The following is a 57,033-nucleotide window of genomic DNA, read 5'->3' on the forward strand; positions in this document are numbered from 1 at the left end:
GGGCGCGGCGGCCGAAGCGGGCGCGGCGGCCGAAGCGGGCGCGGCGGCCGGGACCGGCCTGGCGGCCGGAGTCGGCGCCGGCGCTGATGCCGAGCCGGGGATGACCGCGGTCGCCCAGGCGGTGACTGTCTCTCCGGTCGACGCCGCGGGCCTGGCCGGATGCTCCGAGCGCTGCTGCGCCGGTGAGCCTGGGCCGGAACCCGCGCGGGAATCGGCGTCGAGGCCGGAACCCGCGCGGTAATCGGCGTCGAGGCCGGAACCGGCATCGGAGCCGTCGGCATCAGCATCGGCGTTGGCGTTGGCATCGGCGTTGGCGTTGGCATCAGCGGCGGCAGCGCGCCCAGGCGCGCGCGCCGGCTCAGACTGGGGAACGATCGGCTCACCGCCGGGCACGCTCGGCGCTGCGCCCGGCACGCTCGGCTCGGCACCGGGCACGCTCGGATCGGCACCGGGCACGCTCGGATCGGCACCGGGCAGGCCTTCAGCCTCCGGGTCGGAAGCGGCGTTGAGCACTCTCTCGCGCTCCGGGTCGGACTCGGCGTCGGACTCGGCGTCGGAGCCGGAACCGGAGCCGGAGCCGGACTCGGAGCCGGAGCCGGACTCTGAGCCGATGCCGGACTCGGCGTCGGAACCGGTGCCGGGCTCGGTGTCGGAACCGGTGCCGGGCTCGGTGTCGGGCGGCGTGTCCTCGGCCGGCGGTGCGTCGTCGTCGGTGGGCGGCGCCGGCTCGGTCGCCGGAACAGTCGTGTCTCCGGCGGCGCGCCCTGCTCCCCCGCGGTTGGCCGCGGCTCCGGACCGTTCCGGAACACTCCGGTCTTCGGTGCGGGCGGATGCCGACGGGCCCACGGGGGTCCGCGGGGCGGACGGCGCCCCTGCGCCGCCGCTGCCGCCGCCGTCGGGGCCGCCCGGGCGGTCGACCCTGGCGGTGAGACGCGGCGTGAAGCCGAGCACGTCGTTGATCGCGCGCTTGAGGAAGTCGCCGACGCCCTGGCCCGGCGCGGCGGGCTGTTTGAGCCCCTCGACGTCTTTCTGGCTCGGGAACGACAGAACGAGCAGGTCGCCGTCGCGCAGTTCCAAGGCCTTGGCGGTGTAGAGCACCAGCCAGGCGCTGGTCTTTGCGGCCTGAACGGCCTCGAGCACCTCGGGCCAGGCATCCCTCACCTGCTGGAAGGTGACCGGTCCGACCGGGCGCACGGTGACGGATGCCGCGACTTCGGCCGCCGGGACGGCGCGCGGAGCGGGCGCAGCCGGGGCGGCGGGCGCAGCCGGGGCGGCTGGGGCGGTCGAGCCGGCGCCGGCCGAGACCGTCGTGCTGCCCGAGGTCGTGCTGCCCGAGACCGCCGTGGGGTCCGAGGTCGTGCGACCCGCGGGCGGAGTCGCTGCGGGATTCGCGGAGGTCGCCGGCCGGGCGGAAGCCGCCGGTGTCGCCGGGGCGGTCGCTGTCGCCGGGGCGGGCGCGGCATCCGTCGTCTGGCGGACGGAGTTCGCGGAGTCGACCGCGACCACGGAACCGGCGCCCCCGTCGACGCCGATCCGGCGTTCGAGCCGTTCGACCCGGGCGAGGGCACCGCGGGTGGAGTCGTCGCTGGCGGGGATGAGCACCCGGGCGATCATCAGTTCGAGGTGGAGGCGCGGCGAGGTGGCGCCGGTCATCTCGGTCAGCGCGGCGTTGAGGATGTCGGCGGTGCGCGACAGCTCTGCGGGGCCGAACTTGGCGGCCTGCAGGGCCATCCGGTCGAGCTCGTCCTGCGGCACGCCGCGGAGCACGGCCGCTGCGCCCGCGGCGGAGGTCGCCGCGACGATGATCAGGTCACGCATGCGCTCGAGCAGGTCCTCGACGAAACGCCGCGGGTCCTGCCCGGTCTGGATGACCCGGTCGACCGCGTCGAACGCGGCGGATGGGTCGCGCGCGGCGATCGCATCGATGGACTCGTCGAGCAGGGACGCGTTGGTGTAGCCGAGCAGCGCGACGGCGCGCTCGTATTCCACGGAGTGCCCGTCGGAGCCGGCCATCAGCTGGTCGAGCAGGGACAGGGTGTCACGGGGCGATCCGCCGCCGGCGCGCACGACGAGCGGCAGCACCCCGGGCGCGACCGTCATGGTCTCGCTCTCACAGAGGGTCTGCACGTATTCGAGCATCGGCCCGGGCGGCACCAGCCGGAACGGGTAGTGGTGCGTGCGCGAACGGATGGTGCCGATCACCTTTTCGGGCTCCGTCGTCGCGAAGATGAACTTGACGTGCTCCGGCGGCTCTTCGACGATCTTGAGCAGCGCGTTGAAACCCTGCGGCGTGACCATGTGCGCCTCGTCGAGGATGAAGATCTTGTAGCGGTCGCGGGCCGGCGCGAAGATGGCGCGCTCACGGATGTCCCGGGCGTCGTCGACGCCGTTGTGGCTGGCCGCGTCGATCTCGACCACGTCGAGCGAGCCGCCTCCGTCGCGGGACAGCTCGACGCAGCTCGGGCAGACACCGCACGGGGTGTCGGTCGGGCCCTCGGCGCAGTTCAGGCAGCGGGCGAGGATGCGGGCGGACGTCGTCTTGCCGCAGCCGCGGGGGCCGCTGAACAGGTAGGCGTGATTCACCCGATTCGTGCGCAGCGCAGTCATCAGGGGTTCGGTCACCTGGGACTGGCCGATCATCTCGGCAAAGGTCTCTGGCCGGTAGCGGCGATACAGGGCGGTAACCACGGGTCAATCGTAGTCGGCGCCACTGACAGTCCGCCCCGGCCTGTGGACGGCCCCGGCGCGGCATCCGTCGCCACCGACCGCCCCCGCGCTCACCGCGCTCACCGGGCTCACCGGGCTCACCCCGTTGGGGATGGAGATTCTCGCGACACGCCGCTTCCACGGGCGACGGATGCCGCGGGGCGCGAAAAACTCCATCCCCGCGGCATGCGTCGGCGCGGCCCAACCCCCCGCGCCGAAGGTCCGCGACAGCCCGCGGCTCGCCATCCCCCCACAGCGCTCGCGGAACGCCGCTACTCACGCATCGCCCGCGTTCCGCCGCGGCCGGGCACGGCCGGCGGACCCTGAGCGCATGCACAGCGCGGCATCCGTCATCTGTTCGCTCGGCCACGTCGCGACGACGGCCGAACTCCGGCGCCGCGGAGTCTCCCCCGGCGCCCTGCGCGACGCCCTCGCCGGCGGGGCCGTGACTCGTGCGGTGCGCGGCGTCTACGTCTGCGCCCATGCCGATCCTGACCAGCGAACCGCGACAGCGGCCTTAGGCCGGATCAGCTGCCTCAGCGCCCTCCGCCGGGCCGGGGTCTGGACCGGGCTCGACCGCTCCCTCCACCTGCAGCTTCCGCCGCACGCCCGCGGCGACCGGCCGGCCGCCGACCGGAACGGGCGGCCGATCCACTACCACTGGGCGGTCCCCCGGTTCCCCGACTCCCGGCGATCCTGGTTGGTCTCTCCGATGGAGGCCCTGTGGCAGGCCATCCGCTGCCTCGACGAGGAGAACGCGATCGCCTGCCTCGAGTCCGCGGTGCACGAACGTCTGCTCACGGTCGACGAGGTGCGGCGGGTCTGCGCGCGGGCGCCCGCCCGGCTGCAGCGGGGCATCCGTGAGCTGGAATTCACGGCCGGGTCGGGCATGGAGACCATCGTGCGGCGACGGCTCCGGCACGCCGGTTACACCGTGGTCGCCCAGGTGCAGGTCACGGGAGTCGGCGACGAGGACCTGCTCGTCGAGGACTGCGTCGCCCTGGAGACCGACGGCGAGAAGTGGCACGGCCCCGACCGGTTCCACTTCGACCGCAACCGCGACCTCAAGACGGAGGGCCTGGGCCGCCGGGCGCTCCGGCTCACCCACGACCAGGTGATGTACGACTGGGAGACGACGTTCCTCAGCATCACACGCGTCGTCGACGACGCCAAACGGGAGCAGACCCGCCGCTTCGGCCGGGTCATCCTGCGCGCCGACGATCCGCTCTGACCCCGCGCCCGCCGTTCGGGATGGAGATTCTCGCGACACGCCGCGTTCGCCGGCGACGGATGCCGCGGTTCGCGAAAAACTCCATCCCGGCGCTTCTCCGCCGCGCCCCCCGCCCCGCCCCGCGGGAGCGGGAGCGGGAGCGGGGCGCAGAACGACGCGCTACTTCGAGGGGTGGGTGCGGTTGATCGTCGCGAGGGTCTGACGGGCGATCTCCAGCTCCTCGTTCGTCGGGATGACGAGCACGGTGACCTTCGAGGCATCCGTGGAGATCACCCGGGCCTTGCGCGACTTGGCCTCGTTGCGCACGGGGTCGATCTCGATCCCCATGCCCTCCAGGCCGGCCAGTGAACCGGCGCGCACGATCGGCGAGTTCTCGCCGACGCCCGCGGTGAAGACGATGACGTCGACGCTGCCGAGCTGCGCGTAGTAGGAGCCGACATAGCCCTTGAGCCGGTGGAAGTACACGTCGAGGGCGGCCTGGGCGACCGGGTCGCCCGCGATCGACGCGTCCTCCACGTCGCGCATGTCGCCGTTGCCGGCCAGCGCGAGCATGCCGCCGCGGCGGTTGAGCAGGTCGTCGAGTTCGGCGGTGTTCATGCCGGCCCGGCGGCGCAGGTGGAAGATGACGGCAGGGTCGATGTCGCCCGAGCGGGTGCCCATGACGAGCCCCTGCAGCGGGGTCATCCCCATCGAGGTGTCAATCGAACGGCCGCCGTCGACGGCGCAGGCGGAGGCGCCGTTGCCGAGGTGCAGCACGATCGTCTTCAGCTCGGCCAGCGGCCGGTCCAGGAACGTGGCCACGGCCTCGGAGACGAACTTGTGCGAGGTGCCGTGGAAGCCGTACTTGCGCACGCGATACCGAGTGGCCAGGTCCCGGTCGATGGCGTAGGTGTACGCCTCCGGCGGCAGCGTCTGGTGGAACGCGGTGTCGAAGACGGCCACGTGCGGCACGTTTGCGAAGGTGGCGCGGGCGGCACGGATGCCCTGAACGGCGCCCGGGTTGTGCAGCGGCGCGATCTCGGACAGGTCCTCGATGTTCAGCTCCACCAGGTGGGTGATCTCGGTCGGCTCGAAGAACCGGTTCCCGCCCTGAACGACGCGGTGGCCAACGGCGATCAGGTCTGCCTCACTGAGCTGAGGTCCGTGCTCGGTGAAGGCCTCGATCATCACGGCGAAGCCGGCGGTGTGATCGGCGATCGGCAGGTCGCGTTCGGTGCGGTCCGCCTTGGTGGGTCCGGCGTTGTGCCGGGAGTGCCCGATCGGCTCGCCGATGCGTTCGACCAGGCCGCTGGCCAGCTCGGTCTCGGTGTCCATGTCGATCAGCTGGTACTTGAACGACGACGAGCCGGAGTTGACGACCAGGACGGCGCTCATGCGGACACCGCCGCGGTCTCGGTGCGGGCTGCCGCCACGGCGGACAGGGTCGCCGCCTGGATCGCGGTGATGGCTACGGTGTTGACGATGTCCTGCACAAGTGCTCCTCGGGAAAGATCGTTGATGGGTTTGCGAAGGCCCTGCAGGACGGGGCCGATCGCCAGGGCGCCGGCACTGCGCTGGACCGCCTTGTAGGTGTTGTTGCCGGTGTTCAGGTCGGGGAAGATGAACACCGTCGCGCGGCCGGCCACGGCGGAGCCGGGCATCTTCGCGGCGGCGACGTCGGCATCCGCTGCCGCGTCGTACTGGATCGGGCCTTCGATGAGCAGGTCGGGCCGGCGTTCGCGCACGAGCTCTGTCGCCGCGCGCACCTTGTCGACATCCGCGCCCTTGCCGGACTCCCCGGTGGAGTAGGAGAGCATGGCGATGCGCGGTTCGATGCCGAACTCCACCGCGGTCTCGGAGGCCGAGATCGCGATGTCGGCCAGCTGCTCCGCGGACGGGTCGGGGTTGACCGCGCAGTCGCCGTAGACGAGCACCTTGTCGGCGAGCGCCATCAGGAACACGCTCGAGACGACGGAGGTGTCCGGCCGGGTCTTGATGATCTCGAAGCTCGGCCGGATGGTGTGCGCCGTGGTGTGGGTGGCGCCGGAGACCATGCCGTCGGCGAGGCCGAGCTGCACCATCATCGTGCCGAAGTAGGACACGTCGGTGACGACATCCATCGCCTGGTCGATCGTGACGCCCTTGTGCGCGCGCAGCTTCGCGTATTCCTCCGCGAACCGGGTGCGCAGCACGTCGTCGAACGGGCTGACCACCTGGGCCTTGGAAATGTCCAGGCCCAGGCCGATCGCCCGGGACCGCACCTCGAACTCCTCGCCGAGGATGGTGATGTCGGCCACGTCACGGGCGAGCAGGGTGGCGGCGGCCCGCAGGATGCGGTCGTCGTCTCCCTCGGGCATGACGATGCGCTTGCGGTTCTTCCTGGCCCGTTCGAGCAGGGTGTACTCGAACATCAGCGGCGTCACCACGTCGGCGCGGCTGACCCGCAGCCGATCGAGCAGTACGGATGCGTCCACGTGGCCTTCGAAGAGGGCCAGCGCGGTGTCGTGCTTGCGCTGCGAGTCCGCCGCCATCCTGCCGGGGGTGTGCGTGATCCTCAGCGCCGCCTCGTAGGAGCCGAGTTCGGTGCGGATGATCGGCACCGACGGCGCGAGGCCGTCGACGAGGCGTTCGATCTCCTCGGGGAGCGCGAACCCGCCCACGAGCACGATGCCCGCGATCGACGGGAAGGTCGCGGAGGAGTTCGCCATCAGCACGGCGAGCAGCACCTGCGGCCGGTCGCTCGGGATGACGACGACGGCGCCGTCGAACAGGCGCGGCAGCACGTTGACCATCGACATGGCCGCGACGACCACGCCCAGCGCCTCCCGCGACAGCAGCGCGGGGTCGCCGTTCACGAGGGTGCCGTTGGTGGACTTGAGGATGCTCTTCATGCTCGGGGCCACGATGTACGGGTCCTCGGGGATCGCCCAGACCGGCACGGAGGCCAGCTGGCTGCCCGGCGCGTCGATCACGCCGCGCACGGAGCCGATCAGTTCGTCGAGGCGCGCGGGGTCGGCCCGGTTGATGATCACCCCGAGCAGGGAGACGTGCTCGTTTCGCAGCTCGGCCAGGGAGACGTCGGTCAGCTGACGGATGTCCTCCGGCCCGCGCGGGTCGCTCTGGCCGAGCCGGTCGCTCTGGTTGAGCACCTCGCCCTGGCCGGGGCCGACCCGGCCGCCGAGCACGAGCAGCACCGGCACGCCGAGGTTCGCGGCGACCCGGAGGTTGAAGGCGAGCTCGGTGGGGCTGCCGACATCCGTGTAGTCGCTGCCGACGACGACGACCGCGTCGCACTTCGCCTCGACGGCCTTGTACCGGGCCACGATCCGGCCGAGGGCCGCGTCGGGGTCCAGGTGCACGTCGTCGTAGCTGACGCCGACGCACTCGTCATAGCTGAGCGGCGGTGTGCTCTTCGCCGACCCGGTGGCCAGGTGCGCGAGCAGCAGCTCGAGCACGTAGTCGGGGTGGTGCACCGAGCGGGCGACGGGCCGGAAGACGCCGACCCGTTCGACCGAGCGGAGCAGGGTGTCCAGCACGCCGAGCGCGATCGTGGACTTGCCGGTGTTGCCCTCTGCCGAGGTGATGTAGATGCTGTCGGCCATTATTCGTTGTCCCCGCCCGTTTCGATCGCATTGGTGACGCCGGCTCCGGCGCCCTGGGCGTCCCAGACCCATTCGGTCACCTCGGGGATGTCTTCCCCGTGGTCGCGGGTGTAGGCGCGGGCCCGCAGGCGCGCATCCTGCATCTCCTGGCGGAGCAGCCCGGCGCGGGCGCCGAGGCCCGGAACCCGGTCGATGACGTCCATCACCAGGTGGTACCGGTCGAGGTCGTTGAGCATGACCATGTCGAACGGGGTCGTGGTGGTGCCTTCCTCCTTGTACCCGCGGGCGTGCAGGTTGGCATGGCCGTGGCGCTTGTAGGTCAGGCGGTGGATCAGCCACGGGTAGCCGTGGTAGGCGAACACGATCGGCTTGTCGGCGGTGAAGAACGCGTCGAACTCGGCGTCGCTGAGCCCGTGCGGGTGGTCGGCCTCGGACTGCAGGCGCATCAGGTCGACGACGTTGACCACGCGCACCTTGAGTTCGGGGATCGCCTCCCGCAGGATCGCGGCCGCGGCCAGGATCTCCAGGGTCGGCACCTCTCCGGCGGCGGCGAGCACGACATCCGGCTCGGTGCCGGCGACCTCGGTGCCGGCCCAGTCGAAGATGCCGAGGCCGCGCTCGCAGTGCGCGACGGCCTGGTCCATGGTCAGCCAGTTCGGCGCGGGCTGCTTGCCGGCGACGACGACGTTCACATAGTCGACGCTGCGCAGGCAGTGGTCGTAGATGGAGAGCAGCGTGTTGGCGTCGAACGGCAGGTAGACGCGCACGACATCCGCGCTCTTGTTGACGACGTGGTCGATGAAGCCCGGGTCCTGGTGCGAGAAGCCGTTGTGGTCCTGCCGCCAGACGTGCGAGGAGAGCAGGTAGTTCAGGCTGGAGATCGAGCGGCGCCACGGGATCTCGCGGGTCACCTTGAGCCATTTGGCGTGCTGGTTGAACATCGAGTCGACGATGTGGATGAACGCCTCGTAGCAGTTGAACAGGCCGTGGCGGCCGGTGAGCAGGTAGCCCTCGAGCCAGCCCTGGCACTGGTGCTCGCTGAGCATCTCCATGATCCGTCCGGCCCGGTCGAGGTTGGTGTCGCCGGGGTGGTACTCGCCGTTCCAGGTCTTGTCCGTTGCCGCGAACACGGCAGGGGCGAGCCGGTTGGATGCCGTCTCGTCCGGCCCGAAGATGCGGAAGTTGTCGGGGTTGTCACGGATGACGTCGGCCAGCCAGGTGCCGAGCACCTTGGTGGCCTCGTCGGTGGTCGCGCCGGGTGACGGCACGTCGACGGCGTAGTCGCGGAAGTTCGGCAGCCGCAGGTCCTTGCGGAGCAGTCCGCCGTTGGAGACCGGGTTGGCGCTCATCCGCAGGTCGCCGACCGGGGCGAGGGCCGTGATCTTCGCGACCGGGGCGCCGGCCTCGTCGAAGAGTTCCTCCGGCCGGTAGGAGGCGAGCCAGCCCTCGAGCAGCCGGGTGTGCTCCAGCGTGTCGCGGGCGTTGCTCAGCGGCACCTGATGCGAACGCCAGGAGTCGACGACCTGCACGCCGTCGATCGTGGTCGGGCAGGTCCAGCCCTTGGGGGTGCGCAGGATGATCATCGGCCAGCGCGGGCGTTCGGTGTCGCCGGCCAGGGCCCGGGCCTTGATGTCGGCGATCTCGTTGAGCACCTCGTCGAGGGTCTCGGCCATCCGCTGGTGCACCAGGAGCGGGTCTTCCTCGTTGAACCCGCCGGAGACGATGTAGGGCTTGTGGCCGTAGCCGCGCATCAGGTCGAGGAGTTCCTCCTCGGGGATGCGGGCGAGCACGGTGGGGTTGGCGATCTTGTAGCCGTTGAGGTGCAGGATCGGCAGCACGACGCCGTCGACGAGCGGGTCGACGAACTTGTTCGAGTGCCAGCTGGTGGCGAGCGGGCCGGTCTCGGCCTCGCCGTCGCCGACGACGGCGGCGACGAGCAGGTCGGGGTTGTCGAAGGCCGCGCCGTAGGCGTGGCTGAGCGCGTAGCCGAGCTCGCCGCCCTCGTGGATCGAGCCGGGCGTTTCGGGTGAGGCGTGGCTGGGGATGCCGCCCGGGAAGGAGAACTGGCGGAACAGGGCCTTGACGCCGCGTTCGCTCTGCTCGATACCGGAGTAGATCTCGCTGTAGGTGCCGTCGAGGTAGGCGTTGGCAACCATGCCGGGGCCGCCGTGGCCGGGGCCGGTGACATAAAGGGTGCTGATGGCGCGTTCCTGGATGGCCCGGTTCAGGTGGGCGTAGAGGAAGTTGAGCCCCGGGGTCGTGCCCCAGTGGCCCAGCAGGCGCGGTTTAATGTGGTCACGGTTGAGGGGTTCACGCAATAACGGGTTGTCCAACAGGTAGATCTGCCCGACCGCCAGGTAATTTGCGGCCCGCCACCAGGCGTCGACGCTGGCGAGGGCGTCTGCACTGAGCGGTTGCGTCTGGCGATGAGGCCAGAGGAAGGATTTACCGGACGATTCAACCATGGGTGCCTCCAGGCACTGTCGGGGCGTTATCTGCGCCCTACCATCCTAGGAGAAATTGCGGAATCGTTATCATGGCTAACGGCATTTCGGCGGCCTCACCGCGGTAAACCGGGGCCGGCGGCCGGAAGAATGCACAAAAAAGACTCCTCGCGCACCCACCAGAGCCCGGTTACCCTTGCTACGTTTCCGTCCTGGGGGAGTTGGCCGAGATGGCGCCACGCGAGGAGCCGACTGCCAGTTTAGGCGGAAAGGCCCGCGCCCCCAAAACCCGTCGGCGGCGAGGCGAATCCGGCCGATCCCGGCCGGGTGTGACAGCGGCCGCCGGAAACAGGTAGGATTCTTTCTTGGCCGATCCTCACGGATACGGCCGGCCAGGAGAATTCGCCTAGTGGCCTATGGCGCACGCTTGGAAAGCGTGTTGGGTGAGAGCCCTCGGGGGTTCGAATCCCCCATTCTCCGCCAAGAACGTGGATCATCACCCGGTGGTCGACCCTGTCGAGACCGGTGGTCGAGCCTGTCGTGACCCTCGCGTGATTTCGACACGCTCAATCACCGGGTGCCGCCACCGGCTCGATCAGTCGTCGAGGCGGCGGCGCGGCCGCGGTGCGGGCGGCGGCGGCACTTCTTTCGCGGCGACGATGTCCGCCAGCGTGATCGCGACGAGCCCGCGTTTGGTCTCGACCATGCACACGGCCCCGTCGCAGGAGCGGAGGTAGCCGACGGCATCCGTCACCCCACCCTCGATGCGTCGGCGCACGACGACCCGGGTTCCCGGTTCGGCGTCGATCACGAACCGGGCTGCATCTACATTCATCAGGGCGAGCCTACCCGCAGCGCTGGGGCCCGGCCCGGTCAGATCAGCCGGCTGAACGCCTCGACCCGTTTGGACTCCCCCGCGATCAGGATGATGTCGGTCGCCGCGATCATGGTGTCCAGGGTCGTGTAGCTCCACACCCCGTCGCGGTTGAACGCGGTGACGGTGACCCCGTGGTTGGGCCGGATGCGTGTCTTGCCGAGCGGCACCCCGATGATCTCCCGCGGCGGTGTCGTCTTCACGAGGGCGAAGTTCTCGCCGATCTCGATGTAATCCTGCATCACCCCGCGAACCAGGTGGGCGACCCGTTTGCCCATGTCCTTCTCGGGGTAGATGACGTGGCTGACCCCCAGCTGCTGCAGGATCTCGCCGTGCGGGTCGCTCACGGCCTTCGCCCAGATGTTGGGGATGCCGAGCTTGAGCAGCAGCGACGCGGTGAGGATGTTCGCCTGGATGTCGCCGCCGATCGCGACGACGGCGCTGGTGAACTCGGTCACCGACAGCTGACGGAGGGTTTCCTCCTTGGTCGAGTCGGCGCGCACGACGTGGGTGAGCAGCCCGTTGTGCGCCTGCACGATGTCCTCGTCGCCGTCGATTCCGAGCACCTCGGTGCCGCTCTCCATCAGTTCGAGGGCGAGGGAACTGCCGAACCGGCCGAGGCCGATCACGACCACCGACTCGGATTCGGCGATGCGGGCGGGGTCGTGAGACCCGAACAGGTTGAACTTAGCCAATGATCGGCCTCTCTTTCGGTAGCTCGTAGGTGGTCGGGCGTTCGCGGAGGGCGAGCGCCGAGGCGAAGGTGATCGGCCCCAGCCGGCCGATGAACATGAGCAGCATCAGGATGATCTTGCCTGCCTCCGGCAGCCCGGCGGTGATCCCCGTGGACAGTCCCACCGTGCCGAAGGCCGAGATCACCTCGAACAGGAGCTTGTCCATGCTGATGTCGGTCATCACCATCAGCGCGGCCGTCGACGCGATGACGACCGCGACGGCGAGCAGCACGATCGTGATCGCCTGCCGGTGCACCGCGCGGGAGAGCCGCTTGCCGAACACGTTCACGGCGGTGTCGCCGCGCACCTCGGCGAGGAGGATGAAGAAGAGCACGCCGAAGGTGGTGATCTTGATGCCGCCGGCGGTTCCGGCCGGACCGCCGCCGATCAGCATCAGGATGTCGGTGCCGAGCAGGCTGGCCGAGTCCATCGCGCCGGTGTCGACGCTGTTGAAGCCGGCCGTGCGCGCCTGCACGGACTGGAAGAATCCGACCAGGAGCTTGCTCGGCCAGTCGAGCGGCCCGAGGGTCGCCGGGTTGGACCACTCGACGGCCGTGAGGTACACCGTGCCGCCGACCAGGAGGATCAGTGTGCCGGCCAGCACCAGTCGGGTGTTCATGTTCCACAGTCGGGGCGTCTTGAGATGCCGGCGCAGCTGCACGATCACGGGGAAGCCCAGCCCGCCGAGGATCACGGCGGCGGCGATCGGCAGGCAGATGAGCGGATCCGTGGCGTAGGAGATGAGGTTGTCGCTGAACAGCGCGAACCCCGCGTTGTTGAACGACGAGACAGCGTGGAAGACGCCGAGCCAGATTGCGCGGCCGAGCGGCTCGCCATAGCCGAGCAGGAAGCGGAGGCTGAGCAGCAGCGCGACGCTCGCCTCGATCACCAGCGACATCCGCACGACGCCCAAGACGAGCCCCTTGACGTCGTCCAGTCCCACGCTCTTCGCCTCGGCGGCCGCGGTGATCCGGGAGCGCAGCGAGAGCTTGCGCATGACCGCGAGCCCGATCACCGACGCGAAAGTCATGATCCCCAGGCCGCCGATCTGGATCAGCAGGAGAATGACGACCTGGCCGAAGGCGGTCCACTGGGTGGCGGTGTCGACGACGATCAGCCCGGTCACGCAGACGGCGGAGGTCGCGGTGAAGATCGCGTCGAAGAACGACGCCCCGCCCGCCCCCGGGGTGGATATCGGCAGCATCAGCAGGCCCGTGCCGATCAGGATCGTCGTGGCGAACGCGGCGGCGACGACCTGGGCCGGGTGCGGCCGGAACCGCGAGGTTCTCGCGGTGGGGCGGGGCGTCGTCCGGGGATTCACCTGCTCACTCTACGGTCGATGCCGTTCCGGCGGGTGGCCGCGACCAAACCGATTCGGCGAGGGCACCGGACCCCTTATGCGGCCCGGGGAAATCCGAGGCCGGAACTGAACAACGGAAGAGAGTACTCATCATGAACACGATCACGAAGCGTCTCAGTGCATTCGGCATCGCCGGCATCGCATCCGCCATCATCGTCGGTGGGCTGGCCGCCCCCGCCCAGGCATCCGAACAGGGCAGCCCGCGGCTCACCGGCACCGACGGCTCGTCGGCGGCCCAGACCGTCGACTTCGGCCTGCTCACCGACGCCCTGACCGGAAACCAGGCCACCGGAACCGGCGTCGCCGGCAACGACGCCTCGCTCCTCGGCGGCGGCGTGCTCAAGGCCCCTCTCGTCAGCGGCCCGGTCGTCGACCGCTCGCTGACCGGGGACGTCGGCGACGTCGCCTCGGGCAACGAGGTCGGCAACGGCACCTCGATCGGCAACGGCAACGACGTTCCGGTTGCTTCCGGAAACGACACCTCGGTCACCGCCCCCGTCGAGGCACCGGTCACCGCTCCGGTCGGTTCGGGCAATGACGTCACCGGCGGCAACGTCGGCGACATCGGATCGTCCGTGAACGACGTGGTCGACGGGTCGCTCGGCGGCCTCGACCTGGGCGCCGTTCTCGGCCGCTAACCCGCGCAGCACACAACGATGAGGCACGGCTCCTGAGGGGGTCGTGCCTCGTTTCATGCGCCGACGGCCTGCGCCGGATTCCCGGCCGGACCCCCTGGAACGGTGGCTGGCACACCACGGTGAATTCCGGGATAATCTGACTACACCGGCAAGGGGGAACCACGGGTGAGATTCAGCGGAGGGTTGCGCACGCGGGCGCACGCTTTGCGACCCCACGGGCGGATTCTGCTGCAGTCCGGCCTGTCCGTGCTCGCCCTGATCGCGCCTCTGTCGGCCGTGCTGTTCTGGCTGACCATCCCGACGAATTCGTGGCAGCCGGTGGCCCTGGGCGACCTCGTCGTCGTCGCGCTCTGCCTGGTTGCGGCCATCGCCTTCTACCGCACGGTCATCTGGGTCGACACGGCGGGCATCTCCGAACGAGGATTCCTCGGCCGCGTCTCCAATTTCTCCAAGGATGAGATCGGCAGCGTCGTGCTGCTCGACCTGTACCAGAGCGGCGCGATGGACACGCATCCGCAACTCTTCCTCACCGGCACCGACGGCCGCCTGCTGATCCGGATGCGCGGCCAGTTCTACTCCCGCGGCGCGATGGAGACGGTCGTCGACCTGCTCGACGCCCCCGTCGTGCGCGTGCCGGAGCCGATGACCCTGCAGGACCTCAACCGCGTGCGCCCCGAACTGCTCTACTGGTTCGAGCGGCGCATCACCACCCACGCCGGCTGAGGCCGGCCGCGCGCTCAGCGGCGGCGGCGGGTGCCGAAGATGCCGCTGACGACCCCGGTGAGGATCGTCCTGGTGACGGAGGACCCGAGCACCTGCTCGAGCACGCTCTTCTGCGGGCGCGAACTGGTGCGGCTGCGGGTCGACCCCTGCGTCTGTTTCATCAGGCGGTCGTACTCGGCCTGCGCCTTCTTCTGCGCCTTCGCCTGCTGCACGGCGGCGGCATCCTGCTGCTTCTCCAGCTCGGCGGCGGCCTTCGCCTGGTCGAGGGCGACCTGCTGGGCGAGCGCCACCCGGTTTGCTGCCTCCAACTTCGTCGCCAGCATCTCGCGGGCCGAGTCGCGGTCGATCGCGGCGCCGTAGACGGCGAGCAGCGGGGAGGCGGCGACGGTGGCGTCGATCTGCTCCGGCGGTGTCGGTGACATCGAGCCCTGCGGCGCGCGGAGACGGGTCCAGGCGACGGGGCTCGGAGCGCCCTTCTCGTTCATCACCGTGACGATCGCCTCACCGGTGCCGAGCCCGGTCAGCACCTCCTCGAGGTCATAACCCGAGTTCGGGTAGGTGGAGACGGTCGCCCGGAGTGCCTTGGCGTCATCCGGGGTGAACGCCCGCAGCTGGTGCTGAACCCGGGAACCGAGCTGTGCGAGCACGTCGCTCGGCACGTCCTTGGGGGTCTGGGTGACGAAGAAGATGCCGACGCCCTTGGAGCGGATCAGCCGCACCGTCTGGGTGATCGAGGCGAGGAAGTCCTTCGACGCGCCCGTGAACAGAAGGTGCGCCTCGTCGAAGAAGAAGACGAGCTTGGGCTTGTCCAGGTCGCCGACCTCGGGCAGGTCGTTGAACAGGTCGGCCAGCAGCCACATCAGAAAGGTGGAGAACAGGGCCGGCTTGTCGGCGACGCCGGGCACCTCGAGCAGACTGATGATGCCCCGGCCGTCGGGCGTGCTGCGGAGGAACTCGGCGGTGTCGATCTCGGGTTCGCCGAAGAAGACGTCGGCGCCCTGGTCGGCGAAGGTGATCAGTTCGCGCAGGATGACGCCCACGGTGGCCGGGGACAACCCGCCGAGGCCGGTGAGTTCGCCCTTGCCGGCGTCGCTGATCAGGAAGCTGAGCACGGCTCGCAGGTCGGTCAGGTCGAGCAGAGGCAGGCCGGCCTGGTCGGCGTAGTGGAAGACGAGGCCGAGGCTGGACTCCTGGATATCGCCCAGCCCGAGCACCTTGCTCAGCAGCAGCGGGCCGAAGCCGGCGACCGTGGCGCGCACCGGGATGCCGCGGCCGACCCCGCCGAGCGAGAAGTATTCGGTGGGAGACGCCACGCCCGACCAGTCCTGGCCGATGCCCCGGGTGCGGGCCAGCAGCTTCTCGCTCGCGGTGCCTGCCGTGGCGACGCCCGACAGGTCGCCCTTGATGTCGGCTGCGAAGACGGACACCCCGTGCGCGGAGAGCTGCTCGGCGAGCACCTGCAGGGTTTTCGTCTTGCCCGTGCCGGTGGCTCCGGCGACGAGGCCGTGCCGGTTCGTCATCGCCAGCGGGATGCGCACGGGCACGTCGGGGCGGGCGTCGCCGTTGACCAGGGCCCCCATCTCCAGAGCCGGCCCGGCGAAGGCGTACCCGGCGCGGATGGTCTCGACCTGCGCGACGGTGAGCGGGCCGGCAACCGGCGGTGCTGCGGGCGCTGCGGCGGCGGGAGCCGGTGCGGCAGTCGCTGCGGCGGGAGCCGGTGCGGGAGCCGGTGCGGCCAGGGCCGCGCCCTGGGCGGCTTCGGCCCGGGCGATGGCTGCCTCCGCCTCGGCCTGGGCGGCCCGGGCGGCCGCGACCGCGGCCTCCGCCTGGGCCTTCAGCTCGGATACCTGGTCCATGGGTTCGCTCGGGGTCATGGCCTGAATCCTAGCGCCGAGAGGACCGGCGCGGTCAGGTCGTTTCGGGCCGGAACGGGCCAATCGGTCAGGTCTGTCCCGGGGTCGGTCCCGGCGCGGATCCCGGCGCCGTCGCATCCGTCTCCGGCCGCACGAAGACGTAGTCGTTGCCGGCGTCCAGTTCGGGGCGCAGTCCCTGGGCCAGGGCCTCCGTGAACAACGCCCGGGACCGCTCGCGCAGCCGGGCGGCGGCCGCCGGGTCGTCGGCCCGCAACCGCTCGAAGTCGACGTCGAGCGGGAGCCGCAGCGGGGCGTGCGGGACCGGCCGGGGTGTGCCGGTGAGGGCCGCCCGCACCCGGTCGGACTCGAGCAGCCAGCGCACCTCGAACCGGTCGCTCCGGTCGCTGCCGGTGATGACGTCGTCGAGGCGGCCGTAGAAGTCGGGCAGGAACCGCACCACCTCCGCGCCGAGCTTGACCAGGTTGAAGTGCGCGTTGCGGCGGATCAGGGGGTCGAAGGTCCAGCGCATCTCGACGATCCCGTGTTCGAGGCAGACCGCGCGCTGGAACAGCTTCAGCGCGTAGCCGACGCCGCCGCTGCGCCGCCACGGCACCACGGCCGCCATGTGGGAATGCAGGTGGATGCCGTCGCTCCAGCCGAGGAAGCCCAGCGTCGCGCCGACCGCCTTGCCTGCCTCGCTGGCGACGAGCACGGTGTTCCCGGCGTAGTCGAGCGCGAGCAGCATCGAGCGGTCGGGGCTGCGGCCGGCGCCCCAGGTGCGCTCGAAAAGGCCGATCACCGGGGTCATGTCGCCGGGTTCCGCCATCCGCACGGACACCCCGGCGGCCGCGGCGGCGGCATCCGCCAGCCGGTACGCCTCGGCGACGACCTCGGGTTCAACGCTCATGCAACGAGTAGACCACATCCGCCCGTTGTGCATAACTCCTGCACTGTGGGCAATTCCCGCCGATTCCGGCCGAAATCGGGGCCTTCCGGCACAATCTGCAGGAGTTATGCGCGGGGCGAGCGGATGCCGCGGGCCGGGCTAGTGGCCGCGGCCCGAGACCACGTCGGCGATGCTCGCGACCGGCGAGGTGGTCTGCCGCCGGGTCAGCTCGGCGCGGTCGGCGAACGAATATGCCCGGTAGAGGGCGTGCACGGCGAGCCAGCGCAGCGGCTCCGGCTCCCAGTTGCGCACCCGGTGGTTCACCCAGGGCAGCCCGGTCAGCCCGGTGTCACGCTCGAGGATCAGGTCGGTCAGGGTGCGCCCGGCCAGGTTCGTCGTGGCCACGCCGGTGCCCACGTACCCGCCGGCCCAGGCCAGCCCGGTCGTCGGGTCGAGCCCGACGGTCGCCGCCCAGTCCCGCGGCACGCCGAGCACCCCCGACCAGGCATGGTCGATCGCCACGCCCGCCGTCGCCGGGAAGAACCGGGTGAGGATGCCGCGGAGCGCCTCGACCGTGCTCGCCGGGGTGTGCCCGTCGGAGTCGGTCCGCGAGCCGAAGCGGTACGGCACGCCCCGGCCGCCGATCGCGATCCGGTCGTCCGCCGTGCGCTGGGCGTACATGTACGCGTGCGCCATGTCGCCGAGGGTCTCGGATTCGGTCCAGCCGATGCTCTCCCAGACGGCGTCGCTGAGCGGCGCGGTCGCGATCAGCGACGAGTTCATCGGCAGCCACGCCCGGTGCAGGCCCTTCAGTCCGGCCGTGAACCCCTCCGTGGCGCGCACGACGAACTCCGCGTCCACCGGGCCGTGCTCGGTCACGGCCCGTCCCGGCGTGATCTCGCCCACCCGGGTGTTCTCGTAGATCTCCACGCCGAGCGTCTCGACGGCCCGGGCGAGCCCGGCGGCGAGTTTGGCCGGGTGGATGCGCGCACAGTGCGGGTGCCACATCGCCCCGGTGGTGCCGGCCACGTCGATGCGGGCGCGGGCCGCCGCCGGGGAGAGGAGTTCGACATCCGTCATCTCCCACCGCTGCTCGGCCCGGGCGGACGCCTCGAGTCGCCGCTGCTGCGGCTGGTCGTAGGCCACGGTGAATTCGCCGCCCTTGACGATACCGGCGTCGATGCCCTCGGCCGCGGCGACCCGGATCACCTCGTCGACGGTCTCGTTCATGCTCGTCTGGAACCGGGCGGCGGCGTCGTGCCCGTGCGACGAAACGTACTGCTCACGCCCGCCGGTGATCGAATTGGTCAGCCAGCCGCCGTTCCGCCCGGACGCGCCGTAGCCGGCGAAGCGTTGCTCGAGGATGACGATCCGCAGCGCCGGGGCGGCCTTCTTCAGGTAGTAGGCCGTCCACAGCCCGGTGTACCCGGCGCCGACGATGCACACGTCCGCCGTGATCGGCCCGGGCAGCGGCGGGCGCGGGGCGCCCCGGCCGATCTGGTTCCACCAGAAGGAGACGTCACCGTTGATCACGGGCGCGCGGCCAGCCGGTCTTCCATCCCCCACGCCTCGCCGTAGCCGCCCTCCTCGATCGGGGCGCTCATCAGGTCGAGGAACGGCTTCGCGTCGAAGGCCTCCGGGCCGAGCACGCCGATGCCGCCCCAGGTGCCGGCCGCGAGCAGTTCCAGCGCGATCACCGGGTTGAGCGCGGTCTGCCAGACCACGCACTGGGCGTCGTACTCGCGCATCGTCCACTCGTTGTCGCTCACGTGGTAGAGGTAGACCTCGCGCGGCTCGCCGTCCGGCCCCGTGCCGGTGACCCATACCCCGGCGCAGGTCTTGCCGGTCATCCGCGGGCCGATCGTGGCCGGGTCGGGCAGGCTGGCGGCGACGACGTCGCGCGGAGCGACCATCACCGGGCCGGTGGCGCTCCGCACCCGCACCGGTTCGACGCTGTCCAGGCCGAGCAGGTGCAGCGTCTTGAGCACGCCGATGAACTCCTCACCGAGTCCGTACTTGAAGGTGACCCGTTTCGCGTCGAGCCAGCGCGGCATCAGCAGCACCTCCTCGTGCTCGACGTTGACGCACTCGACCGGACCGATGCCGCCGGGGAAGTCGAACATCTCCGGTTCGCTGAACGGTTCGGTGGTGAACCAGCCGCGGTCCTTCTCGAAGATCACCGGCGGGTTCAGGCACTCCTCGATCGTGGTCCAGATGCTGAAGGAGGGCGCGAAGATCTCGTTGCCGGCCTCGTCGCGCACCACCAGGTTGGCGCCGTCGCGGGTGCCGAGCTCGTCGATCTCGCGGAACAGGTGGTCGGAGGCGTAGCGGGCGAAGACGTCCGAGAGGCCCGGCTCCACACCCATCCCGACCAGGGCGAGGCGACCGGCGGTCTCCCAGTCGGCGGCGAGCGCGAACTGGTCGTCGCCGAGTTTCACGCCGGTCTCCGTGTACGGGTGGGTCGGGTGCGGCTCGGACAGGCTCACGGCCATGTCGAGGTAGTCGCAGCCGGCGGCGAGAGCGCCGGCAAAGATCGTCGGCACGAACTTGGGTTCGACCGCGTTCATCACGTGGGTGGCCCGGTGTTCCTTCGCCACCGCCGCTACCCGATCCGGGTCGCCGGCGTCGATCTGCTCCGCCGTGAACCGGCTCGCGACGGCGGGGCCGTGCGTGGCCGCGACCGTGGCGACGGTGCGCTCAGCCCGGGCGAGGTCGTAGTCGCAGACGATGACGTGCTCGAAGAACGAGCGACGGGCGATGATCTTCGCGAACGCGTCTCCGACGCCGCCCGCCCCGACAAGGAGGATTCTCATGGCATGACGCTACCCTGCGGCATCCGCTCGTGTCTGCCCCGCATCCCGTCGAATTCGACGGAGATTTTGGGAAAAAATGAGGTTTTGGGGTGTTTCAGGCGTCTTTTCCGGCATTTCTCCGTCGAATTCGACCGCGTGACGGATGCTGCGCCGCGAGGTGCCGTTCGCCGTCGAGTTTCGCGGCGACCGGCGCCCAGAGCAGCACGGCCACCCCCACGCCGAGGAGCAGGCCGCCGATGGTGTCGGTGAGCCAGTGCGCGCCGAGGTAGGTGCGGCTGACCATCATCACCGCGGTGTAGAGCGCTCCGGCCAGCCAGACCCAGACCCGCGGGAAGAGGATGGCCAGGCAGACCGCCATGGTCGCGGCGTTGGCGACGTGGCCGGACGGAAACGAGCCGAAGTCGCTGGTCACCAGCATGTCCTCCGGCCTGGCGCGTCCGAACAGGTTCTTCAGCACCTGCACGAGCCCGCTGCTCACGATCGTCGCCGTGAGGAAGTACCCGGCCGCCCACTTTCGCCGGAGGAGGAGGAAGGCGGCGAGGATGAGCACGGGGATGACGACCACGCCCGCGATGCCGGCGCCGAGGAAGTTCATCGCCAGCGACAGGTACTCCCAGACGGGAGCGCGGTGCTCGATGATCTCATCCATCCACGCGGCGTCGATCCGCAGCGGCCTGCCGTTGTCCCGGTAGACGATGAGTGCTCCGAGCCCGAACGCCAGGGCCACCGCGACCAGCGCGCTCACGAGCGGCCAGCGCCTGGCGATGCGGCGTGCCGCGGGGGCGGCTGCGGTCTCCGGGGGTTTCTCGCTGCTCATCCGTCCATCCTAGGTCGGGGCGCTTCGGGGGCTAACTCAGGAAAATCCGGAACCGGCCGACGACGGATGCCGGGAACACACGGGTCAGGCATCCGTCACTCCCGTTTCTCCTGAGTTAGCCACCTCCCGGACGGTGATGGGGACGGGGATGGGGATGGGGCAGGGTCGGCCGGCCTCAGTGCTCCAGGGCGGGCACGGAGCGCGGGCGCACGACGGTCCACAGCACGATGATCGCGATCAGGGCGGTCGTTCCCATCACCGCGCCCATCGGGATGGCGTTGCCCACCCCGAGCAGGCCGACGATCGGCGAGATCAGGCCGGCGACGCCGAAGTTCGCGGCGCCGAGCAGGGACGCGGCGGTTCCCGCCTCGTGCCCGTGCGCGCTGAGGGCGATCACCTGCACGCTCGGCAGGGTGAACCCGCAGGCCGCGATGAAGAACCAGAGCGGCACCAGGGTGCCCCAGAGCCCGGCGCCGGCCAGGTCGAGCAGCACGATGGCCGCCGAGGTGATGACCAGCACCACCGTCGACACCGCCACGATCCACTGCGGGCCGATGTTGAAGCGGTGCATCAGCCGGGAGCTCAGCTGCACACCGGTGACGATGCCGAGCGAGTTGACGGCGAAGAGGATGCCGTACTGCTGCGCGGAGAAGCCGTAGACCTCCTGGAACAGGAACGACGAAGCGGAGAGGTAGGAGAACAGCCCGGTGAAGGTCATGGCGCCGATGATCGCGACGCCGACGAAGACGCGGTCGCTGAGCACGGCCCGGTAACGCTGGGCGAGGGTGTTGTGCCCGGCTGTGTGCCGTTCGGCGGCGGGCAGGGTCTCGACGATCCAGAACGCGACGGCGAGGATGACGACGGCGCCGTACGCGGCGAGCACCCAGAAGATCCCGCGCCAGCTCATCACGAGGAGCAACTGGGAACCGATGACCGGGGCGAGCACGGGGGCGAGGCCGCTGATCAGGGCGAGGCGGGACAGCATCCGCACCAGCGGCTTGCCGCCGAACAGGTCACGCACCATGGCGAGGGCGACGACGGCACCGGCCGCGGCGCCGAAGCCCTGCAGCAGGCGGAAGACACCTAGCCAGACGATGTCCTGGGAGAGCGCGGCTCCGACGCTGGCGAGGATGTGGAACCCGGTCGCGAGCATCAGCGGCAGCCGGCGGCCGACCTTGTCGCTCCACGGGCCGACGATCAGCTGGCCGAAGCCGAAGCCGATCATCGTGCCGGTGAGGGTGAGCTGGATGGCCGCGGCCGAGACGCCGAGTTCGTTCTGCAGGGTCGGGAAGGCGGGCAGGTACAGGTCGATCGTGAACGGGCCGAGCGCGGTGAGCGCGCCGAGCACGAGCACGTAGACGAGGCGCTGGCGCCGGGTGAGGGCATCCCCGGGGTGCGGGGCGGTCGACCGGAGCTGGGCCTGGGTGATCACGGGAATGACGGCGGTAGTCACGTAGTGGAGTTCCTCGGTGTCGATGGGGAGGTGTCTGGTGGGGACGGCCGGGCGGGCTGACAGGGGCTGAGACGGCGTTCGGGCACCGGGTCACGGGCGACGCTACCGGCAGCGGAACACGGAGCCGCTGTCTGGGACAAGCGGGCCCTGGCCGTTCCTATTCCCCCCGGCCGGGATCCGCGCCGAAGATTGCGCGAATCGGCCGGATCGCGCACCGTGCGGGCGGGCGGGACACGCGGCCGGCCGGGTCAGGAGGTCGGCACACCGCTCGGGTCGTCGAGCAGCCCCTCGAAGGCGAGCTCGGCCGCGCCGATCATGAGCAGGTTGGAGCCCAGCTCGGCCGCGCTGACCCGCACGCTGCCGAACGAGGACACGAGCGTCATCGACGCCACGGCGGCGCGCAACCGGTCGGGGTCGACGGCGAACAGAGCGGCCAGGAACCCGCCGAGCACGACCAGCTGCGGGTTGAGGATGTTGATGGCGCCGGCCAGGGCCACCGCGAGGAAGTCCAGCTGACGGTTGACCTCGTCCCTGACCTGGGGAGAGTCGGAGGCGAGCAGGGCCTGTTCCAGTTCGTCGGCATCCGCGCTCTCGAGCCCGAGCACCCCGAGCAGTTCCTCCCGGGTCACCTCGGCCTCGAGGGTGCCCGTGATCCCGGCGGAGTCGGTGCGGGAGCCGCCGCTCACCCGGGTGTGGCCGAACTCGCCCGCGTACCCGGCGATGCCGCCGACGGGATTGCCGCCGACGATCATTCCGCCGCCGATGCCGCTCGCTCCGCCGTTGAGGTAGATCAGGTCGGTGATGCCCTTGCCCGCCCCGAAATACTGTTCGGCGAGCGCGCCGAGGCTGGCGTCGTTGGCGGCGAAGACCGGGAACCCGGTGAGCTGTTCGAGCATCTCCTTGAGCGGTTCGTCGGTCCAGCCGAGGTGCGGGGCGAAGCGCACCAGGCCGTCGTGGGCGCGCACGAGGCCGGGCACGGCGACGCCGATCCCGACCACCCGGAACCTGGACTCCAGCTCCCCGCGCATCCCCTCGATCACCGCGCCGGCGATGTTCACGGCCTCGCTCGCGCTGGGCGAGCGTTCGGTCGCGTAGCGGATGCGCCGGTGCACTATGCCGTCGAGGCCGACGATCCCGATCGTGACGGCGTCGATCTCGGGGTTCACGGCCAGCGCGACGACCTGCTCGGCGCAGAACACCACCGGGCTGGGCCGGCCGACCTGGTTGGTGGAATCCGGGTCGCGTTCGCCGGCGAGGCCGAGCTGGCCGAGCTCGCCGACGAGGGCCGCGATCGTGGACCGGTTCAGGCCGGTCAGCCGGGTCAGCTGCGCGCGGGAGGTCGGCCCGTTGCGGTGCACGATGCGCAGGATCGCCGAGAGGTTGTGCTGGCGCACGTCGTCATGGTTGCTCCCCTGCACAGCGCCTTCCATTCCACTCGTTGGACCTCAGAATACCGTCCTGCCGCTAACCCTCCGGGATGGTGCCGGTCGACACGAGGCCCCGGTACCAGAGCGCGCTGTCCTTGGGAATGCGCGCCTCGGTCTCGTAGTCGATGTAGACGATGCCGAACCTCTTGGAGTAGCCGTAGGCCCATTCGAAGTTGTCCATGAACGACCAGACCTGGTAGCCGCGGAGGTCGACGCCGCGCTGGATCGCCCGGTGCGCGGCCGTGAAGTGCCGGCGCAGGTAGTCGGTGCGCTCCACGTCGTGCACCGCCGGGCCGGTCGGTTCCTGCACGACGACGTCGGCGAAGGCCGCGCCGTTCTCGGTGATCATCAGCGGCTGGTCGGGGAACTCGTCGTGCAGCTTGACCAGCAGTTCCTCCAGGCCGGCCGGCTCGATGTTCCAGCCCATCTCGGTGTAGGGACCGGGCTGGGCGAGGAACTCGACCCGCCCGGCGCCGGGCCACGGCGAGGCGCCGGCGTCCCCGTGCCCGTCGGAATGCTGGAACGGCGACACGCCGTCCCAGATACGCACGAGCGTCGTGGAGTAGTAATTGACGCCGAGCACGTCGAGCGGCTGGTGGATGATCTCGGTGTCACCGGGCCACACGAACGACCAGTCGGTGATGCCCGCGGTGTCGGCGAGGACATCCGCCGGGTATTCCCCGGTCAGGAGCGGCCCGAGGAAGACCCGGTTGCCGACGCCGTCGATCTGACGCACCGCTTCAGGCCCGGTCTCGCCCTCACCGCGAATGACGTGCAGGTTGAGCGTGATCGAGAAGTCGGGGTCGTTGGTGACGACCTTCTTCAGCTCGGTGATCGCGAGGCCGTGGGCGAGGTTGAGGTGGTGCACCGCGGCGAGCGCCGCCGCGTCCTCGGTGCGGCCCGGCGCGTGCGCGCCGGAGGCATAGCCGAGGTAGGCGGAGCACCACGGCTCGTTGAGGGTGGTCCAGGTGTCGATCCGGTCGCCGAGGGCCTCGCCCATGATGCGCGCATAGTCGGCGAAGGCGTACGCGGTGTCCCGGTTGGTCCAGCCGCCCTCGTCCTCCAGCGCCTGCGGCAGGTCCCAGTGGTAGAGGGTCGCGATCGGGCGGATGCCCCGGGCCAGCAGCCCGTCGACGAGGCGCCCGTAAAACGCGAGACCCTTCTCGTTGGCCGGGCCGCGGCCGGCCGGCTGGATGCGGGACCAGGCGATCGAGAACCGGTACGCGTGCAGGCCGAGGGACTCCATCAGGTCGAGATCTTCCTCGAGGTGGTGGTAGTGGTCACTGGCCTTGTCGCCGGTGTCGCTGTTCTCGACCCTGCCCGGGGTGTGACTGAAGGTGTCCCAGATCGACGGACCCCGCCCGTCCTCGTCGAAGGCCCCCTCGATCTGGTACGCGGCGGTGGCCGAACCGAAGATGAAGCCCTCCGGGAATTCGAGTCCGGAGTCGCGGTAGTCGGGGTTGCCCTGACGGGATACGGTCATGAGAGGGTTGCCTTTCCGTGGGCGGATTCCGTGGTGTCGCCTCCCGCGCGCCGAGCGCGGAATGCCGCGGTCGAGTCACTGTGCACGGTGACACCGTCGCCGTCATCCACAATCGTAAAGGTCACGACGGCGGTTCTCAGTCGGCGTGGTCGACCTCGACGAGGGTGCGGATGACGCGGGCCGGGTTGCCGACGGCGATGACCCCCGGCGGCACGTCCCTGGTGACGACGGAGCCGGCGCCGATGACACTACCGGCGCCGATCGTGACACCGGGGCAGACGACGACGTTCCCGCCGAGCCAGACGTCGTCGCCGATCCGGATCGGCAGCACCCGTTCGTAGCCGGCCCGGCGTTCGCCGACGTCGAGGGCGTGGATCGGGGTGTAGAGGCGTGCGCTCGGCCCGACGAGCACGTTCTTCCCGATCGTGATCTCCCCGCCGCCGAGGGCGAGGAAGTCGGCGTTGATGAAGGTGCCGGACCCCACGTGCAGGCGCGAGCCGTAGTCCAGGTAGAGCGGCGGCCGGAAGTCGACGCCCTCGCCGGCCGTGCCGAGCATCCCGGTGAACAGTTTCTGGGCAGCATCCCTGTCCTCGTCGAAGAGGGCGGTGATCTGCCGGCAGGTGCGCTGGGTGCCTATGGTCAGCTCGGCGAGCTCGGGGCCGGAGCGGTACCGGTACCAGTCCCCCGCCACCATCTTGTCGAATTCCGAGCGACCGGGGTCCGGCGTCGGCCTAGTTGTTTGAGACATGAACATATCCTGTCGGTGGCCGCCCGCCGAATCAGCGTCCGCCGCTGCGGCGCTTGTTGAAGATGTCGAAGGCGACCGCGAGCAGAAGCACAAGCCCCTTGATCGCCATCTGCCACGCCGCGTCGACCGAGAGGATCGAGAGGCCCATGTTGAGGACGCCCATCACCAGGCCGCCGACGATGGCCCCGACGACCGTGCCGATGCCTCCCTGCACCGCGGCACCGCCGATGAAGACGGCCGCGATGGCATCCAATTCGTAGTTCTGGCCGGCGGATGCCACGGCGCCGCCCGCGCGGGCCGTGCTGACGACCCCGGCCAGGCCGGCGAGCACGCCCATGTTGACGAAGACGTAGAAGTTGACCCACTTCGTCTTCACGCCGCTCATCATGGCCGCGAACAGGTTGCCGCCGATGGCGTACACGTGCCGGCCGAACACGGTCTGGTTGAGCATGAACGTGTAGAGCAGGATCAGCACGGCAAGGATGATCAGGATGATCGGAGTGCCGCTGTAGCCCGACAGGAGCCAAGCCAGCCACATGATGGCGACGATCGCGATGCCGTTCTTCAGCCAGAGCTGGGTGAGCGTCTCGCGGGGCAACTCCAGCCGGCGGAGGGTCGCCCGGGTGCGCAGCTGCTGCAGCACGAGCGCCACGCAGGTGACCAGCCCGAGACCCAGAGTCAGCACGTCGCGTCCACCGAGTTCACCAAGGAAGCCCGGCAGCCAGCCGGCCCCGATCGCGGTGAACTGGTCGGGAAGCCCGCTGATGGTGCCGCCGGTCAGCAGGACGAGGGTGAGACCTCGGAAGATGAGCATGCCGGCCAGCGTCACGATGAAGGCGGGGATGCCCACGAACGCCACCCAGAAACCCTGCCAGGCCCCGACCAGCGCACCGACGAGCAGGGCGAGCAGCACGGACGCCCACCAGGGAAGGCCCCACACGTTCGTAGAGATCGCCGAGACCGCACCGACCATGGCGACCACCGACCCGACCGACAGGTCGATATGGCCGGCGATGATCACCACCACCATGCCGACGGCGAGGATCAGCACGTAGGCGTTCTGCTGGATCAGATTGTTGACGTTGCCCGGCAGCAGCAGGCGCCCGTTGGTGAGCACCTGAAACAGCACGACGATGACGACCAGGGCGGCGAGGATTCCGTACTGGCGAAAGTTGATGGCCAGCCGCGGCTTGCGCTTGGCGGGAGTGGTGGTTGTCATTGCGGTTTAGTCCTTTCCCGCAGTCATGTAGTGCATGAGGGATTCCTGGGTGGCGTCGACGCCGGCGACTTCGCCGGTGATCCGGCCGTCGGAGATCGCATAGATGCGGTCGGAGATGCCGAGCAGCTCCGGCAGTTCAGAGGAGATGACGACGACGGCCTTGCCGGCGGCGGCGAGTTCGTTGATGATTCCGTAGATCTCGTACTTGGCGCCGACGTCGATTCCACGCGTCGGTTCGTCGAGGAAGAGGATGTCGGGGCCGGCGAAGATCCACTTCGACAGGACCACCTTCTGCTGGTTGCCGCCGGAGAGTTTGCCGGTGATGGCCGAGACGGTCGGCGCCTTGATATTCATCCGGGTGCGGTAACTCTCGGCGACCTTGTATTCCCGGTGGCGGTCGATCACCCCGTACTTCGCGAGGGTGGCCAGGGCCGCGGCCGAGACGTTGACGGTGATGTCGCCGATCAGGTTGAGGCCGTATTTCTTGCGGTCCTCGGTGGCATAGGCGATCCCATTCCGGATGGCCTCGTCGACGGTCCGCACGGAGATTTCCTCGCCGTTCTTGTAGACCCGACCGGAGATGTTGGTGCCGTAGGAGCGGCCGAACAGGCTCATTGCGAGTTCGGTGCGGCCTGCCCCCATCAGTCCGGCGAAGCCGACCACCTCGCCGGCCCGCACCGTGAAGGAGGCGTTGTCGACGACCTTGCGTGCCGTGTCGACCGGGTGGTAGACCGTCCAGTCCTCGACCCGGAGGATCTCCGCGCCGATCTTGGGTTCGCGCGGCGGGAACATGCTGTTCAGGTCGCGGCCCACCATTGAGCGGATGATCCGGGCCTGGGTGGCATCCGGGCCGTGCATGTCGATCGTCTCGATCGTCTTACCGTCACGGATCACCGTGACGGTGTCTGCGATCCGGCGGATCTCCTTGAGCTTGTGGGAAATGATGATGCAGGTGATGCCCTGCCCGCGGAGGTGTTCGATCAGGTCGAGCAGGTGGTCGGAGTCTTCGTCGTTGAGCGCGGCGGTCGGTTCGTCGAGGATGAGCAGCTTGACCCGCTTGGAGAGGGCCTTGGCGATTTCGACGAGCTGCTGCTTGCCGACGCCGAGTTCGAGTACCTTGGTGGCCGGGTTCTCGTCGAGCCCGACCCTCGCGAGCAGGCTCGACGCCTCGAGGTTTGTCTTGTTCCAGTCGATGACGCCGCGCTTCGAGTTCTCGTTGCCGAGGAAGATGTTCTCCGCAATAGAGAGGTACGGGCTCAAGGCGAGTTCCTGGTGGATGATGACGATGCCGACGGCTTCGCTGTCGTTGATCGAGCGGAAGGTGGCTTCCTCGCCCTCGAATTCGATCCTGCCGTCGTAACTGCCGTGCGGGTAGACGCCGCTGAGCACCTTCATCAGCGTGGACTTCCCGGCCCCGTTCTCCCCGCAAATGCCGTGGACCTTGCCGCGTTCCACTTCGATCGAGACCCCGTCGAGGGCTTTGACCCCACTGAAGTCCTTCTCGATGCCGAGCATCCGAAGAATCGGACTATTCATGACTGGCGCTCCTGTCAGCGTGTTTCATCGGTGGTGCAGCGTGCCGTAGTGGTGGCGGGACCGGCCGGCCCCGCCACCCGGGGAGTCGACCTAGAGGCCGACGTCCGAGGCCTTGATGAACCCGGAATCGATGAGCTTGGTCTGCACGTCGTCCTTGGTGACGACCTCGGGGGCGAGCAGGAACGACGGCACGACCTTCTTGCCGTTGTCATAGGTCTTGGTGTCGTTGACCTCGACCGTGTCGCCCGCCGCGATGGACTGGATCATGGTGAAGACCTGTTTGCCCAGGGTGCGGGTGTCCTTCCAGACGGTCATCGACTGGGCGCCATCGAGGATCGCCTTGACGTTGGCCTTGTCGGCGTCCTGCCCGGTGATCAGCGGGTAGTCAGCGCCGGGCGTGTAGCCCGCGGACTTGAGCGAGGCTTCGATCCCGACGGCCAGGCTGTCGTTGGGCGAGAGCACGACGTTGACCTTCGCGCCGTTGCCGTAGAAGGAGGAGAGACGGTTGTCCATCTCGGCCTGAGACTTGTCAGAAGCCCAGCCCTGGATGCCGAGCGTCGTCCACTCGTCGTTGGACTTGGGCGCCTTGCCGCTGGGCACGACGAGCTGGCCGCTCTCGACGTAGGGCAGCAGCACGTCCCAGGCGCCAGAGAAGAAGAACTTGGCGTTGTTGTCGTCGGGGCTGCCGGCAAAGGGCTCGAGGTTGAACGGGCCCTTGCCATCGGCCAGGCCGAGCTGGGCTTCGATGAACTCGCCCTGCAGCTGCCCGACCTTGTAGTTGTCGAAGGTGGCGTAGTAGTCGACGTCCTTGGTGCCGTTGATCAACCGGTCATAGGCGATCACCGTGGCATCCTGCTTCTTGGCCTCGGCGAGCACGGGCGAGAGCACCTTGCCGTCGATGGATGCAACGACCAGGATCTTGGCACCACCGGCGACCTGGTTCTGGATCTGGCTGATCTGCTGGTCGGTTTTGTTGTCGGCGAACTGGAGGTCGACGGTGCAGCCGGCGTCTTCGAGCTGGGTCTTGAGCCCCTCGCCGTCGTTGATCCAGCGCTCGAGGCTGCGGGTGGGCATCGAGATGCCGACGTTGCAGTCGGCGATGGCCGCGCCGGTGCTTCCGGTGGAGCCGGTGCTGGTGCTGGTGCTGGTGCCCGAACATGCCGCGAGGGAGAGCGCGACCGCTCCCGTGGCAAGGATGGTGAACAGCCTCTTGGTTGTCGTCATGATCTGCTTTCTGCTCTGAATGCTGTGATCGCACAAGGAGGCAGAACTGCCGATCACCTCCTTGTAACGCTGGGTCGACATCCGGTCGAACCGGTATGTTGACAAGCACAACATATAGCAATTGCGAGCGGTCTGACAACCCCCAGGTGAGACCGCGCGTCGAGACGGTCGCCGGGGCGCCAAGCAGGATCGCCTTTCGACGCCTTCCTCGTGCCTGCGAATGTGTCAACTCCGCCCTGGCGCGGTATCCGCGTGCGCCCGGTGAACCGAACGCCGACCTGGCCTCGTTCACCGGGCGGGACGGCGATTGCATCATCGCGCCCCCAACTCGCTCGCCAATTCCGGCCAGGCAGTCGCGCCGGCTCGGATTCTGCCCTAATATGTTCCTAGCAACAACAAATTATCAACGTCGCTGACAGACAAGGATCACCATGGCAATCACGCCCACCCGCGAAGACAAGTTCTCCTTTGGCCTTTGGACCATCGGCTACAACGGCGCCGACCCGTTCGGAGGACCGACCCGGCCGCCGCTCGACGTCGTCGACGGGGTCGAGAACCTCGCCCGGCTGGGTGCCTACGGCCTCACCTTCCACGACGACGACCTGTTCGCCTTCGGTTCCACCGAGTCCGCCCGCCAGTTGCAGATCGACCGGGTCAAGCAGGCCTGCGCCGACACCGGCCTGATCATCCCGATGATCACCACCAACCTGTTCAGCGCCCCGGTGTTCAAGGACGGCGGCTTCACCTCGAACGACCGCAGCGTGCGCCGATTCGCGCTCCGCAAGGTGCTGCGCAACCTCGACCTCGCCGCCGAGCTCGGCGCGAAGACCTTCGTGATGTGGGGCGGACGCGAGGGCGCGGAGTACGACGCTGCCAAGGACATCCGTTCGGCGCTCGAGCGCTACCGCGAGGCCGTCAACCTGCTCGGCGACTATGTCACCGACAAGGGCTACGACATCCGCTTCGCGATCGAACCGAAGCCGAACGAGCCGCGCGGGGACATCCTGCTGCCGACCGTCGGCCACGCGATGGCCTTCATCACGACCCTCGAGCGCCCCGAACTGGTCGGCGTCAACCCCGAGGTCGGCCACGAGCAGATGGCCGGGCTCAACTTCGCCGCCGGCATCGCCCAGGCGCTCTACCAGGGCAAGCTGTTCCACATCGACCTCAACGGCCAGCGCGGCATCAAGTATGACCAGGACCTCGTCTTCGGCCACGGCGACCTGCACAACGCGTTCGCCCTCGTCGACCTGCTCGAGAACGGCGGACCTAACGGCGGACCGGCCTACGACGGGCCGCGCCACTTCGACTACAAGCCGAGCCGCACCGAGGACATCACCGGCGTCTGGGATTCGGCGGCCGCCAACATCCAGACCTACCTGCTGCTCAAGGAGCGCGCCAAGGCCTTCCGCGCCGACCCCGAGGTGCAGCAGATGCTCGCCGCGTCGATGGTGCCCGAGCTCGCCCAGCCCACGCTCGCCGCGGGCGAGAGCTACGACGACCTGCTCGCGGACCGCGCCTCGTACGAGGACTTCGACACGGACGCCTACTTCGGCGGCAAGGGCTTCGGCTTCGTGCGGCTGCAGCAGCTGGCCCTCGAGCACTTGCTCGGCGCCCGCTAGCGGGCATCCTCGCCCCCCCCCCCNCGGTGCGGCATGTCACGCTCATCTGGGGGGCGCGACATTCCGCCGGGGCACCTGCCCCGGCCAGCCGGGTCGTCGGGGCTAACTCAGGAAATCCGGCGGATGCCCCGCCGCGCGGCCCGGAATTCCGCCGCACGCGCCCGGTGGCTTCCGGAATCTCCTGAGTTAGCCCCCCGCCGCAGCCCCGCCGCAGCCCCGCGACAGCCCCGGCGCAGACCGACCCGCAGCACACCCCCACTGAGAACGTCCCATTGAGCGGAGAATCAAAGCCATGTCACTGGTTGCCGGAGTCGACTCGTCGACGCAGAGTTGCAAGGTCGTCATCCGGGATGCCGCAACGGGCGCCCTCGTGCGGAGCGGGCGGGCTTCGCATCCGGACGGCACCGAGGTCGATCCGGAGCAGTGGTGGGACGCGCTGCACGCCGCCCTCGCCGACGCCGGCGGGCTCGCGGATGTCGCCGCCCTCTCGATCGCGGCGCAGCAGCACGGCATGGTCGCGCTGGACGGCGACGGCGAGGTCATCCGCCCGGCCCTGCTCTGGAACGACACCCGCAGCGCCCCGGCCGCGGCCGACCTCGTCGCCGAGGTGGGCGCCACCGAATACGCTCGCCGCACCGGCGTCGTCCCCGTGGCCTCCTTCACCGCCACCAAGCTGCGCTGGCTCCGGGATGCCGAACCCGCCAACGCCCTGCGCGTCGCCGCCGTGGCGCTCCCGCACGACTGGCTCACCTGGCGGCTGCTCGGCTACGGCCCGGCCGGCCGAAGCCCGCTCGGTCCCGACCTCTCCGCCCTGACCACCGACCGGTCCGACGCGAGCGGCACCGGCTACTGGTCCCCGGTCACCGGCGACTACGACCTCGAGCTGTTCGAGCGCGCCCTCGGCCACGCCGCGGTCCTTCCCCGCGTGCTCGGCCCCGGCGCCACCGCCGGCACGACCGTGCACCTGCCGGCCCGTTCGAACGGAGAATTCGGCGACACGCCGGCATCCGTGGCGCGACACGCCGCCTCCGGCCAAGAAACTCCGCCTCAGGCACACACCGCCAGGGCCGACGTCCCGGCCGGGATCGTCGTCGGCGTCGGTGCGGGCGACAACGCCGGCGCCGCGCTCGGCCTCGGCGCATCCGACGGCGACGTGATCGTGTCGATCGGCACGAGCGGCACCGTGTTCGCGGTGACCGACCACCCGGCGACGGATGCCTCCGGCACAGTCGCGGGATTCGCCGACGCCAGCGGGCTCTTCCTGCCCCTCGTCGCCACGCTCAACGCCGCCCGGGTGCTCGACGCCGTGCGCGGGCTGCTCGGCGTCGACCATGACGAGCTCGGCCGGCTCTCCCTCGACGCCGAGCCCGGTGCCGGCGGGCTTGTGCTCCAGCCTTACTTCGAGGGTGAGCGCACCCCGAACCTGCCCGACGCGACCGCCACCCTGTTCGGCCTGACCCTGGCCGGGGCGACCCGGCCGAACCTCGCCCGCGCGGCGGTCGAGGGGCTCCTCTGCGGGCTCGGCGACGGGCTCGACGCCGTGCGGGCCCAGGGCGTGGCGGTGACCCGCATCCTGCTGATCGGCGGTGCGGCCCAAAACCCGGCCGTGCGCACGATCGCCGCCCAGCTGTTCGAGAACCCGGTCATAGTGCCGGCCCCCGGCGAGTATGTCGCGGACGGCGCCGCCGTTCAGGCGGCCTGGGCACTCGCCGATCACCGGCCGGACTGGCCGCTGTCCATCGCCGCCCAGCCGGCGCAAGACTTCCAGCCTGTCATCCGAGCACAGTACGCGGCGCACCGGGTCACCGGCTGACCCGCCCGTTCCGCCCTCCGCCCGCGGCGGGTCACTCCAGCGCGCGGATGCTCCAGCTCGCCCGATGTGACGCCCCCGGCGCCAGGCGGATCAGGTCGGTCCCGGAATTGAAGGCATCCGGCGGGCATGTCATCGGTTCGACGGCCAGTCCCAGACGGTTGAGTCCCGGGGCAGGCAGATCGGCCGTGTGAATCTGCAGCCACCCGCACTCGGGGCCGAAACTCATCGCCACCCCACGGCCGCACACTTCCCTCAGCTCGACGGTTGCCAGGCCAGTGCCGAGCTCGGCACTGAGGCTTCCCCCGACCAGTCCATCGCGGCCGGACCCCTTCCTCGCCGGCTCTCGCACGATCCCGGTGAAGGCATGGTCGATCTTGGTGGCGCCGATCGAGCGGGGCCTGCGAAAGTCGAATGATCCGTCGGGACCGTCGGCGACCTCGGCGAGACCAGCGGGCAGCAGCCGATCGGGCGTGACGCGCAGGTAGCTGTCGGCCGGAAGGGTGAGCAGCCAGCTGTCGAGCGGCGAGTCCCCCGCCCTGAGGTAGGGGTGCGGGCACACTCCATAGGGCGCCGTGCCTCCGCCGACGTTCGTAGCCTCGACGGTCGTCGTGAGCCCGTCGGGGCCGAGCTCATACCGGGCGACCAGATCCAGGTCGAACGGGTAGCCGGCGCTTGACGGCAGCCGGAGCCCGAGGACGACCTCTGCCGTGGTTCGTTCGAGTAGCCGCCAGTTCCGGTCGAAGACGAGCCCGTGCAGGGCGCACTCCCGGCCCGGTTCGTTGACCGGCAGCTGCCGGTCGACACCGTCGACCGGGTAACGACCCGAGGCGATCCGGTTGGGCCAGGGCGCAGCGAGGGCGCCGCGGAAGTTCGGCATCGGCTCGTCGGCGGGGAAGCCGACGATCAGGTCCCGCCCGTCGTGCTGAAGCAATCGCAGGCCAGCCCCGGTCCCGGTCACCACGGCCCGGTACCCGTGCCACTCGAACTCGTACTGGATGCCGTTCGCCGAGACCCCGGCCACAAGCGTCACTCCGTCCGTAGCGCCAGCGCCGTCCACGACACCGGCGGCAGGGTCAGAGTGACCACGCCTGTGCCGAGCGCGGCGGATGCGTTCACTTCCAGCCCTACGCGGTCGCGCGCGTCAAGCGTGTTCGCAGCGTAGACATCCGCGTCGGTCAGCGTCTGGACGTCGACGATCCCGACCGGGCCGAGAGCGGCGATGTCGATCGTGATCAGGGCGTCCTCGGTCTGCGAACGATTCACCAGGAAGACGGATGTCGCCCCGCTCGTCGCATCGTGCGTCGCCACCGCGTCGACCAGCGGCACGGTCCCGTACACGGCGGTGTCGTAGCTGTCCGCCTCGAGCTTCACCTCGAGCGTGACCCCGGTGGCAAGCCGCGAAGTGAGGGCGAACGGGAAGAACGTGCTCTGCCGCCAGGCCGGGCCGTTCGGCTCGGTCATGATCGGCGCGATCACGTTGACCAACTGCGCCAACGACGCGCTCGTCACCCGGTCCGCATGCTTGAGCAGCGAAATCAGCAGGCTGCCGAACACCACGGCATCCGCCACCGTGTACGCGTCCTCGAGCAGGCGCGGCGCGACCGGCCAGTTGTCGATCCCGGTGATCTTGTCGACACCCTCGAACCTGTCGATGTACCAGACGTTCCACTCGTCGAAGGAGATGTTGATGGTCTTGTCGCTGCCGTTGACGGCCTTCACATGGTCGGCCGTGGCGACCACCGATTCGATGAACCGGTCCATGTTCACGCCGGAGGCCAGGAACGATCCGAGGTCGCCGTCCTTCTCTTCGTAGTAGGCGTGGCAGGAAATGTAGTCCACGTCGTCGTAGGTGTGGCCGAGCACGACGCGCTCCCACTCGCCGAAGGTCGGCATCTGTGCGCTCGACGACCCGCAGACAACCAGCTCGATCGACGGGTCTAGCTGGCGCATTCCCTTCGCGGTGCGCGAGGCGATCTTGCCGTAATCATCGGCCGAGCGGTGGCCGAGCTGCCACGGCCCGTCCATCTCGTTGCCCAGGCACCACATCTTGATGCCGAAGGCATCCCGTTTTCCGTTCTTGATCCGCTGCTCAGCGAGGGCGGTGCCATTGCCGAGGTTGGCGTACTCGAGCAGGTCCAGGGCCTCGGCCACACCCCGGGTGCCGAGGTTGACAGCGAGCATGAGTTCACTGCCGACCTTCTCGAGCCATGACGAGAACTCGTGCAGGCCGATCTGGTTGGTCTCGGTGGAATGCCAGGCCAGGTCCAGCCGCGTGGGGCGCTCGGCCCGCGGCCCGACGCTGTCCTCCCAGCGGAAGCCGGAGACGAAATTGCCGCCGGGGTACCGGATCGCAGAGACGCCAAGCTCCTTGACAAGGTCGATGACGTCTTCGCGGAAGCCCTCAGCGTCGGCCGTGGGGTGTCCTGGCTCGTAGATGCCGTCGTAGACACACCGGCCGAGGTGTTCGACGAACGATCCGAAGAGGCGACGGTTGATGGCTCCGACCTGGAAGTGAGGGTCGAGGGTCAGGCGAGCGGTAGACATGGGGTTTCTTTCATCGTGCGGGTCAGGTGGAAAAGAATGAGAAACGGATGCCCGGGGCCGGGATCGGCGACTACTTGAGCGCGCCGAGGGACAGGCCGCCCTGCCAGTACTTCTGCAGGGAGAGGAATGCGATGATGAGCGGCAGCACCGAGACGAAAGCGCCCGTGACGATCAGGTTCCAGACCTGCTCGCCGCCGGCCCCGGCGTTCGAGAGCGCCTGCCAGTTGTTCAATCCCACGGTCACAGGCAGCAGGTTCGGGTCGCTGAGCACGGCCAGCGGCAGGAAAAAGTTGTTCCAGGTGCCGACCACGGAGAGCAGCAGTACGGTGACGATCGCCGGCCGCAGGAGCGGCAACGCCACCTGGAAGAAGGTTCGCAACTCACCGGCTCCGTCGACTCGGGCAGCGTCGAGCAGTTCGTCTGGAATCGCGTCCTGGGTGTACACCCGCATCAGGTAGACGCCGAAGGGGCTCAGGAGCGAGGGCAGGATGACCGCCCAGATCGTGTTGACGAGGCCGATGTTGCTCAGCAGAACGAAGGTCGGGATGACAAGTGCGGTCATAGGCACCATCACGGCGCCGAGCAGCAACGAGAAGAACGCGTTGCGGCCCCGAAACCGGTATTTGGCGAACCCGTAGCCGGCCAGCACCGCAAGTATTGTTGCGCCGACGCCGCCGGTGATCGCGTAGAAGAACGAGTTTCCCAGCCAACGCCAGTAGATCCCGCCCTGGTGTTCGAACAGCCCGGCAATGTTGCTGAACAGGTTGAAGTCCTTGTCGAACCAGAGCGGGCCGCCGGTGCCGCTGAACAGCCCCGACGTGTCCTTGGTCGCGGCGACGGCCAACCACCACAGTGGGGTGATGAAGTAGATCACCAGCACGAGCAGCAGCACGTGCGACCCGATCCGTCGGCCGCCGTCGCGGCCCGAGTTGCGCGGTCGCACGATCACGGTGGGGCCGATGCCGGCCGGATCCGACGGGGCATCCGGCCGGGGCGTGAGAATGGCCATTATTTGAGTCCGCTCTGCTTGCGGGTGACGAAGAGGAAGAGGTAGGAGCCGATGAAGACCACGATTCCGAGCGAGAACGAGATCGCCGAGGCGTAGTTGAACTGGCTGTAGGAGAACGCGAGCGAATAGGCGTACATGTTCGGGGTGTACGAGACCGGAATGGCACCCTGGGCGACGGCGCGCAGCACCTGCGGTTCGGTGAAGAACTGCAGAGTGCCGATCAGGGAGAAGATCAGCACCATGACCATCGACGAGGAGATCATGGGTACCTTGACCCGGAGGGCGATCTGGCGACCGTTCGCGCCGTCCAGGCGCGCGGCCTCATAGATTGCCGGGTCGATGCCGCGGAGGGCGGCGTAGATGATGATCATGTAGTACCCGGCCCACTGCCAGGTCACGATGTTGACCAGGCTCGCGAAAATGCTCCCTTTCGCCAGGAAGTCGGGCGCTGCCAGCCCGATGAGGCCGAAGATGTCGGTTGCGGGACCGAACCGGGGGCTGTACAGGAATCCCCACATCAGCGCGCCGATCACGACGGGGATGGCGTAGGGCACGAAGATCATCAGCCGGGAGAACTTCGACAGCGCGGTGGAAAGATTGTCGAGGACGAGCGCGGCAACGAGCGCGACGATCATCTGGGCGGGGATCATAATCAGAGCGAACTGACCGACCCGGCCGAGGCCACCCAGGAAGATCGGGTCGCTGAACGCTTTGACGTAGTTCGCCAGCCCGGTGAACGTCGTGCCCGTGGCGAGGGTGTTCGTCTGCAGGCTCATCCAGAACGCGTAGGCGAGCGGCGCGACGAGAAAAGTGAGGAAGACGACCCCGAACGGGGCCACGAAGAGCCAGCCCCACCTCTGGCGCTTGCGGTCCATCCGGTCGATGCCGGTTCGTCGCGGCGCGCGTCTCGGAGGCGACAATGCCTTCTTCGCGTTTGCCGCGGTCGTGAGTGCCATGTTCGTGTCCTTTGCTGGGCTGCCGGGGCAGAGCGTGAGGTGCTGCCGACCGGTGGTGGTCGACCGACCGGCAGCGGGGACGGCTGGATCGCCGGATGACCTACTTGGCGACGGTGAAGCCCTGTTCCGTCGCGTACTTGACGAGGCTGGCCTGGAGGTCGTCGAGGGCCTTCGAACCGTCCTGCTCGCCCTGCACCATCGAGTAGAGCTCTTCGGTCAGCTGGTCGTACGCGTAGTTCTGGAACGGACTGAAGGTGGCGCCTGTGTAGCCGGCAGCCGCATTCAGGAAGACTTCCTTATTGATCTGCTGCCCGCCGAAGAAGGGGTACTCGAGGTTGGTGAAGTAGTCCGAATCGAGCATGGGCGTGTAGGAGGGAAACAGGGCTCCCTTTTCCACGCCGATCTTCCAGGCTTCGTCGGTGCCGAAGATTCCGATGGCGACCTCGGCCGCGAGCTTCTTGTCCGTGGCCTGGCTGGTCACTGCGAAGGTCGAGCCACCCCAGTTGACCTGGACCGGGTTGGCGGCGTCCCACTGTGGCAGCGGAGCGACGCGCCAGACGGCATCCGCGTCAGCGTCTGACAGGCCCTGCAGGTAGCCGGGGCCCCAGGCAGCGGCGAGGTAGACGGCATAGGTGCCGTCGACGAGGCTCGTGTTGTAATCGGCGGTGAAGGCGTCGTCGGTGGTGACGAGGCCCTTCTGCACGAGGCCGTTCCAGTAGTTCAGCACGTCTTTCGACCCCTGGTCGTTGACGGCGATGCCGACGTCGGTCGGGCTGGTCGAGTCATAAACGAACGGGACGGATCCGGCCTGGGCGAAGAGGGCCTGGTTGAATGCACGGCCGTTGGTCGGGAAGTTGACCAGGACCCCATCGGAGCCGGCCGTCTTCAAGGTCTGCGCGGCAGTCTCGAACTCGGCCCAGGTGGTGGGCACGGGAATCGAGTACTTGTCGAAGAGGTCCTTCCGATACAGCATGCCCATCGGGCCGCCGTCGACCGGGATGGCGTACACGGAATCGCCACTGGAGGCATCCTTCCAGGACCCATCTGTGTAGTTGGCCTTCACGTCATTGGCGCCGAACTCGGTGAGGTCGACGAGCGCCTTGCGAATGGTGAAGCTGGAGAGCACCTCAGACTCCAGCATGACGACGTCGGGCGCACCTGATTTCGACTCGATCGCGGTGGAGAACTTGGTGTACTCGTCGTTGCCCTGGCCGGCGTTCGTCCAACAGACCTGCACGTCCTCGTGGGTCTTGTTGAACAGGTCGACGACCTCTTCGAAGGCGGGATACCAGGCCCAGACGGTGACCTGCGGTGCGGTCTTGTTGACGATCTTGTTCGTGCAGGACGCTTCCGTCTTGGCCGCGGTGCCGGCGGAGCATCCGGTGAGGGCGGCCGCGGCGACGGCAATGACGCCGATCGTGGCCAGGAGCTTGGTCTTCATGTCGTGTAGTTTCCTCTCACGGTGCGTGAACACCGTTGTTCAATGCTGTGGTCAGTGCCGGGGCGACTGAGTCATGCGGGAGATGGTGCGTGGGACGAACCAACGCGAGAGGCGAGTCATCGTCGACGCGTTTACAACGTTGTAGGTAAACGTTGTAAATTCATCATGCGAGCCTGGCGACCCGCTGTCAAGTGAAATCGAAAGATTCGGCCGAACGAATCCCTGCGTGAGGATCAGGCGGCGGCGTGGGCCGTGGACTCGCGTTCGACGATCCGGAAGTCGGCCAGGATCTCCCGTGGCGGCAGCGCCAGGTCGGTCGACGCGATGCGCTCCAGAAGCACCCGCACGGCCGTCTCGGCGATCTCCTCCCGACCCGGGTCGATCGTGGTCAGGGTCGGCAGACTGTACTGTGCCTCATCCAGGTCGTCGAAGCCGATGGCCGCGACATCCTTCGGGATACGCAATCCGGCCTCCTGCAGCACCCGCATGGCACCCAGGGTGAGGGTGTCGTTGAGCCCGAAAACCGCGTCGAAGTCCACTCCGGAGGCAAGCAACGCGCGCATCGCGTCGGCGCCGTTGGAGCGGTGCCACAGGGTCGTGTAACCGATCAAGGCAGGGTCGAACGGGATCCCCGCGGCCTCGAGCGCCTCGCGGTAACCGCGTAGGCGCAGGCCGGCCGACCCGATGACCTCGCCTTCATGGGCGCCGACGACGGCGATCCGACGCCGTCCGAGTGCGATCAGGTGCTCCGTGGCGGCCCGGGCGGCATCGACGTTTCGCATGGTGACATGATCGGTCGGCCCGCCGAAGATCCGCTCGCCGAGGAGTACAAGCGGATAGCCCACCCGCAGGTATTCGGAATCGTCGCTGTCCATGCCCAGCGCGCTGAAGATCAGCCCGTCCGTGAGTTGGCGACGCGGGCTCGTGAGCAGCTCGACCTCGCGGGCGCGGTCGCCGCCGGTTTGTTCGATCAGCACAGTGACACCGTGGCGTTCCGCAGAGCGGATCACAGCATCCGCCAGTTCTGCGAAGTAGCTCAGCGACAGCTCGGGAACGGCAAGTCCGATCACCCCGGTGCGCCCGGAGCGCAGGCTGCGGGCCGAGAGATTGGGCCGGTAGTCAAGCTCTGCGATCGCGTCGAGCACCCGCTGCTTGGTCGTCGGGCGGATGTGCGGGTAGTCGTTGATCACGTTGGAGACGGTCTTGATCGACACCCCGGCGATCCGGGCGACGTCGTGAAGCGTTGCCGCCATGAAGTCCCCGTTCATTCACTGACGGATGGTCGGCATCCGTTCTCTTCGCATGTTACAACGTTGTACCGAATTCATCGGGCCGGTACGAAGCGGCGAGGCGCGCGCCGGCCCGCTCGAGCCACGCGGCCGCGTCGCGGGTCGCGCTTTCCCGGCCGCGGGCGAGGTCGGTGAGGGACACCGCGATCGTGAAACCGGTGGTGGGCGCCTCAATCAGCCCGGCCACGAGCATGGCCTGCGCCCCGGCGTCGGCGGCGAGCGCGGCCAGGTAGCCCGGCACCTTCCCCGCCGCCGATTGGGAGTCGAACCGGCCTTCTCCGGTCACGACGACGGATGCCCCCCGCACCGCCGCCGGAACCCCCAGCGCCCCCGCCACGGCATCGGCCCCCGGGGCGAGAGTCGCCCCCCAGGCCAGCAGCCCGAAGCCCGTTCCGCCCGCGGCCCCTGCGCCAGGGATCTCCGCGGCCGCCGCACCCGGAGCGGCCGCCGCACCCGTACCCACGGCCGCCGCACTCGCACCCACACCAGCACCCGCATCGGCGGCCCCAACCTCGGCCCCGGCCCGCGCGTCCCCGACGGCGGCCGCCCACCGGGCCAGCCCGGCCTCCAGACCCGCCACCTGCTCCGGGCTCGCGCCCTTCTGCGGGCCGAACACGGCGGCCGCACCCCGCTCGCCGAGCAGCGGACTGGTCACATCAGTGAGCACGAGCGCCCCTCCCGGCGGCAGCGGGCGCAGGCCGGACAGCTCCACGGCGGCCAGCCGGGCGAGGCCGTGGCCGCCCGGCGGCACCGGTCGGCCCGCCGAGTCGAGGAGCACGGCGCCGAGCGCCCGGAGCATGCCCGAGCCGCCGTCGGTCGAGCCGCTGCCGCCGATGGCGAGCAGCAGCCGGGTGACTCCCTGGTCCAGGGCGGCGGCAATGGCCTGGCCGAAGCCCAGCGTGTGCGCGTCGAGCGGCCGCAGCCGGTCGAGCAGGGTGATCCCGCTCGTCGCCGCCAGCTCGACAACGCCGGTGCCGTCCGGCAGCAGCAGCCAGTGCGTGTCGACCGGCCGGCCGTCCGGTCCCGACACGGTCACCGGCATCCGGGTCGCGCCCGGCAGAGCGAGTTCGAACGCGTCGAGGGTTCCCTCGCCGCCGTCGGCCATCGGCAGCAGCCGCAGCCGGTCCTGCGGGCGGACGGATGCCCAGCCCGCCGCGATCCGGCGCGCGGCGTCGCTCGCCCCGATCGTGCCCTTGAACGAATCCGGCGCGATCACAACCACCCGGCCGCCGGCACGGGCAGCGGTCCGGGAAGGGGGATTCGACACTGGTGACCTCCGATGGTGCTGCGTGGCCATTCTGCTCCTGATGCGCCGGAACGCCCGGCCCCGGCGCGATCAACACGGCTAGGGTGAGGCCGTGACCGACTACGCCGCGCTCCCCATCGACGCCGATTCCCACGCCGCCCTGGCGGCCGACGGCCTCGAGTTGCGCCTGATCGACCCTGCCGATGACTCCGCCGTGACGCGCTGGCTGCAGGCGGATGCCCGCGGCTTCCACGATTCCGCGCCCGGCGCGGAGTCGCTCGCCGCCCAGGCCGCGGAGGTGGCCGGCGACCGGATCACGGCCGTGCTCGACCCGGCGGCCGCCGATCCGGGCACGCCCGTCGCCACGGTGCGGTGCTGGCCGATGGACGTCACCGTTCCCGGCGGCAGCCTCCCGGCCTGGGCGATCAGCTCGGTCACGGTGGCACCGACCCACCGGCGCCGGGGCATCGCTCGCGCCCTGCTCACCGCCGAACTTCGCACCGCCACGCGGCTCGGCCTGCCGCTGGCCATGCTGACCGTCTCCGAGGCCACCATCTACGCCCGCTACGGATTCGGCCCTGCCGCGCACCAGGCCGGCTACACGATCGACACGACCAGAGCCCGCTGGGCCGGTCCGGGGCCGGCCGGCCGCCTGCACCTGGTCGCGCCGGACACGCTCCTGACCGACGGGCCGCCCGTCTTCGCCCGGGCGCGAGAGCTGGCCGGGGTGGCCGGCGAGGTCGACCGGCGGGAAGGCTGGTGGCGGAAGGCGCTAGGCCTGATGCCGGCAGCGCCGGGCACCCCCGAGCTCACCCTCCGCGCCGTGCGTTTCGACGACGCCGACGGCATCCCCCAGGGTTTCGCCCTCTATCGGGTGGCCCTCGGGCCCAGCGGCTACCCGGCCCGGCTGGATCTCGCCGACCTGGTCGCTGCGACCGACGACGCCTACGCGGGGCTCTGGCGATTCCTGCTCGAGATGGATCTGGTCAGCGAGGTCGCAGCCCCGCTCCGCAGCGTGGCCGAGCCCGTCCGCTGGCAGGTCGCCGACCCGCGCGCCCTGCGCAAGACCGACGAGCGCGACCACCTCTGGCTGCGCATCCTCGACCTGCCCGTCGTGCTCGGCCGGCGCCGCTACTCCGCGCCCGGCACCTTCCACCTCACGGTGAGCGACGACCTCGGCTTCGCCGACGGCGAGTTCCGGCTCACGGTGGATGAACACGGCCGCGGCGACGCCCGACCGGTGACCGCACCGGCCGCATCCGACGGAGTGCGGGTCTCCCTGTCCGCCGCGGACCTGGCCAGCCTCTACCTCGGCGGCACGAGCGCGGTCACCCTCGTCAGGGCAGGCCGGCTCAGCGAGGGCAGCACGGATGCCGCCGCGCGCCTCGACGCCGCGTTCCACACCATTCAGCCGCCGCACCTGAGCACCTGGTTCTGAGCCGCGCGGGGGAGGGACCTCCTCGTCGTCGACCCCGCCTCATCGCGGAGCGGGCTGTCTGACGACGTGGCCGAACGTGATCACGGCGCTTCCTCTCTTGTGCCCGGACTCCACGTACTGGTGGGACAGGGCGGCGTCTTCCATGCGGTCCGTCCGGCCGATGAAGGGCACGAGTGCGCCCGACTCGGCGAGCGCCCCGAGGAAGACCAGGTTCTTCGCCATCTCGTCCTGCCCGGCCAGGCCGGTGAACTCGATCGCGGCTTTCCTCCGGCCGAACCGGGAGGTCCAGGCCATCCAGCCGAGGATCGCGGGTGAGGGCACCGTCGCGAGGAACAGGCCGTCGCGCGTGAGCGCCCGGCGGCTGCGGGTGAAGGAGCTCTTCCCCACGGCGTCGAAGATCACGTCATAGCGGTCCCTGGCGTCGGTGAAGTCCTCGGCCGCGTAGTCGATCACCACGTCCGCTCCCAGTGCTCGCACCGCTTCGCCGTTGGCGTTGCTGCACACCGCGGTGACGCGTGCGCCGTAGTACTTGGCGAGCTGGACCGCTGCGGAGCCGACCGCCCCGGCAGCGCCGTTGATGAGGATCGACTGTCCCGGCGCGATCCGCGCGCGGTCGCGCAGGAACGGAAGCGCGGTGACGGAACCGTCGAACGCCGCGACGGCGTCGATGTCGCTCAACCGATCCGGGGTTCGAATGATCACTCCCGCCTCGGGAGCCACGACGTATTCAGCGTGTGCGGCGAAGCCGACGACGTTGACACCGGTGACGCGGTCGCCGACCGCGAATCGGGTCACGTCACCACCGACCGCCTCCACGGTGCCGGCGAAGTTCGTGCCGAGCACCGGCCACTTGGGCCGGGTCACCCCGAAGTAGAGTCGCGCCATCGCGGCCCCTCGTCTGGCCTCGACCATCGCCGCGGTCACGACCGAGGCCCGGTTGCGCACGAGCACCTCGTGTGCACGGGGGACCGGCCTGGCGATCTCCTCGATCTCCACGCGATCCGGCGGACCGTAGCTGCGCGAGACGACGGCCCTCATGCGATCGCCGGCCGGGGGTGTGGGATCCATGGCTTCACTTCCTTACGTTGTATGTGATTACAACTTACGCTGTAGGTTTATCTTGTAAGCACGATATGCGTACGTGGTAAGGTTTGTCAACCGGAAAGTGCAGGAGACCGACATGGCATCACCGCGCAAGGCAGCGCCAGCGCCCCGAATCCGCCTCAACCGCGAGCGGGTGATCGCCGCAGCCATCGTCCTCGCCGACACCGGGGGGCTCGAGGCCCTCACCATGCGACGCCTCGGCGACGACCTGAACGTGGAGGCCATGTCGATCTACAACCACGTGGCCAACAAGGACGACCTGATCAACGGCATGGCCGATGCGATCTTCGGCGAGATCGAGTTGCCGTCGCACAGTGACGACTGGAAGAGCGCCATCCGCAAGCGGTCGATCTCCTTCCGTGAGGTCCTGGCCCGTCACCCCTGGGCGACCACCGTGCGAGATTCCGGGACCAATCCGGGACCGGCCACCCTCCGGCACCATGACCGGGTGATCGGAACCTTCCGCAACGGCGGGTTCTCGGTGGAGAAGACGGCCCACGCGTTCTCGGCCGTCGACAGCTACATCTACGGGTTTGCGATGCAGGAGAAGAGCCTGCCCGTCACCACATCGGAGGAAACGGCGGCGATGGCCGCGATCATGCTCGCGCAGTTGCCCCGCAGCGAATACCCCTACCTGGCCGAGCTCACGGCAGACCACGTGTTGAAGCCGGGGTACTTCTACGGTGACGAGTTCCTGGTCGGGCTCGACCTCGTACTCGACGGGCTCGCCACCATGCTGGGCGCCGACCAGCACCCTGGCTCACAGCCGCCTCACAGCCGCGCCGCACTTCGCCGATAGGCGCACGCCGTAACCTTGAACCGAAGAGTCAGCCCAGACGAAACGGTGCACAGCGAGATGAACAGCAACGCCTACGGCAAGCCAGTCCCCCCGAAGAAGGACCGCCGCGAGCAGGCGCGCGAAAGCGCCCGGCTCATGCGCGAGGAGCAGCAGAAGCGCGACAAGCGCAAGCGCCTCTTCATGCGCGGAGGGATCGGGGCCGGCCTGCTCGCCGTTGCGGCGATCGTCGCCCTGGTGATCGTCAACAGCGTCGGACCTGCCGCCGCCGGCCCGGCCAACATGGCCAGTGACGGCATCCTGCTCACCGGCGACGGTTCGGCGATCACGGCCACGCCGACGAAGGCCCTCGCCGCCGACGCCAAGCCGATCGCGACCGACCGCACCGCCCTCACCGGCACCGCGAACATCGCCGTCTACGTCGACTACCTGTGCCCGTATTGCGGCCAGTTCGAGGCCACCAACGGCGCGCAGATCGCGAGCTGGGTCACCGCCGGAACCGCCACGCTCGAGTTCCACCCGATCTCGATCCTCGATTCCAACTCCGCGGGCAGCAAGTACTCCACCCGGGCCGCCAACGCGGTCGCCTGCGTGGCGAATTACCAGCCGGACGACTTCCTCGCCGTGAACACGGCCCTGTTCGCCAGCCAGCCCAAGGAGAGCACCACCGGGCTCACCGACGCCGAACTGGCCGGCCTGGTCAAGACCGCCGGGGTCACCGACAAGAAGGTGGCCTCCTGCATCACCGACCGTGCCTTCGCGAGCTGGCTGGGCGCCGCCACCAAGCGCGCCCTGGCCGGCCCGCTGCCGGATGCCGACATCAAGAAGATCAGCGGCACGCCGACCGTGCTGGTGAACGGCGTCGCGTACGCGGGCGCCCTCGACAACGCCGCAACGTTCTCTGACTTCGTCACCGCACAGGTCGCCGCGAAGTAGGGTCCCGCATGCAGGTGTTCGGCCAGACCGTCGACGACGAGACCCGTTGCGTGCACTACCGCACGCCGGCGGATATCGTGGCGATCAAGTTCGCCTGTTGCGGCCGGTTCTACCCCTGCTTCCTCTGCCACACGGCCGGGGAGATGCACCCGGCCCGGCAATGGCCGGCATCGGAGTGGTCTGAGCCGGCCATCCTCTGCGGCGCCTGCCAGGGCACCCTGAGCATCACCGATTACCGGCAGGTCACCCGGTGCCCGCACTGCTCGGCCCCGTTTAATGACGGATGCCGCGCCCACGCTCACCTGTACTTCGAGGTTCCGGCGCCCACCGCCTGAGCCCGCGAGGCATCCGGGTCTGCGCCTACTGCGGCCCGGCCCGGTCGGTCAGCCAGGCGAACGGATCGGTGGGGGTGACCCCGTCGAGGAGGATCTCGAAGTGCAGGTGCGGCCCGGTGCTCTGCCCGGTGTTGCCCACGGCGCCGAGTTGGTCGCCGACGGATACGGCTTGCCCGACGGCCACGGCGAGCGAGCCCTCCTGGAAGTGCGCGTAGACGCTGCTGACGAGCCGCCCGTCGATCGTGTGGTCGAGCACGACGTGCACGCCCAGTCCGCCGTCGTCGTAGGCGGACACCTCGCGCACGACGCCGTCGGCTATCGCGTGCACGGGCGTTCCCTCGCCGGGGAGGAGGTCGAGCCCCTTGTGGAACGACGAGCAGCCGGCGCACGGCGAGTCCCGCGGGCCGAAGCGGTCGGAGAGCCGCACCGCCATCGGGAACGGCCATTGCACGGCGGGTCGGGCCGCGGCCGCGGCGCTGGCCACGGCGCTGGCCACGGCGGCCGGTGTCTGGCCGACGGAGTAGCCGTCCCGCGCGATCGCGGCCACGAGCACGTTGCCCGCGTCCAGGCTCTGCGCCGGACCGGTCGACGCCGCCGCGATGAGCGACGGGCCGGACGAGCCTTCGCGTTCGACGGCCTGGGCCGGAATCGCGAGCACCGTGGTCAGCAGGGCGGCGAGCACCATCGAGAGGAACGCGAACGCGGCCGGCCTACGCGTCCGCATAGGCGCCTTCCAGCGAAGTGGTCGGGCAGGGCACAGGAGCAGAGCGAAGGGTCATCGGGGATCTCTCGTCGGGGGTCGGGGAGCGGATACCTCGTTCAGACGGAGATGCGTTCACGGCGTGGAGCTGGCCCAAGGGAACGACGCTCCCTCGTCGGGAAGTGTCCTGGGGCACACCTGGGTCGGCATCGGGCCAGGCGCGCAAGACTCGAGAATATCTCGGCATCCTGTGAAAGCCATGACCGGGCCGGCCATCCCGCGCCCGCGCGGAGCGGGTTGAGCCGCGATCGCCCGACGGCGGCCGACAGGCACCCTCAGGCGTCCGCCCTCAGGCCCCCACTCAGACGGCGGCGAGCAGCGCCGCGAGCGAGTCGAGGGCGCCCGGCACGAGGCGGTAGTAAGCCCAGGTCCCGCGCTTGTCCCGCGTCAGCAGTCCGGCCTCGACGAGCACCTTGAGGTGGTGCGACACGGTCGGCTGGCTGAGTCCGAGCGGTTCGGTCAGGTCGCAGACGCAGGCCTCGGCATCCGGGTGCGCAGCCACCATCGAGACCAGGCGCAGCCGGGCCGGGTCGGCGAGCGCCTTGAGGGACCTGGCCAGCGCCTCCGCGGCCTCCGCTCCGATCGCGTCCCGGCTCGCCGGGGCGCAACACGCGGCATCCGCCCCGGTGATCACGGGGGTCTGGATCTCGATGAACGACATGAGAACAGTATCCCCCATAAATTGACATCCATCGATGCATTCGCCAGACTCCTTACCGATGCCACGCGATCCAGGGTGGCTCAGATCGACGGAGCCGCATGCCATCCCCCGAACCGACCACCGCGGTCTCAGCCCGCCTCGGCTTCACCGATCGGTTCCTGCCGGTGTGGATCCTCGCGGCGATGGGCGGCGGGCTGCTGATGGCGGTCTTCACTCCCGCCGTCGGTGACGCCCTCGGCGCCTTCACGATCGGCTCGATCAGCGTGCCGATCGCGATCGGGCTGCTGGTCATGATGTATCCGGTGCTCGCGAAGGTGCGCTATTCGGATGCTCGAGCGGTCGCCGGGGACAAGCGGCTGCTGATCTCCTCACTGGTGATGAACTGGCTCATCGGCCCCGCCCTGATGTTCGCCCTCGCCTGGATCTTCCTGCCCGACCTGCCTGAATACCGCACCGGCCTGATCATCGTGGGCCTCGCCCGCTGCATTGCCATGGTTTTGATCTGGAACGAGTTGGCCTGTGGCGACCGGGAGGCGGCCGCGTTCCTCGTCGCCGTCAATTCGGTTTTCCAAGTGTTCGCGTTCGCCGCTCTGGGCTGGTTCTACCTGCAGGTGCTCCCGGCCTGGCTCGGGTTGTCGACCACGAGCGCGGAGTTCTCGATCTGGGCGATTACCGTGAGCGTGCTCGTCTTCCTCGGCATTCCGCTGTTGGCCGGCTATCTGTCCCGCCGGATCGGCGAGGCCACCCGCGGCCGCGCCTGGTACGAGAGCCGGTTCCTGCCGAAGGTTGGCCCGTTCGCCCTCTACGGTCTGCTGTTCACGATTGTTCTGCTGTTCGCTCTGCAGGGCCGGCAGATCATCGACCGCCCGCTGGACGTCGCACGCATCGCTCTGCCTTTGCTCGTGTACTTCGCGGTGACGTTCCTCACCGGTTTCCTTCTCGGCAAGCTGATCGGTCTGTCCTACGAGCGCACCACGACGCTGGCGTTCACCGCCGCGGGCAACAACTTCGAGCTGGCCATCGCGGTGGCCATCGGCACCTTCGGCGCCACCAGCGGCCAGGCCCTGGCCGGCATCGTCGGCCCGCTGATCGAGGTCCCGGCGCTGGTCGCCCTCGTCTACGTGGCCCTCTGGTTGCGGCCCCGACTGTTCCCGGGGGCCGAGCCGCAGGCATCCGTCGCCGTCGCCGAGCTGGTCGCCGAGCCCGTCCCCGACCGGGTCTAGTCTCTTCACCTCCCCGTCCCCCACCCCGCCCCCGCCCCGTCTGATCCCTCTCCCCGCCGAGATCGACCTTTCCGGTCGAGGTCGACCTCCCTGCCGGCCGGTCTCGACCGAAAGGGTCGATCTCGGGGTTGCACTGAGCCCGCCGCCCCCCACGGGTGCGGCGGGTGCAGGTCGGTGCGGCGAAGGTTGCCCTACTTGCGCACGAGCTTTGTGACGGTGAATCCGCCGGGCGCGACCGTGACGGCGGTCGACGATGCGTCCTTCCGGCCGTCTCGCCCGGAGGCCACGGGCTTGCCGGTCGCGTCGAACGCCTCCTGCTGCAGCCGGAAGCCGCGCGGCACGGCCACCAGTCGCCGGCTGGATTCACCGGCAGCACTGACGTAGACGGTGCTGTCCCCGGCCGGCCCGGTCACCGAGACGGTGGAGACGAGCGGCTGCACCAGAAGGGCGTCCACGGCGGCAGGACCGTCGGCAGCCCCGACGACGGCGGTGGCACCGGCCGGCAGGGAGCGCGTGAGCGTGAGCGGGAAGAGCCGGCCCGGCGCATCCGTGATGCCCTGCGCGCCCGCTCCCCCGTTGGCGGTGCTGCCCAGCCGCGCCGTGCCCGCTGACCAGGTCGTGCCGCCGGAAGGCGCCTCGGTCTGGTTCACGATCGGGTACACATTGCGCGCCTGGTCGGCGGCCGGAACGGGGATGCTCAGCGTGTCCCCCGCGGTCAGGGCGACGTAGGCCCCGCCCGAGAGGTTGGCCTCGCCGGTCCACGCCGACGCGGGCCGAACCACGGTGCCGGTCCCGGTGATCGTGCCGGCTTCGGCCTCGACCACGCTCAGGCCGTTGGTGCCGACCGTCCTGGTGATGCCGAGCGCCTTCGCCTTCAGTGCCGGGTTCGCGTCCAGCGCCAGCATGGTGAGGAGGGCGTGGATAGTCGATTCGGCGCCGGAGTTCGGGTTGACCCGGCCGTCGTGTTCGATGCCGTCGATGGCGGCGCCGGTAGCCGGGTTGTAGGCAGCCAGCCCGCTCCGATTGGCTCCGAAGAACCAGGCGGCGGTGACGGCGGCCAGGTCGATCAGGCCGGGGGCCTTCGCGGCCTTGGCCGTGGCGACCAGACCCTGCACCCGCGAGTCGACCCCGTAGGCGATCTGTGCCTCACCCGGGGTGGGGCTCCACGCGTTGTCCGGTCCGCCGGCGGCGAGCAGCTGCGCCGTGAACTGGGCGGAATCCTTCACGGCCGCACCGAGCAGGTCGGTCCGGCCGAGCGCCGCGGATGCCGTCGCGACGGCTGCCGGGGCCATGCCGCCCCAGGCATGCCACAGGGTCTGCGACTTGTTCCACGGCATGATCGCCCCGAACGGCCACTGGGTGACCGATCCGGCGGACATCGCTGCGACGCCCTCGGCCAGCTGGGTGAGGGTCGTGCGGGCCGCGGCGTCAGTGGGTGCCGCCGCGACGTAGGCGGAAAGTCCGAGCACTGCCTCGGCCGAGGCATCCGCCCCGCCCGCGATCAGCCAGGCCGGCACCTTCACTCCGTCGGCCACATCGAACTGACCGAATCGGGCCAGGGACTGTCGACCGAGCGCGTCGAGGGAGAGGTGCAGCCGGTCCTGGAGGAATGCGGCGAACTGCGGGTCGGCGCCCTTGAAGGCGGCGTAGCCCTCACCGAGGGCCCAGACCGTTCGAGCCACCCAGTACGACTCGGCGGAGTCGCTCGGGTCGGGCAGCTCCCGAGGTGTGGCGCTGGGCGTCAGCGTCCCGTCGGCCTGCTGCCAGAGCACGACATTGCCGGCGTTCGGGCCGGTGGCGGTCTGCAGGTAGGTCAGCGAGCGGAGCGTCTGCAGCGCGTGCTCCCTGCTCGCGGCGTCGCCGGTCAGCTGCCAGTGGCGCAGGTAGACGACCGCGGTGCGGGCGATGTCGTCGGCGTTGTAGGCACCCTGGCTCCAGTGGCCGGTGGCCGGGTCGAGCGATCCGCCGCCCACCCGCCCGTAGCTGCCGTCGGCCTTCTTATCCGAGTAGGTCCACGGTGCCTGGGCGGTCGGCATGGCCTCGATGCCGTAGGTCGTGTGGCCTTCGACGGCCGGGAGCGGCACGGTGTCGAGGAGGAGGTCGAGGTGCGCGAGGTTGGTCAGCGGAGCCCTGGCCGACTGCCCTCCGTGGGCGACGGATGTCGGTGGCGACGCGGCCGCGGCGGCGGTGCCTGCTCCGAGCAGGAGCATCGACACGGCAGCCGTGAGGGCGACGACCTTGAGGGCGGATGGTGAGCGAACAGCGGTGTACGTCATTGTGGGTCTCCTGGTTCGAGCACTGAACCGGTTCAGTAGTGTCAACTAAACCGGTTAAGTCCACTACTGTCAAGAGAAAACACCCAGAAAGACCCCCCGAACGCGGCACGAATCGGGGCCGTTGGCCCGCCCGGAAGCCCGCGGTCCATTCCCAGCGGGCGGTTCTACCCTCGGGTCATGGGAGTGAGCATTCCGGAGGAGATCGACAGCGGAAGCAACCCGGGTCACCCGGTCCGGCGTCTGCTGCGGCGGTGCCGCGCCTGGGTCGAACTCCACCCCCGGGTGCGCTGGGTCTACCGCGTCCTGGTCGGTCTGTTCGGGGCCGGGATTGTGGGCATCGGCCTCATCCTCGTTCCCCTGCCGGGCCCCGGCTGGCTCATCGTCTTCCTCGGGCTCGCGGTCCTCGGCACGGAATTCCCGGCGGCCCATCGGGTCGGTGCCTTCCTCAAGCGCATTCTGACCCGGCTCTGGGCCTGGTGGCGCAATCGGGGCGCCGCCGCTCGGCCGGCCGGCCGCGCGACCCGCGGCACGACCAGCACCGATTAGGCGGGCGGTCCCGCCTGCCGGCGCGGCCGCCGGAGGGTGGACCGCTTCGGCTGGGACTTGAGTTGGGTGCGCACCGAGTCGAGGATGTCCGTGACCGCGAGGAGATCGGCCCGGCTGATCCGGTCGAAGAGCATCTCGCGCACGAGCCGCACGTAGCCGGGGCTGCCGGCGGCCAGGCACTCGGCGCCCTCCGGGGTGAGTTCTGCGACGACCGACCGCTCGTCGTCCCGTGCCGGGCGGCGGATGACCAGCCCCTTCCTCTCCAACTGGTCGACCTGGTAGGTCAGGCCGCTGCGGGACACGGTGAGATCGTCGGCGATGTCGGTCATCCTCCGGCCGTCCTCCGCCCCCTGGCCGATTCGGGCGAGGATCTCGAACTGGGCCAGGGTGAGGCCGACGGCATCCCGCAGCTGCCGGTCGGCGGCGTATTGCACGATGTTGGAGGTCTCGAAGATCGCCGCCCAGGCGCGCATCTCATCCGGGGTCACCGCCGGCTGGAGCTCATCCGGGGGAATACTCATCGGTCACTCCTAGTTGTTTCGAATACGAAGCACTTTCTCGAGGGCCTGTTCCTAGTGTCCCTCTCCCCCGACTGAAAGAGGACCACCATGAGCATCCCCACCGCACTGGGCACGGCAGCCCCGACGACCGCCGTCTACACCGCCTCCGCCACGTCCTGGGGCGGGCGCACCGGCAAGGTCGTCACGAGCGACAGCAAGCTCGACCTCGACCTGTCGATGCCGGCCGAGATGGGCGGCGACGGCGGGCCGGGCACGAACCCGGAGCAGCTGTTCGCCAGCGGCTGGGCGGCCTGCTTCCACAACGCGCTCAAGGGGGTCGCCCGGCAGCGGAAGCTGGACGTGGCCGATTCGGCGGTCACGCTCACGGTGCACCTCGTCGGCGGCATGGCCACCGGATTCGACTTCGAGGTCACCATCGAGGCCCAGCTGCCCGGAATCGACGCCACGACCGCACGGGAACTGCTCGAGGCCGCCCACCAGGTCTGCCCGTACTCCCGGGCGACCCGGGGCAACATCGCCGTCACCCTCGTCGTCGTCGACGACGAGGACTAGGAACGGGACGCGGCGGCGGCGCGGGCGGCTCGCAGCCGGGTCGGCAGGCCGAGCAGTCGTTCGCGCCGGTCCGGCGCCACGAGTGCCGGGAGGATCAGCGCCCACATCTCGTCGACCCGGCGGTCGAGGTCTTCCCGCCCGGTGAGCGCCTCGGACACGAGCTGCACCCCGGTGAAGGCCGGGCTGATGAAATGGGCGGCCGCCGCGACATCCGTGCCGACGGCGACGTCCCCCTCGGCGATCCCGCGGCCCAGGAGTTCCTCGCAGACGGCCATCCAGTCGCGGTAGGGGCCGACGATCGGCGACGAGAAAACCGACGATTCCATGGTGAGGCGGATGCCCGCGGCCACGACCGGGTCGGTGCACAGCTGTGTCGCCAGCTCCAGTGACATCGTGACGATGGCCTCCAGCCCGGGAAGGGAGCCGTCGAGCATCCGGTGGCCCAGCGCGATCGACGCTTCGTGCTGGGCGCCGATCACGGCGAGCGCGATCGCCTCCTTGGAATCGAAGTGGAAATAGAGCGCGCCCTTGGTCACCCCCGCTTCCGTGGCGACGTCTGCGAGCGAGGTGCTGCCGTAGCCGTTCCGGCCGAACGCCTCCGCGGCGCCACGCAGGATGGCCGCCCTCGTTCCGATCGCCCGTTGCTGTTTCGGCATGCCACTCCTCGGGTCGACAACGGTATGGTCTCATTCCCCACAAGAAGAATACTAATTGGTATGGTTTAGGGACAAGATGCTTTCGCGGGGGAAGGTTGATGCGATGCCTGGCGGCACCATCGATTCGCCGAATGCATCACCGGGGGTATCGAGCGTTAGCGGGGCCGCACGTGCAAGTCAGTCCAGACACAATCGAGTGGGCGGCGATGGCTCTGGCCGGCCTGGCCGCGGTGGGCGCAGTAGGCCTGATCGGGGCGGCCCTGGTGCAGATCGCCCGAGCGGTGCACCTTCGGGCGGGAGCGCGCACGAACTGGGTGCTGGCCGTGGTCTGCGCGCCCCTGTTCGGCGCGATCGCCTGGTTCGCCATCGGCAACCGGCTGGACACGGAATGACCCTGCTGTCAGCGCCGACCGCACCGGTCCGGGCAGCGCCTGCGCGGCGCGCGGCGGCGCTCGGCGCGGCCGTGTCGATGCTGTTCCTGCTCTCCGCGTGTTCCCCGGATTCTCCGTTCGCCGCCCGCGCCACGGCCCAGGCGGAGCGTGACCGGCTGCCGGTCGCGATCGCCCTGCCGCACGGGGCGGACGCCGAGTCCTCTCGTCTGGTGGGGTCCCGGAACGGCGCCGACTTCTTCCTCACCGCCTTTACCGGAGATGACGGTCCCGACGGGGTCTGCATCGTCGTCTTCCGCGCCGACTCCGGCGAGTCGAACCTCGGCTGCGGCGCCTTGTTCCCGTTGACGATTTCGACCCCGCACGGCGGGGCCGTGCGATACGTGGAGCCGGGCGGCGACGAGGAGATGATCCCGGGCCGCTGGGTGCGGGTCAGCGACGAGCTCGTCGTGCGGGATGGTGACTGATTCCTCCCAGCACTCTCCCGCCGGGTCCCGATAGGGTTTGCCCATGACGCACCTGGGCACACCGCGCCGGAAACTGCTCGCGCTGGTGACCGCGATCGCCGTGGTCGTCGTGGGGTCCGGCTTCGCTCTGGGCGGCTCAATCCGCCGGATCGAGACGATCGCGGCGCCGGCGGCCTTCGACCCGGGCGCCATCATCAGCGACTACAACTTCTTCAACCCCGACGCGATGACCGAGGCCGGCATCCAGTCGTTCCTGGAGCACCGCGACTGCATCGCCCGGGCGGACGCGCCGTGCCTCTGGGAGTACAGGGAGGCCACCACGGCCCAGCCCGCCCAGGACGCCGGCCATTGCGCGGCCTACCGCCCGGCCGCCGACGAACGCGCGAGCCGCATCATCGCCAAGGTCGCCAAGGCGTGCACCATCAGCCCGCGGGTGCTGCTGGTTCTCCTGCAGAAGGAGCAGTCCCTGCTGACCCGGCCCAGCGCATCCGGCTACCTGCGCGCGACCGGGTACGGCTGCCCCGACACCGCCGACTGCGACACGGAGTATTTCGGCTTCTTCAACCAGGTCTACCGGGCGGCCTGGCAGTTCCGGCAGTACACCCAGGAACCGGACCGTGCCTACAAGGTGGGCGTCGTCGATGTCGGCTACAACCCTGACCCCACCTGCGGGGCGACACCGGTGCGCATCCGCAACCAGGCCACGGCCAACCTCTACAACTACACCCCGTACCAGCCCAACAAGGCCGCCCTGGCCCAGCCGGGAGACGACGGCGACGGATGCTCCACCCACGGCAACCTGAATTTCTGGCTGTTCTACACGGCCTGGTTCGGCCCCGCGCAGACGGAGGGCTATCCCACCGTCTTCGGGTCCTGCCTGAACCTGGTCGGCGGCCAGCCGTGCCGCGCGCAGGAGTACTGGCCACGCTGAGGCAGCACGCTCGCCATTCCGGCATGGCCGGTGCGGCCTGGACCGGGAGCCCACTCCAAGCGTCCCAATGTCGGACCGTACAACAATGTGGGCAGGAGCAATAGACTGGCGCGCATGCAAGGTTTGACGAAGATGTCCGTTCAGCGCGTCAGCACCGCGGAACACGTGCGAGACCACATCACGACGCTGATCCTCGCAGGCGAGCTGAAACCCGGCACTCCCCTGCGGGAAAACGCGATCGCCACCACTCTCGGCGTGTCCCGCAACACCGTTCGCGAAGCCGTGTTGCTGCTCGGCCAAAGCCGTCTCATCCGTCACGAGATGCACCATGGGGCGATCGTCGCCGAGCCGACCAAGGATGCGCTGATCAACCTCTACGACGCTCGTCGCGGACTCGAGGTGGGCGCGGTCTCCCTCCCCGCCGACGCCGAAATCATCGCCGGGATCAAGTCAGCACTCGACGACCTGGAGCGCGCCGCCACGGAGGGCGACGACCGCGAGATCGTCGCGAAGGACCTCGCGTTCCATGCCGCCACGGTTCGCAATTTCCGCAGCGAGCGCATCGACGCCTTCTACGCCCAGATCGCGGTGGAACTCTCCTTCTTCCTCAACGCCCTCGCCGCCTCGCGTCTCGACTACGCAGAGGACGAGTCTTTCCTGGACGAACACCGGCGCATCTCCGAGGCGATAGCTGCCGGGGACAGGGCGGGCGCCGCGCGCTTCGTCCAGGATCACATCAACGAAACCATACGCCGACTCCGCGCCCGGCTCGACGCCGCCGAAGCCTAGCCGTTCCTCCCGGACCCCCACCGCCCAGGAAGAACGACGCACCGTTACGGAAAGTCGAGGGTGATGACTGTGGGACCCGGGCGCCCGAGGGCCGCGCGGGCACGGGCCGCAGCATCCTGGGCATTCGCGGCGCGCTCGCCGGTCGCCCCGATCGCGTTCGCCAGGGCCACCAGGTCAGGCACATGCAGGTCCACGCCCACCGGGGCGATGCCGCGTGCCGCCTGCTGGTCGCGGATCTCGCGGTATCCGCCGTTGTTCGCGACAACGACCACTATCGTCAGACCCTGCTCGACGGCGGTGATCAGCTCCTGGATGGAGAACATGAGCGCCCCGTCCCCGAGGAGCGCGACGACCGGCGCGTCGGGCCTGGCCACCTTCGCGCCGATCGCGGCGGGGAGGGCGTAACCGAGTGTGGCGACGCGCGGCATATAGAGGAACGAGTTCTTCGACGGGACCGGGAAGAAGTGCACGGTTCCGAAGTAGGTCACCTGCGAGGAATCACCCGTGATGATTGTGTTCTCGGGCAGGGCCAGGCGGAGCTCATTGTTGACGTCAAACCAGAGTTCGCCGTCGGAACGAGCTTCGGCCGCGAGGGCCGCCTTGAGCTCGGCAAGATCGCCGGCCGCTGCATCGGAAGGTTCAGCGAGGGCGCCCTGCTGGTCGAGAGCCGCCTGGATCGCGGTCAGCGCTTCGGCGGCATCCGCGTGGATGGCAATCCGCGCCGGCGCGTTGAGGGCCAGCTGGCTCTGGGCGATGTCGATGCGGATGACATTGGGCGACGTGATCTTGCCCTCCCACAGATCGGAGTCACCCAGTTCGCTTCCGATGACCAGCAGCGCGTCGCTGGCATTCAGCCAGTCCTGGGCCGACTTCAGGCGAATCTGCGCCCCCAGCGAGAGAGGGTGATCCTCCGGCAGCACCCCCTTGCCGTTACAGGTCGAGATCACGGGTGCCGAGAGCGCCTCGGCAAGCCGGCGCACCTG

Annotated in this window: 49 protein-coding genes, 1 tRNA gene and 1 other RNA gene (1 of these 51 only partly in view); 17 read left to right on the plus strand and 34 right to left on the minus strand. The window is 69.4% G+C overall.

Annotation, left to right across the window (positions count from 1 at the left end; translation table 11 throughout):
- The coding region (locus tag E3O32_RS09230) for a DNA polymerase III subunit gamma and tau (protein WP_241974737.1) at positions 1–2,688 on the minus strand (2,688 nt) is incomplete at its 3' end.
- 349 nt (positions 2,689–3,037) lie between these two features.
- Here E3O32_RS09230 and E3O32_RS09235 point away from each other — a divergent pair.
- Positions 3,038–3,937: a type IV toxin-antitoxin system AbiEi family antitoxin domain-containing protein gene (locus E3O32_RS09235; RefSeq protein ID WP_134508819.1), complete on the plus strand. Its 900-nt coding sequence runs from the start codon at positions 3,038–3,040 to the stop codon at positions 3,935–3,937.
- Positions 3,938–4,096: 159 nt separating this feature from the next.
- Here E3O32_RS09235 and E3O32_RS09240 read toward each other — a convergent pair whose 3' ends face one another.
- From E3O32_RS09240 to ffs, 4 genes are all read right to left on the minus strand, one after another.
- Complete coding sequence (locus E3O32_RS09240) at positions 4,097–5,311, minus strand: acetate/propionate family kinase (protein ID WP_134508821.1); 1,215 nt, start codon at positions 5,309–5,311, stop codon at positions 4,097–4,099.
- Complete coding sequence (gene pta / locus E3O32_RS09245; protein ID WP_134508823.1) at positions 5,308–7,518, minus strand: phosphate acetyltransferase; 2,211 nt, start codon at positions 7,516–7,518, stop codon at positions 5,308–5,310. The genes E3O32_RS09240 and pta overlap by 4 nt, the downstream gene beginning before the upstream one ends.
- Complete coding sequence (locus tag E3O32_RS09250; RefSeq protein ID WP_134508825.1) at positions 7,518–9,983, minus strand: phosphoketolase family protein; 2,466 nt, start codon at positions 9,981–9,983, stop codon at positions 7,518–7,520. The genes pta and E3O32_RS09250 overlap by 1 nt, the downstream gene beginning before the upstream one ends.
- A 135-nt stretch (positions 9,984–10,118) precedes the next feature.
- Positions 10,119–10,215, minus strand: an RNA gene (gene ffs / locus E3O32_RS09255) — signal recognition particle sRNA small type.
- Between the two features lie 142 nt (positions 10,216–10,357).
- Between ffs and E3O32_RS09260 the strand changes: the two genes are divergently transcribed.
- A tRNA-Ser gene (locus E3O32_RS09260) sits at positions 10,358–10,445 on the plus strand.
- Positions 10,446–10,557: 112 nt separating this feature from the next.
- On the opposite strand, the gene E3O32_RS09265 is transcribed toward E3O32_RS09260, so the two are convergent.
- Genes E3O32_RS09265 through E3O32_RS09275 form a run of 3 tightly spaced genes read right to left on the minus strand, consistent with a single transcriptional unit; the run spans position 10,558 to position 12,891 of the window.
- Positions 10,558–10,797 (minus strand): putative acetyltransferase, encoded by a 240-nt coding sequence (locus tag E3O32_RS09265; RefSeq protein ID WP_134508826.1) that lies wholly within the window; start codon positions 10,795–10,797, stop codon positions 10,558–10,560.
- Between the two features lie 38 nt (positions 10,798–10,835).
- Positions 10,836–11,531, minus strand: a complete 696-nt coding sequence (locus E3O32_RS09270) for a potassium channel family protein (protein ID WP_174776499.1) — start codon at positions 11,529–11,531, stop codon at positions 10,836–10,838.
- Positions 11,524–12,891, minus strand: a complete 1,368-nt coding sequence (locus tag E3O32_RS09275) for a TrkH family potassium uptake protein (protein ID WP_241974738.1) — start codon at positions 12,889–12,891, stop codon at positions 11,524–11,526. Before E3O32_RS09275 ends, E3O32_RS09270 begins: the two co-directional genes overlap by 8 nt.
- Before the next feature lie 131 nt (positions 12,892–13,022).
- On the opposite strand from E3O32_RS09275, the gene E3O32_RS09280 reads away from it, so the two are divergent.
- Together E3O32_RS09280 and E3O32_RS09285 are read left to right on the plus strand one after the other, a co-directional pair.
- On the plus strand, positions 13,023–13,568 hold the full coding sequence (locus E3O32_RS09280) for a hypothetical protein (protein WP_134508828.1): 546 nt from the start codon (positions 13,023–13,025) through the stop codon (positions 13,566–13,568).
- Positions 13,569–13,733: 165 nt separating this feature from the next.
- A complete protein-coding gene (locus tag E3O32_RS09285; RefSeq protein ID WP_134508830.1) occupies positions 13,734–14,291 on the plus strand; it encodes a hypothetical protein in 558 nt (185 codons plus the stop codon).
- 14 nt (positions 14,292–14,305) lie between these two features.
- Here E3O32_RS09285 and E3O32_RS09290 read toward each other — a convergent pair whose 3' ends face one another.
- The 12 genes from E3O32_RS09290 to chvE form a co-directional block, all read right to left on the minus strand.
- A complete protein-coding gene (locus E3O32_RS09290; RefSeq protein ID WP_166790813.1) occupies positions 14,306–16,165 on the minus strand; it encodes a helicase HerA-like domain-containing protein in 1,860 nt (619 codons plus the stop codon).
- A gap of 67 nt (positions 16,166–16,232) precedes the next feature.
- Positions 16,233–17,051 carry a GNAT family N-acetyltransferase gene (locus tag E3O32_RS09295; RefSeq protein WP_134508832.1) on the minus strand — a complete coding sequence of 273 codons (819 nt, stop codon included), beginning with the start codon at positions 17,049–17,051 and terminating at the stop codon, positions 16,233–16,235.
- A 138-nt stretch (positions 17,052–17,189) separates the two neighbouring features.
- Positions 17,190–18,563, minus strand: coding sequence for an NAD(P)/FAD-dependent oxidoreductase (locus E3O32_RS09300; RefSeq protein WP_134508834.1), 1,374 nt, complete (start codon positions 18,561–18,563; stop codon positions 17,190–17,192).
- The gene (locus E3O32_RS09305; protein WP_134508836.1) at positions 18,560–19,843 is read right to left on the minus strand and encodes a saccharopine dehydrogenase family protein; all 1,284 of its coding nucleotides are present in this window, start codon (positions 19,841–19,843) and stop codon (positions 18,560–18,562) included. The genes E3O32_RS09300 and E3O32_RS09305 overlap by 4 nt, the downstream gene beginning before the upstream one ends.
- A gap of 94 nt (positions 19,844–19,937) precedes the next feature.
- Complete coding sequence (locus E3O32_RS09310; RefSeq protein WP_134508838.1) at positions 19,938–20,660, minus strand: phosphatase PAP2 family protein; 723 nt, start codon at positions 20,658–20,660, stop codon at positions 19,938–19,940.
- A 175-nt stretch (positions 20,661–20,835) separates the two neighbouring features.
- Positions 20,836–22,113 (minus strand): multidrug effflux MFS transporter, encoded by a 1,278-nt coding sequence (locus E3O32_RS09315; protein ID WP_241974739.1) that lies wholly within the window; start codon positions 22,111–22,113, stop codon positions 20,836–20,838.
- A 248-nt stretch (positions 22,114–22,361) separates the two neighbouring features.
- Positions 22,362–23,531, minus strand: coding sequence for an ROK family protein (locus E3O32_RS09320; protein ID WP_241974740.1), 1,170 nt, complete (start codon positions 23,529–23,531; stop codon positions 22,362–22,364).
- A gap of 46 nt (positions 23,532–23,577) precedes the next feature.
- Positions 23,578–25,023 (minus strand): GH1 family beta-glucosidase, encoded by a 1,446-nt coding sequence (locus E3O32_RS09325; RefSeq protein WP_134508842.1) that lies wholly within the window; start codon positions 25,021–25,023, stop codon positions 23,578–23,580.
- 136 nt (positions 25,024–25,159) lie between these two features.
- On the minus strand, positions 25,160–25,771 hold the full coding sequence (locus E3O32_RS09330; RefSeq protein WP_241974741.1) for a sugar O-acetyltransferase: 612 nt from the start codon (positions 25,769–25,771) through the stop codon (positions 25,160–25,162).
- Between the two features lie 31 nt (positions 25,772–25,802).
- The gene (mmsB, locus tag E3O32_RS09335; protein ID WP_134508844.1) at positions 25,803–26,990 is read right to left on the minus strand and encodes a multiple monosaccharide ABC transporter permease; all 1,188 of its coding nucleotides are present in this window, start codon (positions 26,988–26,990) and stop codon (positions 25,803–25,805) included.
- 6 nt (positions 26,991–26,996) lie between these two features.
- Complete coding sequence (gene mmsA / locus E3O32_RS09340) at positions 26,997–28,526, minus strand: multiple monosaccharide ABC transporter ATP-binding protein (protein WP_134508846.1); 1,530 nt, start codon at positions 28,524–28,526, stop codon at positions 26,997–26,999.
- 90 nt (positions 28,527–28,616) lie between these two features.
- Positions 28,617–29,750, minus strand: coding sequence for a multiple monosaccharide ABC transporter substrate-binding protein (gene chvE / locus E3O32_RS09345; protein WP_134508848.1), 1,134 nt, complete (start codon positions 29,748–29,750; stop codon positions 28,617–28,619).
- A gap of 431 nt (positions 29,751–30,181) precedes the next feature.
- Between chvE and xylA the strand changes: the two genes are divergently transcribed.
- Together xylA and E3O32_RS09355 are read left to right on the plus strand one after the other, a co-directional pair.
- Entirely contained in the window at positions 30,182–31,372 is a 1,191-nt protein-coding gene (gene xylA / locus E3O32_RS09350; protein WP_134508850.1) for a xylose isomerase, read from the plus strand.
- Positions 31,373–31,664: 292 nt separating this feature from the next.
- A complete protein-coding gene (locus E3O32_RS09355; protein WP_134508852.1) occupies positions 31,665–33,185 on the plus strand; it encodes a xylulokinase in 1,521 nt (506 codons plus the stop codon).
- 31 nt (positions 33,186–33,216) lie between these two features.
- On the opposite strand, the gene E3O32_RS09360 is transcribed toward E3O32_RS09355, so the two are convergent.
- The 7 genes from E3O32_RS09360 to E3O32_RS09390 all read right to left on the minus strand — a co-directional run bounded on the left by E3O32_RS09360 (position 33,217) and on the right by E3O32_RS09390 (position 41,691).
- Positions 33,217–34,215 (minus strand): aldose 1-epimerase family protein, encoded by a 999-nt coding sequence (locus E3O32_RS09360; RefSeq protein ID WP_241974742.1) that lies wholly within the window; start codon positions 34,213–34,215, stop codon positions 33,217–33,219.
- Positions 34,212–35,729 (minus strand): arabinosylfuranosidase ArfA, encoded by a 1,518-nt coding sequence (gene arfA, locus E3O32_RS09365; RefSeq protein ID WP_134508854.1) that lies wholly within the window; start codon positions 35,727–35,729, stop codon positions 34,212–34,214. The genes E3O32_RS09360 and arfA overlap by 4 nt, the downstream gene beginning before the upstream one ends.
- A gap of 70 nt (positions 35,730–35,799) precedes the next feature.
- On the minus strand, positions 35,800–36,738 hold the full coding sequence (locus E3O32_RS09370) for a carbohydrate ABC transporter permease (protein ID WP_134508856.1): 939 nt from the start codon (positions 36,736–36,738) through the stop codon (positions 35,800–35,802).
- Positions 36,738–37,694: a carbohydrate ABC transporter permease gene (locus E3O32_RS09375; protein WP_231382741.1), complete on the minus strand. Its 957-nt coding sequence runs from the start codon at positions 37,692–37,694 to the stop codon at positions 36,738–36,740. The genes E3O32_RS09370 and E3O32_RS09375 overlap by 1 nt, the downstream gene beginning before the upstream one ends.
- A 100-nt stretch (positions 37,695–37,794) precedes the next feature.
- Positions 37,795–39,135 (minus strand): ABC transporter substrate-binding protein, encoded by a 1,341-nt coding sequence (locus tag E3O32_RS09380; RefSeq protein ID WP_134508858.1) that lies wholly within the window; start codon positions 39,133–39,135, stop codon positions 37,795–37,797.
- Positions 39,136–39,368: 233 nt separating this feature from the next.
- A complete protein-coding gene (locus E3O32_RS09385) occupies positions 39,369–40,388 on the minus strand; it encodes a LacI family DNA-binding transcriptional regulator (protein WP_134508860.1) in 1,020 nt (339 codons plus the stop codon).
- 52 nt (positions 40,389–40,440) lie between these two features.
- Positions 40,441–41,691 carry a glycerate kinase gene (locus E3O32_RS09390; protein ID WP_241974743.1) on the minus strand — a complete coding sequence of 417 codons (1,251 nt, stop codon included), beginning with the start codon at positions 41,689–41,691 and terminating at the stop codon, positions 40,441–40,443.
- Positions 41,692–41,782: 91 nt separating this feature from the next.
- Here E3O32_RS09390 and E3O32_RS09395 point away from each other — a divergent pair, with 91 nt between their 5' ends.
- The gene (locus E3O32_RS09395) at positions 41,783–43,108 is read left to right on the plus strand and encodes a GNAT family N-acetyltransferase (protein WP_134508864.1); all 1,326 of its coding nucleotides are present in this window, start codon (positions 41,783–41,785) and stop codon (positions 43,106–43,108) included.
- 39 nt (positions 43,109–43,147) lie between these two features.
- Here E3O32_RS09395 and E3O32_RS09400 read toward each other — a convergent pair whose 3' ends face one another.
- Complete coding sequence (locus E3O32_RS09400) at positions 43,148–44,176, minus strand: NAD(P)-dependent alcohol dehydrogenase (RefSeq protein WP_134508866.1); 1,029 nt, start codon at positions 44,174–44,176, stop codon at positions 43,148–43,150.
- 112 nt (positions 44,177–44,288) lie between these two features.
- Between E3O32_RS09400 and E3O32_RS09405 the strand changes: the two genes are divergently transcribed.
- Genes E3O32_RS09405 through E3O32_RS09415 form a run of 3 tightly spaced genes read left to right on the plus strand, consistent with a single transcriptional unit; the run spans position 44,289 to position 46,279 of the window.
- The gene (locus tag E3O32_RS09405) at positions 44,289–45,011 is read left to right on the plus strand and encodes a TetR/AcrR family transcriptional regulator C-terminal domain-containing protein (RefSeq protein WP_134508868.1); all 723 of its coding nucleotides are present in this window, start codon (positions 44,289–44,291) and stop codon (positions 45,009–45,011) included.
- Between the two features lie 57 nt (positions 45,012–45,068).
- Complete coding sequence (locus E3O32_RS09410) at positions 45,069–45,944, plus strand: DsbA family protein (protein WP_134508870.1); 876 nt, start codon at positions 45,069–45,071, stop codon at positions 45,942–45,944.
- An 8-nt stretch (positions 45,945–45,952) separates the two neighbouring features.
- A complete protein-coding gene (locus E3O32_RS09415) occupies positions 45,953–46,279 on the plus strand; it encodes a CHY zinc finger protein (protein ID WP_134508872.1) in 327 nt (108 codons plus the stop codon).
- Positions 46,280–46,304: 25 nt separating this feature from the next.
- Here the strand turns inward: E3O32_RS09415 and E3O32_RS09420 are convergent, their stop codons facing one another.
- Positions 46,305–47,003, minus strand: a complete 699-nt coding sequence (locus tag E3O32_RS09420; RefSeq protein WP_134508874.1) for a M23 family metallopeptidase — start codon at positions 47,001–47,003, stop codon at positions 46,305–46,307.
- Positions 47,004–47,340: 337 nt separating this feature from the next.
- A complete protein-coding gene (locus E3O32_RS09425; protein ID WP_134508875.1) occupies positions 47,341–47,700 on the minus strand; it encodes an ArsR/SmtB family transcription factor in 360 nt (119 codons plus the stop codon).
- Positions 47,701–47,798: 98 nt separating this feature from the next.
- On the opposite strand from E3O32_RS09425, the gene arsB reads away from it, so the two are divergent.
- Complete coding sequence (arsB, locus tag E3O32_RS09430; RefSeq protein ID WP_134508877.1) at positions 47,799–48,923, plus strand: ACR3 family arsenite efflux transporter; 1,125 nt, start codon at positions 47,799–47,801, stop codon at positions 48,921–48,923.
- Between the two features lie 191 nt (positions 48,924–49,114).
- Here arsB and E3O32_RS09435 read toward each other — a convergent pair whose 3' ends face one another.
- A complete protein-coding gene (locus tag E3O32_RS09435; RefSeq protein ID WP_134508879.1) occupies positions 49,115–51,199 on the minus strand; it encodes a carbohydrate-binding protein in 2,085 nt (694 codons plus the stop codon).
- A 177-nt stretch (positions 51,200–51,376) separates the two neighbouring features.
- Between E3O32_RS09435 and E3O32_RS09440 the strand changes: the two genes are divergently transcribed.
- Entirely contained in the window at positions 51,377–51,745 is a 369-nt protein-coding gene (locus tag E3O32_RS09440; protein ID WP_134508881.1) for a TIGR02611 family protein, read from the plus strand.
- Here the strand turns inward: E3O32_RS09440 and E3O32_RS09445 are convergent.
- Entirely contained in the window at positions 51,742–52,266 is a 525-nt protein-coding gene (locus E3O32_RS09445; protein ID WP_134508883.1) for a MarR family winged helix-turn-helix transcriptional regulator, read from the minus strand. The genes E3O32_RS09440 and E3O32_RS09445 overlap by 4 nt on opposite strands.
- Before the next feature lie 87 nt (positions 52,267–52,353).
- Here E3O32_RS09445 and E3O32_RS09450 point away from each other — a divergent pair, with 87 nt between their 5' ends.
- Positions 52,354–52,818, plus strand: a complete 465-nt coding sequence (locus tag E3O32_RS09450; protein WP_134508885.1) for an organic hydroperoxide resistance protein — start codon at positions 52,354–52,356, stop codon at positions 52,816–52,818.
- On the opposite strand, the gene E3O32_RS09455 is transcribed toward E3O32_RS09450, so the two are convergent.
- Positions 52,815–53,474, minus strand: coding sequence for a ScbR family autoregulator-binding transcription factor (locus E3O32_RS09455; RefSeq protein WP_134508887.1), 660 nt, complete (start codon positions 53,472–53,474; stop codon positions 52,815–52,817). The genes E3O32_RS09450 and E3O32_RS09455 overlap by 4 nt on opposite strands.
- A 170-nt stretch (positions 53,475–53,644) precedes the next feature.
- Between E3O32_RS09455 and E3O32_RS09460 the strand changes: the two genes are divergently transcribed.
- The 4 genes from E3O32_RS09460 (at position 53,645) to E3O32_RS09475 (ending at position 56,050) form a co-directional block, all read left to right on the plus strand.
- Entirely contained in the window at positions 53,645–53,866 is a 222-nt protein-coding gene (locus E3O32_RS09460; protein WP_166790814.1) for a PLDc N-terminal domain-containing protein, read from the plus strand.
- Positions 53,863–54,330: a hypothetical protein gene (locus tag E3O32_RS09465; protein WP_134508891.1), complete on the plus strand. Its 468-nt coding sequence runs from the start codon at positions 53,863–53,865 to the stop codon at positions 54,328–54,330. The genes E3O32_RS09460 and E3O32_RS09465 overlap by 4 nt, the downstream gene beginning before the upstream one ends.
- 43 nt (positions 54,331–54,373) lie before the next feature.
- Entirely contained in the window at positions 54,374–55,261 is an 888-nt protein-coding gene (locus tag E3O32_RS09470; RefSeq protein WP_134508893.1) for a hypothetical protein, read from the plus strand.
- A 114-nt stretch (positions 55,262–55,375) separates the two neighbouring features.
- Entirely contained in the window at positions 55,376–56,050 is a 675-nt protein-coding gene (locus E3O32_RS09475) for a GntR family transcriptional regulator (RefSeq protein ID WP_134508895.1), read from the plus strand.
- A gap of 44 nt (positions 56,051–56,094) precedes the next feature.
- Here the strand turns inward: E3O32_RS09475 and E3O32_RS09480 are convergent, their stop codons facing one another.
- On the minus strand, positions 56,095–57,033 hold the 3' portion of the coding sequence (locus E3O32_RS09480; RefSeq protein WP_241974744.1) for a thiamine pyrophosphate-binding protein. The gene runs 675 nt beyond the window's last position; the window shows 939 of its 1,614 coding nt (coding positions 676–1,614); its start codon lies off the right edge, out of view — the gene reads right to left on this strand; it ends in the stop codon at positions 56,095–56,097.

Origin of the sequence: Cryobacterium mannosilyticum, assembly GCF_004402705.1 — a bacterium.
Lineage (GTDB): Bacteria > Actinomycetota > Actinomycetes > Actinomycetales > Microbacteriaceae > Cryobacterium > Cryobacterium mannosilyticum.

Excerpts from the sequence above, each read along its gene's own strand:
- arfA (WP_134508854.1), bottom strand. The coding sequence starts at position 35,729 with ATGTCTACCGCTCGCCTGACCCTCGACCCTCACTTCCAGGTCGGAGCC.
- E3O32_RS09240 (WP_134508821.1), bottom strand. The coding sequence starts at position 5,311 with ATGAGCGCCGTCCTGGTCGTCAACTCCGGCTCGTCGTCGTTCAAGTAC.
- E3O32_RS09420 (WP_134508874.1), bottom strand. The coding sequence starts at position 47,003 with ATGCGGACGCGTAGGCCGGCCGCGTTCGCGTTCCTCTCGATGGTGCTC.
- xylA (WP_134508850.1), top strand. The coding sequence starts at position 30,182 with ATGGCAATCACGCCCACCCGCGAAGACAAGTTCTCCTTTGGCCTTTGG.
- E3O32_RS09305 (WP_134508836.1), bottom strand. The coding sequence starts at position 19,843 with ATGAGAATCCTCCTTGTCGGGGCGGGCGGCGTCGGAGACGCGTTCGCG.
- mmsA (WP_134508846.1), bottom strand. The coding sequence starts at position 28,526 with ATGAATAGTCCGATTCTTCGGATGCTCGGCATCGAGAAGGACTTCAGT.
- E3O32_RS09250 (WP_134508825.1), bottom strand. The coding sequence starts at position 9,983 with ATGGTTGAATCGTCCGGTAAATCCTTCCTCTGGCCTCATCGCCAGACG.
- E3O32_RS09380 (WP_134508858.1), bottom strand. The coding sequence starts at position 39,135 with ATGAAGACCAAGCTCCTGGCCACGATCGGCGTCATTGCCGTCGCCGCG.
- E3O32_RS09375 (WP_231382741.1), bottom strand. The coding sequence starts at position 37,694 with ATGGCACTCACGACCGCGGCAAACGCGAAGAAGGCATTGTCGCCTCCG.
- E3O32_RS09385 (WP_134508860.1), bottom strand. The coding sequence starts at position 40,388 with ATGGCGGCAACGCTTCACGACGTCGCCCGGATCGCCGGGGTGTCGATC.
- E3O32_RS09435 (WP_134508879.1), bottom strand. The coding sequence starts at position 51,199 with ATGACGTACACCGCTGTTCGCTCACCATCCGCCCTCAAGGTCGTCGCC.
- E3O32_RS09235 (WP_134508819.1), top strand. The coding sequence starts at position 3,038 with ATGCACAGCGCGGCATCCGTCATCTGTTCGCTCGGCCACGTCGCGACG.
- E3O32_RS09405 (WP_134508868.1), top strand. The coding sequence starts at position 44,289 with ATGGCATCACCGCGCAAGGCAGCGCCAGCGCCCCGAATCCGCCTCAAC.
- E3O32_RS09475 (WP_134508895.1), top strand. The coding sequence starts at position 55,376 with ATGCAAGGTTTGACGAAGATGTCCGTTCAGCGCGTCAGCACCGCGGAA.
- E3O32_RS09325 (WP_134508842.1), bottom strand. The coding sequence starts at position 25,023 with ATGACCGTATCCCGTCAGGGCAACCCCGACTACCGCGACTCCGGACTC.
- E3O32_RS09470 (WP_134508893.1), top strand. The coding sequence starts at position 54,374 with ATGACGCACCTGGGCACACCGCGCCGGAAACTGCTCGCGCTGGTGACC.
- E3O32_RS09355 (WP_134508852.1), top strand. The coding sequence starts at position 31,665 with ATGTCACTGGTTGCCGGAGTCGACTCGTCGACGCAGAGTTGCAAGGTC.
- E3O32_RS09410 (WP_134508870.1), top strand. The coding sequence starts at position 45,069 with ATGAACAGCAACGCCTACGGCAAGCCAGTCCCCCCGAAGAAGGACCGC.
- E3O32_RS09455 (WP_134508887.1), bottom strand. The coding sequence starts at position 53,474 with ATGCCGAAACAGCAACGGGCGATCGGAACGAGGGCGGCCATCCTGCGT.
- E3O32_RS09415 (WP_134508872.1), top strand. The coding sequence starts at position 45,953 with ATGCAGGTGTTCGGCCAGACCGTCGACGACGAGACCCGTTGCGTGCAC.
- E3O32_RS09370 (WP_134508856.1), bottom strand. The coding sequence starts at position 36,738 with ATGGCCATTCTCACGCCCCGGCCGGATGCCCCGTCGGATCCGGCCGGC.
- E3O32_RS09440 (WP_134508881.1), top strand. The coding sequence starts at position 51,377 with ATGGGAGTGAGCATTCCGGAGGAGATCGACAGCGGAAGCAACCCGGGT.
- E3O32_RS09425 (WP_134508875.1), bottom strand. The coding sequence starts at position 47,700 with ATGTCGTTCATCGAGATCCAGACCCCCGTGATCACCGGGGCGGATGCC.
- E3O32_RS09450 (WP_134508885.1), top strand. The coding sequence starts at position 52,354 with ATGAGCATCCCCACCGCACTGGGCACGGCAGCCCCGACGACCGCCGTC.
- arsB (WP_134508877.1), top strand. The coding sequence starts at position 47,799 with ATGCCATCCCCCGAACCGACCACCGCGGTCTCAGCCCGCCTCGGCTTC.
- E3O32_RS09290 (WP_166790813.1), bottom strand. The coding sequence starts at position 16,165 with ATGACCCCGAGCGAACCCATGGACCAGGTATCCGAGCTGAAGGCCCAG.
- E3O32_RS09330 (WP_241974741.1), bottom strand. The coding sequence starts at position 25,771 with ATGTCTCAAACAACTAGGCCGACGCCGGACCCCGGTCGCTCGGAATTC.
- chvE (WP_134508848.1), bottom strand. The coding sequence starts at position 29,750 with ATGACGACAACCAAGAGGCTGTTCACCATCCTTGCCACGGGAGCGGTC.
- mmsB (WP_134508844.1), bottom strand. The coding sequence starts at position 26,990 with ATGACAACCACCACTCCCGCCAAGCGCAAGCCGCGGCTGGCCATCAAC.
- E3O32_RS09400 (WP_134508866.1), bottom strand. The coding sequence starts at position 44,176 with ATGGATCCCACACCCCCGGCCGGCGATCGCATGAGGGCCGTCGTCTCG.
- E3O32_RS09265 (WP_134508826.1), bottom strand. The coding sequence starts at position 10,797 with ATGAATGTAGATGCAGCCCGGTTCGTGATCGACGCCGAACCGGGAACC.
- pta (WP_134508823.1), bottom strand. The coding sequence starts at position 7,518 with ATGGCCGACAGCATCTACATCACCTCGGCAGAGGGCAACACCGGCAAG.
- E3O32_RS09295 (WP_134508832.1), bottom strand. The coding sequence starts at position 17,051 with ATGAGCGTTGAACCCGAGGTCGTCGCCGAGGCGTACCGGCTGGCGGAT.
- E3O32_RS09445 (WP_134508883.1), bottom strand. The coding sequence starts at position 52,266 with ATGAGTATTCCCCCGGATGAGCTCCAGCCGGCGGTGACCCCGGATGAG.
- E3O32_RS09465 (WP_134508891.1), top strand. The coding sequence starts at position 53,863 with ATGACCCTGCTGTCAGCGCCGACCGCACCGGTCCGGGCAGCGCCTGCG.
- E3O32_RS09310 (WP_134508838.1), bottom strand. The coding sequence starts at position 20,660 with ATGAGCAGCGAGAAACCCCCGGAGACCGCAGCCGCCCCCGCGGCACGC.
- E3O32_RS09280 (WP_134508828.1), top strand. The coding sequence starts at position 13,023 with ATGAACACGATCACGAAGCGTCTCAGTGCATTCGGCATCGCCGGCATC.